The organism is Vibrio sp. 10N.237.312.B06, assembly GCF_041464685.1.
Classification (GTDB): domain Bacteria; phylum Pseudomonadota; class Gammaproteobacteria; order Enterobacterales; family Vibrionaceae; genus Vibrio; species Vibrio tasmaniensis_A.
This window is the reverse complement of sequence record NZ_JBFSPI010000020.1, coordinates 1-57,671: the sequence shown is the minus strand read 5'-3', so window position 1 is coordinate 57,671 and position 57,671 is coordinate 1. Positions and strand designations below refer to the sequence as shown.

General features: G+C 43.6%; 50 protein-coding genes and 1 pseudogene (1 of these 51 running past the window's edge). 33 read left to right on the top strand and 18 right to left on the bottom strand.

Annotated elements, in window-relative coordinates; genetic code table 11:
- The 6 genes from AB6C75_RS07765 to AB6C75_RS07740 all read left to right on the top strand — a co-directional run.
- Positions 1-704 carry the 3' portion of an ABC transporter substrate-binding protein gene (locus tag AB6C75_RS07765; RefSeq protein WP_372107508.1) on the top strand. 928 nt of this gene lie to the left of the window's left edge, so only the last 704 of its 1,632 coding nucleotides appear in the window; its start codon lies beyond the left edge, outside the window; the stop codon is at positions 702-704.
- Positions 705-815: 111 nt separating this feature from the next.
- Positions 816-1,736, top strand: coding sequence for an oligopeptide ABC transporter permease OppB (oppB, locus tag AB6C75_RS07760; protein ID WP_012603542.1), 921 nt, complete (start codon positions 816-818; stop codon positions 1,734-1,736).
- 15 nt (positions 1,737-1,751) lie between these two features.
- On the top strand, positions 1,752-2,654 hold the full coding sequence (gene oppC / locus AB6C75_RS07755) for an oligopeptide ABC transporter permease OppC (protein ID WP_009848636.1): 903 nt from the start codon (positions 1,752-1,754) through the stop codon (positions 2,652-2,654).
- Between the two features lie 42 nt (positions 2,655-2,696).
- Complete coding sequence (locus AB6C75_RS07750) at positions 2,697-3,668, top strand: ABC transporter ATP-binding protein (RefSeq protein WP_017078105.1); 972 nt, start codon at positions 2,697-2,699, stop codon at positions 3,666-3,668.
- Positions 3,665-4,651 (top strand): murein tripeptide/oligopeptide ABC transporter ATP binding protein OppF, encoded by a 987-nt coding sequence (gene oppF / locus AB6C75_RS07745; RefSeq protein WP_372107507.1) that lies wholly within the window; start codon positions 3,665-3,667, stop codon positions 4,649-4,651. Before AB6C75_RS07750 ends, oppF begins: the two co-directional genes overlap by 4 nt.
- Before the next feature lie 354 nt (positions 4,652-5,005).
- Positions 5,006-5,953, top strand: a complete 948-nt coding sequence (locus AB6C75_RS07740; protein WP_372107506.1) for a glutathione S-transferase family protein — start codon at positions 5,006-5,008, stop codon at positions 5,951-5,953.
- Between the two features lie 33 nt (positions 5,954-5,986).
- Here AB6C75_RS07740 and AB6C75_RS07735 read toward each other — a convergent pair whose 3' ends face one another.
- The 4 genes and pseudogenes from AB6C75_RS07735 to AB6C75_RS07720 all read right to left on the bottom strand — a co-directional run bounded on the left by AB6C75_RS07735 (position 5,987) and on the right by AB6C75_RS07720 (position 12,286).
- Complete coding sequence (locus tag AB6C75_RS07735; protein WP_372107510.1) at positions 5,987-7,390, bottom strand: putative bifunctional diguanylate cyclase/phosphodiesterase; 1,404 nt, start codon at positions 7,388-7,390, stop codon at positions 5,987-5,989.
- Between the two features lie 126 nt (positions 7,391-7,516).
- A pseudogene (locus tag AB6C75_RS07730) lies at positions 7,517-8,470 on the bottom strand (cache domain-containing protein); the annotation flags it as partial.
- 307 nt (positions 8,471-8,777) lie between these two features.
- Complete coding sequence (gene pta, locus AB6C75_RS07725) at positions 8,778-10,943, bottom strand: phosphate acetyltransferase (RefSeq protein ID WP_371701323.1); 2,166 nt, start codon at positions 10,941-10,943, stop codon at positions 8,778-8,780.
- Between the two features lie 146 nt (positions 10,944-11,089).
- Positions 11,090-12,286, bottom strand: coding sequence for an acetate kinase (locus AB6C75_RS07720; RefSeq protein WP_017099050.1), 1,197 nt, complete (start codon positions 12,284-12,286; stop codon positions 11,090-11,092).
- Between the two features lie 341 nt (positions 12,287-12,627).
- On the opposite strand from AB6C75_RS07720, the gene yfbV reads away from it, so the two are divergent.
- The 3 genes from yfbV (at position 12,628) to AB6C75_RS07705 (ending at position 16,072) form a co-directional block, all read left to right on the top strand.
- Positions 12,628-13,080 (top strand): terminus macrodomain insulation protein YfbV, encoded by a 453-nt coding sequence (gene yfbV, locus AB6C75_RS07715; protein WP_017099049.1) that lies wholly within the window; start codon positions 12,628-12,630, stop codon positions 13,078-13,080.
- 308 nt (positions 13,081-13,388) lie between these two features.
- Positions 13,389-14,354, top strand: a complete 966-nt coding sequence (locus AB6C75_RS07710) for an ABC transporter substrate-binding protein (RefSeq protein WP_372107505.1) — start codon at positions 13,389-13,391, stop codon at positions 14,352-14,354.
- Between the two features lie 251 nt (positions 14,355-14,605).
- On the top strand, positions 14,606-16,072 hold the full coding sequence (locus tag AB6C75_RS07705) for a sensor domain-containing diguanylate cyclase (protein WP_017102829.1): 1,467 nt from the start codon (positions 14,606-14,608) through the stop codon (positions 16,070-16,072).
- 43 nt (positions 16,073-16,115) lie between these two features.
- On the opposite strand, the gene dusC is transcribed toward AB6C75_RS07705, so the two are convergent.
- The gene (gene dusC, locus AB6C75_RS07700) at positions 16,116-17,072 is read right to left on the bottom strand and encodes a tRNA dihydrouridine(16) synthase DusC (protein ID WP_017099046.1); all 957 of its coding nucleotides are present in this window, start codon (positions 17,070-17,072) and stop codon (positions 16,116-16,118) included.
- A 70-nt stretch (positions 17,073-17,142) separates the two neighbouring features.
- Positions 17,143-17,685, bottom strand: coding sequence for a prepilin-type N-terminal cleavage/methylation domain-containing protein (locus tag AB6C75_RS07695; RefSeq protein ID WP_009848626.1), 543 nt, complete (start codon positions 17,683-17,685; stop codon positions 17,143-17,145).
- A 218-nt stretch (positions 17,686-17,903) separates the two neighbouring features.
- Here AB6C75_RS07695 and AB6C75_RS07690 point away from each other — a divergent pair, with 218 nt between their 5' ends.
- Positions 17,904-18,524, top strand: coding sequence for an SEC-C metal-binding domain-containing protein (locus tag AB6C75_RS07690; RefSeq protein ID WP_012603553.1), 621 nt, complete (start codon positions 17,904-17,906; stop codon positions 18,522-18,524).
- Between the two features lie 73 nt (positions 18,525-18,597).
- Here the strand turns inward: AB6C75_RS07690 and dsbB are convergent, their stop codons facing one another.
- Both dsbB and nhaB read right to left on the bottom strand, forming a co-directional pair.
- Positions 18,598-19,122: a disulfide bond formation protein DsbB gene (gene dsbB / locus AB6C75_RS07685; RefSeq protein WP_009848624.1), complete on the bottom strand. Its 525-nt coding sequence runs from the start codon at positions 19,120-19,122 to the stop codon at positions 18,598-18,600.
- 131 nt (positions 19,123-19,253) lie between these two features.
- On the bottom strand, positions 19,254-20,846 hold the full coding sequence (gene nhaB / locus AB6C75_RS07680) for a Na(+)/H(+) antiporter NhaB (protein ID WP_009848623.1): 1,593 nt from the start codon (positions 20,844-20,846) through the stop codon (positions 19,254-19,256).
- Positions 20,847-21,487: 641 nt separating this feature from the next.
- Here nhaB and fadR point away from each other — a divergent pair.
- On the top strand, positions 21,488-22,327 hold the full coding sequence (gene fadR / locus AB6C75_RS07675) for a fatty acid metabolism transcriptional regulator FadR (protein WP_009848622.1): 840 nt from the start codon (positions 21,488-21,490) through the stop codon (positions 22,325-22,327).
- Positions 22,328-22,469: 142 nt separating this feature from the next.
- On the opposite strand, the gene AB6C75_RS07670 is transcribed toward fadR, so the two are convergent.
- Positions 22,470-22,949 (bottom strand): DUF1456 family protein, encoded by a 480-nt coding sequence (locus AB6C75_RS07670; RefSeq protein ID WP_372107504.1) that lies wholly within the window; start codon positions 22,947-22,949, stop codon positions 22,470-22,472.
- 221 nt (positions 22,950-23,170) lie between these two features.
- Positions 23,171-25,231, bottom strand: coding sequence for a methionine--tRNA ligase (metG, locus tag AB6C75_RS07665; RefSeq protein WP_372107503.1), 2,061 nt, complete (start codon positions 25,229-25,231; stop codon positions 23,171-23,173).
- 158 nt (positions 25,232-25,389) lie between these two features.
- On the opposite strand from metG, the gene apbC reads away from it, so the two are divergent.
- The 3 genes from apbC to AB6C75_RS07650 all read left to right on the top strand — a co-directional run bounded on the left by apbC (position 25,390) and on the right by AB6C75_RS07650 (position 29,633).
- A complete protein-coding gene (gene apbC, locus AB6C75_RS07660; RefSeq protein ID WP_102248944.1) occupies positions 25,390-26,466 on the top strand; it encodes an iron-sulfur cluster carrier protein ApbC in 1,077 nt (358 codons plus the stop codon).
- Positions 26,467-26,722: 256 nt separating this feature from the next.
- A complete protein-coding gene (gene udk, locus AB6C75_RS07655; RefSeq protein ID WP_004734002.1) occupies positions 26,723-27,364 on the top strand; it encodes a uridine kinase in 642 nt (213 codons plus the stop codon).
- 106 nt (positions 27,365-27,470) lie between these two features.
- Positions 27,471-29,633 (top strand): AsmA family protein, encoded by a 2,163-nt coding sequence (locus tag AB6C75_RS07650; protein WP_372107502.1) that lies wholly within the window; start codon positions 27,471-27,473, stop codon positions 29,631-29,633.
- A 239-nt stretch (positions 29,634-29,872) separates the two neighbouring features.
- Here the strand turns inward: AB6C75_RS07650 and cobO are convergent, their stop codons facing one another.
- Positions 29,873-30,478, bottom strand: coding sequence for a cob(I)yrinic acid a,c-diamide adenosyltransferase (gene cobO, locus AB6C75_RS07645; RefSeq protein WP_029224060.1), 606 nt, complete (start codon positions 30,476-30,478; stop codon positions 29,873-29,875).
- Between the two features lie 84 nt (positions 30,479-30,562).
- On the opposite strand from cobO, the gene AB6C75_RS07640 reads away from it, so the two are divergent.
- Positions 30,563-31,012, top strand: coding sequence for a low molecular weight protein-tyrosine-phosphatase (locus tag AB6C75_RS07640; protein ID WP_017099041.1), 450 nt, complete (start codon positions 30,563-30,565; stop codon positions 31,010-31,012).
- A gap of 110 nt (positions 31,013-31,122) precedes the next feature.
- On the opposite strand, the gene AB6C75_RS07635 is transcribed toward AB6C75_RS07640, so the two are convergent.
- The gene (locus AB6C75_RS07635; RefSeq protein WP_372107501.1) at positions 31,123-32,670 is read right to left on the bottom strand and encodes a SulP family inorganic anion transporter; all 1,548 of its coding nucleotides are present in this window, start codon (positions 32,668-32,670) and stop codon (positions 31,123-31,125) included.
- 260 nt (positions 32,671-32,930) lie between these two features.
- Positions 32,931-36,065 carry a ribonuclease E gene (gene rne / locus AB6C75_RS07630; RefSeq protein WP_372107500.1) on the bottom strand — a complete coding sequence of 1,045 codons (3,135 nt, stop codon included), beginning with the start codon at positions 36,063-36,065 and terminating at the stop codon, positions 32,931-32,933.
- Positions 36,066-36,683: 618 nt separating this feature from the next.
- Between rne and rluC the strand changes: the two genes are divergently transcribed.
- Positions 36,684-37,628, top strand: a complete 945-nt coding sequence (gene rluC / locus AB6C75_RS07625; RefSeq protein ID WP_017099038.1) for a 23S rRNA pseudouridine(955/2504/2580) synthase RluC — start codon at positions 36,684-36,686, stop codon at positions 37,626-37,628.
- 253 nt (positions 37,629-37,881) lie between these two features.
- Here rluC and AB6C75_RS07620 read toward each other — a convergent pair whose 3' ends face one another.
- Positions 37,882-38,463: a nucleoside triphosphate pyrophosphatase gene (locus AB6C75_RS07620; RefSeq protein ID WP_102248940.1), complete on the bottom strand. Its 582-nt coding sequence runs from the start codon at positions 38,461-38,463 to the stop codon at positions 37,882-37,884.
- Positions 38,464-38,612: 149 nt separating this feature from the next.
- Here AB6C75_RS07620 and yceD point away from each other — a divergent pair, with 149 nt between their 5' ends.
- The 15 genes from yceD to AB6C75_RS07545 all read left to right on the top strand — a co-directional run bounded on the left by yceD (position 38,613) and on the right by AB6C75_RS07545 (position 51,724).
- On the top strand, positions 38,613-39,140 hold the full coding sequence (yceD, locus tag AB6C75_RS07615; RefSeq protein ID WP_004733994.1) for a 23S rRNA accumulation protein YceD: 528 nt from the start codon (positions 38,613-38,615) through the stop codon (positions 39,138-39,140).
- Positions 39,141-39,184: 44 nt separating this feature from the next.
- Entirely contained in the window at positions 39,185-39,355 is a 171-nt protein-coding gene (gene rpmF / locus AB6C75_RS07610; RefSeq protein ID WP_004737376.1) for a 50S ribosomal protein L32, read from the top strand.
- Positions 39,356-39,364: 9 nt separating this feature from the next.
- Entirely contained in the window at positions 39,365-40,390 is a 1,026-nt protein-coding gene (gene plsX / locus AB6C75_RS07605) for a phosphate acyltransferase PlsX (RefSeq protein WP_012603565.1), read from the top strand.
- A 5-nt stretch (positions 40,391-40,395) separates the two neighbouring features.
- The gene (locus AB6C75_RS07600) at positions 40,396-41,346 is read left to right on the top strand and encodes a beta-ketoacyl-ACP synthase III (protein ID WP_010437276.1); all 951 of its coding nucleotides are present in this window, start codon (positions 40,396-40,398) and stop codon (positions 41,344-41,346) included.
- Positions 41,347-41,426: 80 nt separating this feature from the next.
- Positions 41,427-42,350 carry an ACP S-malonyltransferase gene (gene fabD / locus AB6C75_RS07595; RefSeq protein ID WP_371694418.1) on the top strand — a complete coding sequence of 308 codons (924 nt, stop codon included), beginning with the start codon at positions 41,427-41,429 and terminating at the stop codon, positions 42,348-42,350.
- A gap of 25 nt (positions 42,351-42,375) precedes the next feature.
- Positions 42,376-43,110: a 3-oxoacyl-ACP reductase FabG gene (gene fabG / locus AB6C75_RS07590; protein WP_029222897.1), complete on the top strand. Its 735-nt coding sequence runs from the start codon at positions 42,376-42,378 to the stop codon at positions 43,108-43,110.
- Positions 43,111-43,276: 166 nt separating this feature from the next.
- Positions 43,277-43,510, top strand: a complete 234-nt coding sequence (gene acpP / locus AB6C75_RS07585; RefSeq protein ID WP_012603569.1) for an acyl carrier protein — start codon at positions 43,277-43,279, stop codon at positions 43,508-43,510.
- A gap of 93 nt (positions 43,511-43,603) precedes the next feature.
- The gene (fabF, locus tag AB6C75_RS07580) at positions 43,604-44,848 is read left to right on the top strand and encodes a beta-ketoacyl-ACP synthase II (RefSeq protein WP_004736554.1); all 1,245 of its coding nucleotides are present in this window, start codon (positions 43,604-43,606) and stop codon (positions 44,846-44,848) included.
- A gap of 103 nt (positions 44,849-44,951) precedes the next feature.
- Entirely contained in the window at positions 44,952-45,830 is an 879-nt protein-coding gene (gene pabC / locus AB6C75_RS07575) for an aminodeoxychorismate lyase (protein ID WP_017102822.1), read from the top strand.
- On the top strand, positions 45,827-46,843 hold the full coding sequence (mltG, locus tag AB6C75_RS07570) for an endolytic transglycosylase MltG (protein WP_017088588.1): 1,017 nt from the start codon (positions 45,827-45,829) through the stop codon (positions 46,841-46,843). Before pabC ends, mltG begins: the two co-directional genes overlap by 4 nt.
- A 10-nt stretch (positions 46,844-46,853) precedes the next feature.
- Positions 46,854-47,486 (top strand): dTMP kinase, encoded by a 633-nt coding sequence (gene tmk, locus AB6C75_RS07565; protein WP_012603572.1) that lies wholly within the window; start codon positions 46,854-46,856, stop codon positions 47,484-47,486.
- A 6-nt stretch (positions 47,487-47,492) separates the two neighbouring features.
- The gene (locus tag AB6C75_RS07560; RefSeq protein WP_012603573.1) at positions 47,493-48,458 is read left to right on the top strand and encodes a DNA polymerase III subunit delta'; all 966 of its coding nucleotides are present in this window, start codon (positions 47,493-47,495) and stop codon (positions 48,456-48,458) included.
- The gene (locus AB6C75_RS07555) at positions 48,449-49,216 is read left to right on the top strand and encodes a TatD family hydrolase (protein ID WP_012603574.1); all 768 of its coding nucleotides are present in this window, start codon (positions 48,449-48,451) and stop codon (positions 49,214-49,216) included. Before AB6C75_RS07560 ends, AB6C75_RS07555 begins: the two co-directional genes overlap by 10 nt.
- A 444-nt stretch (positions 49,217-49,660) precedes the next feature.
- Positions 49,661-51,091 carry a PTS glucose transporter subunit IIBC gene (gene ptsG / locus AB6C75_RS07550; RefSeq protein ID WP_009848984.1) on the top strand — a complete coding sequence of 477 codons (1,431 nt, stop codon included), beginning with the start codon at positions 49,661-49,663 and terminating at the stop codon, positions 51,089-51,091.
- 228 nt (positions 51,092-51,319) lie between these two features.
- Positions 51,320-51,724, top strand: coding sequence for a hypothetical protein (locus AB6C75_RS07545; protein WP_065677966.1), 405 nt, complete (start codon positions 51,320-51,322; stop codon positions 51,722-51,724).
- Positions 51,725-51,783: 59 nt separating this feature from the next.
- Here AB6C75_RS07545 and AB6C75_RS07540 read toward each other — a convergent pair whose 3' ends face one another.
- From AB6C75_RS07540 to AB6C75_RS07530, 3 genes are all read right to left on the bottom strand, one after another.
- Positions 51,784-51,882, bottom strand: a complete 99-nt coding sequence (locus AB6C75_RS07540) for a methionine/alanine import family NSS transporter small subunit (RefSeq protein WP_009848986.1) — start codon at positions 51,880-51,882, stop codon at positions 51,784-51,786.
- 2 nt (positions 51,883-51,884) lie between these two features.
- Positions 51,885-53,345, bottom strand: coding sequence for a sodium-dependent transporter (locus AB6C75_RS07535; protein WP_009848987.1), 1,461 nt, complete (start codon positions 53,343-53,345; stop codon positions 51,885-51,887).
- Positions 53,346-53,842: 497 nt separating this feature from the next.
- Positions 53,843-54,436 carry a hypothetical protein gene (locus AB6C75_RS07530; protein ID WP_009848988.1) on the bottom strand — a complete coding sequence of 198 codons (594 nt, stop codon included), beginning with the start codon at positions 54,434-54,436 and terminating at the stop codon, positions 53,843-53,845.
- 145 nt (positions 54,437-54,581) lie between these two features.
- Here AB6C75_RS07530 and AB6C75_RS07525 point away from each other — a divergent pair, with 145 nt between their 5' ends.
- Positions 54,582-54,671 carry a YnhF family membrane protein gene (locus tag AB6C75_RS07525; protein ID WP_102248935.1) on the top strand — a complete coding sequence of 30 codons (90 nt, stop codon included), beginning with the start codon at positions 54,582-54,584 and terminating at the stop codon, positions 54,669-54,671.
- Between the two features lie 41 nt (positions 54,672-54,712).
- Positions 54,713-55,915 carry a patatin family protein gene (locus tag AB6C75_RS07520; protein WP_122047010.1) on the top strand — a complete coding sequence of 401 codons (1,203 nt, stop codon included), beginning with the start codon at positions 54,713-54,715 and terminating at the stop codon, positions 55,913-55,915.
- A gap of 180 nt (positions 55,916-56,095) precedes the next feature.
- Here the strand turns inward: AB6C75_RS07520 and pyk are convergent, their stop codons facing one another.
- Positions 56,096-57,544, bottom strand: a complete 1,449-nt coding sequence (gene pyk / locus AB6C75_RS07515) for a pyruvate kinase (protein WP_012603578.1) — start codon at positions 57,542-57,544, stop codon at positions 56,096-56,098.
- Between the last annotated feature and the right edge of the window lie 127 nt (positions 57,545-57,671).

The following is a 57,671-nucleotide window of genomic DNA, read 5'->3' as shown; positions in this document are numbered from 1 at the left end:
TTGATGACGTTCGCGTACGTAAGGCTATCTCTTACGCAATTGACCGTGACATCGTGACTGGCGCTATCTTAGCGCAAGGTCAAAAACCAGCGTATTTCCTGACGCCTGAAATCACAGCGGGCTTCGATCCTGAGCTTCCTCAGTACGGTACAATGTCTCAAAAAGAACGTAACGTAGAAGCGGCTCGTCTTCTTGAAGAAGCGGGTTACGGCAAAGACAATCCACTAAACTTCAACCTACTTTACAACACTTCTGAAAACCACAAGAAGATTGCTGTAGCACTAGGTTCTATGTGGAAGAAAACACTGGGTCTTAAAGTTACACTTGAAAACCAAGAGTGGAAAACTTACCTATCTTCTAAAGATTCTGGTGACTTCGAAGTAGCTCGTGCTGGTTGGTGTGGTGACTACAATGAAGCGTCGTCATTCCTTACGCTAATGAAGAGTAACAACACTACCGGTGGTGTTCACTACGACAGCGCGGCTTACGATAAAATCATTGATAAAGCACTGAACTCGACTTCAGAAGAAGAGCGTAAAGCACTTTATCTTGAAGCTGAGGCGCTAATGGCTAACGATATGCCTATCGCACCTATCTATCAATACGTGAAATCACGTCTACTAAATCCGCACGTTGGTGGCTTCCCTACGAACAACGCGGAAGATAAGATCTTCTCGAAAGACTTATACATCAAGGCTCAATAAGCTTCGATTCTAAAAAGTTAATATAACTATAACGATACAGACACTACATGCGCAGGGCGCGCATGTAGCGTCTTTCTAATTTTAATTGTCACAGACTGAAAGAGTGAGTTTATGCTTAAATTCATTATGAAAAGGATATTTGAAGCGATTCCAACGATGTTGGTGTTGATCACTATATCTTTCTTTCTCATGCGTTTCGCACCGGGTAACCCGTTTTCAAGCGAGCGTCCATTACCGCCAGAAGTTATGGCTAACATCGAAGCTAAATACGGCTTAGATAAACCAGTATTTGAACAGTACACCACGTACTTAACCAACATCCTTCAGGGTGATTTTGGTCCATCTTTCAAATATCAAGATTACACAGTAAATGAGCTGATTGCTGTAGCACTTCCAGTATCTGCGAAGGTAGGCTTCGTTGCCTTTATCTTTACGCTAATTATGGGGGTCACCGTCGGTACTATAGCCGCGTTGAAGCACAATACCTGGGTCGACTACACCATAATGTCGACAGCCATGCTCGGGGTGGTGATGCCATCCTTCGTGTTGGCACCAGCGCTTATTTACCTTTTCTCCCTGCACTGGAATATATTCCCAGCAGGTGGTTGGCATGGCGGCACCTTCGCGTACATCGTGCTACCTGTTATTGCGATGTCTCTTCTATATGTAGCTACCTTTGCTCGTATCACTCGCGGTAGCATGATTGAAACTCTAAACAGTAACTTTATCCGTACTGCTCGTGCTAAAGGTCTGAGTTACCGTTATATCGTTCTTAAACATGCGCTTAAGCCAGCAATGCTACCTGTTGTTTCATATATGGGGCCTGCGTTCGTAGGTATCATCACAGGTTCAGTTGTTGTTGAAACCATCTTCGGTCTACCGGGAATCGGTAAGCTGTTTGTTAACGCCGCGTTTAACCGTGACTACTCGTTAGTAATGGGTGTAACCATTTTGATTGGTTTCCTATTCATCTTGTTCAACGCTATCGTTGATATTTTACTAGCGCTTATTGACCCGAAAATTCGCTACTAGCAGGGACGCATGGTTATGTTGAAGAAAAAAGAAAACTTAGAAGCGATCGAAAAATTCTCTGAGAATTTGGAAATTGAAGGTCGTAGTTTGTGGCAAGATGCGCGTATTCGTTTTATGCGCAACAAAGCGGCAATGATCAGTCTGTTCATTCTAATTATCATGGTGCTTTCGGTAATCTTCTTACCTATGTTGGCGCAGCATGCTTACGATGATACTGACTGGTACGCAATGCACGTAGGCCCAAATGCGGATCACTGGTTTGGTACCGACAGTTTAGGTCGAGACTTATACGTTCGTACGATGATCGGCGGCCGTATTTCTCTTATGGTTGGTGTGATGGGTGCATTTGTAGCGGTACTGATTGGTACGCTTTATGGTGCAGCTTCCGGTTTCATTGGCGGTCGTACTGACCGAGTGATGATGCGTATCCTAGAGATCTTGTACGCAGTACCATTCATGTTCCTTGTGATCGTATTGGTAACATTCTTTGGTCGTAATATTGTACTTATCTTTGTTGCTATCGGTGCGATTGCTTGGCTCGATATGGCGCGTATTGTACGTGGCCAAACGTTGAGTTTACGTAGTAAAGAGTTCATTGAGGCTGCGCACGTATGTGGTGTCAGTAAATGGAAAATCATTACACGTCATATCGTACCGAACGTATTGGGTATTGTTGCGGTTTACTCAACGCTCCTTATTCCAAGCATGATCCTTACTGAATCATTCTTATCTTTCCTTGGTCTTGGTGTTCAAGAGCCTATGACAAGTTGGGGCGCGCTGTTACAAGAAGGCTCGCAAACAATGGAAGTTGCTATTTGGCAACTGGCATTCCCAGCGGCATTCATGGTAGTTACGCTGTTCTGCTTTAACTACGTAGGTGATGGTCTGCGCGACGCGCTTGATCCAAAAGACAGATAAAGAAATAGCAATTAAAAGCTATAAAAGATTAAGGAAGCAATAATGAGCTTATTAGATGTCAAAGATCTGCGCGTCGAATTTACCACGCAAGATGGTATCGTAACCGCAGTAAACGACCTGAACTTCTCACTCAATCAAGGCGAAACGCTGGGTATTGTTGGTGAGTCGGGTTCGGGTAAATCTCAAACGGTATTTGCACTGATGGGACTGCTGGCTAAGAACGGCATCATCTCAGGCAGTGCAAAGTTTGAAGGTAATGAGATTCTCAATCTACCTGAGAAAGCACTGAACAAAGTTCGCGCTGAACAGATCGCGATGATCTTCCAAGATCCAATGACGTCACTGAATCCTTACATGAAAGTATGTGATCAGTTGATGGAAGTTCTTATGCTGCATAAAGGCATGGGCAAAGCGGAAGCGTTCGAAGAATCAGTACGTATGCTGGAAGCGGTGAAAATCCCTGAAGCACGTAAACGTATTACCATGTATCCACACGAATTTTCTGGCGGTATGCGTCAACGTGTGATGATTGCAATGGCTTTGCTGTGTCGTCCTAAATTGCTTATCGCTGATGAACCAACAACGGCACTGGATGTAACCATTCAAGCGCAAATCATGGAATTGCTGAACGAACTTAAAGATGAGTTCAATACGGCAATCATCATGATCACCCATGATTTGGGTGTTGTTGCTGGCTCATGTGACAAAGTACTGGTGATGTACGCAGGTCGTACAATGGAATATGGCACGGTTGATGAAATCTTCTACGAGCCAAGCCACCCTTATGCGGAAGGCCTGCTTAAAGCGATTCCTCGTTTGGATACCGAAGGTGAAATTCTACCGACGATTCCAGGTAACCCACCTAACTTACTTCGCCTACCAACAGGTTGTCCTTACCAAGACCGCTGTCACCGTGTAATGGACCGTTGTAAGCAAGAAGCACCGATTTTACAGCCATTTGCTAAAGACCGTCAGCGTGCTTGTTTTTCAGATTGGGAGACTTGGACAAAATGAGTAAAGAATTACTATTAGATATTAAAGACCTAAAAGTTCACTTTAGCATTGCGGCTAAGTCTGCTTGGCCTTGGGCGAAACCATCAAACCTTAAAGCCGTTGATGGTGTGGATGTTCATCTGTACGAAGGCGAAACGCTAGGTGTAGTAGGTGAGTCTGGCTGTGGTAAATCAACATTTGCGCGCGCAATTATTGGTTTAGTTGAGGCAACTGAAGGCGAAGTTATGTGGTTAGGTCAAGACCTGACTAAGATGCAGGAAGTGAAACGTCGTGAGACTCGTAAAGAGATTCAGATGATCTTCCAAGACCCATTAGCATCGCTTAACCCACGTATGTCAGTCGGGGACATCATTGCTGAGCCTCTAGAGACTTTCTATCCAGAGCTTTCTAAACAGGAAGTGAAAGATCGCGTTAAAGAGATGATGGCAAAGGTTGGTCTACTACCCAACGTAATCAACCGTTACCCACATGAATTCTCTGGTGGCCAGTGTCAACGTATCGGTATCGCGCGTGCACTTATCTTGAAACCTAAGATGATCATCTGTGATGAGCCGGTTTCTGCTCTGGATGTCTCTATCCAAGCTCAAGTAGTTAACCTTCTTATGGAACTACAGAAAGAGTTGGGTTTGTCTTTGGTATTCATCGCGCACGATTTGTCGGTTGTTAAACACATTTCTGACCGTGTATTGGTGATGTACTTAGGTAATGCTGTTGAGCTAGGTGAATCAGATGCCTTGTTCTCAGATCCTAAGCACCCATATACCAAAGCATTGATGTCTGCAGTTCCAATTCCAGACCCTCGCTTAGAGCGCAGCAAAACGATTCAGATGTTGGAAGGTGATTTACCATCGCCAATCAACCCACCATCGGGTTGTGTGTTCCGTACTCGTTGCCCTGAAGCAACCGAGGCCTGCGCGCAAACCAAGCCAACCATTCAAGGCGATGACGTACACGCAGTATCTTGCTTGCACGTACAAGTCTAGAACCCGTTTGATACGGTTCAGCCTGTGACAGGCTTAAGCGCAACTTTTTATAGGTTGCGCTTTTTTTATGCTTACGTATTCGAGGATCTTCACCTTCATCAAATTATTTGAACAACTAAGCCAACTTCTTCTAGTTTTGAAAAAGTTGGCTTTTTTTATACTAATACCAATCGTAGTAAATAACTGCTCATCCTAGCTTGTTAAAACGCTCGATAACGGCGTTAGAATTTTTGATTGTAGAATAACTACTAACAGAAAAATTCTTCCTTGTTCTCAAGCCTTTTCTCTGCGCTATTTCTGAACATTTACTTACTGTGATTGGTATAAAAAATTTTGGATGACAGAGGTTTGGATATGGGCAAGTTAGTTGAAGGTGTTTGGCATGATGTTTGGTACGACACCAAAGAAAGTGGTGGCAAGTTTGTTCGTGAAGATGCAGGCTTTCGTCACTGGGTAGAGAATAAAGCGTCCGCGCAGTTTCAGCCTGAAAGCGGCCGTTATCACTTGTACGTATCATTGGCTTGCCCTTGGGCGCACCGCACCCTTATCTTCCGAGAGCTTAAAGACCTAACCGATCACATTGACGTGACGGTGGTTTGCCCAGACATGATGAGTGATGGTTGGCAAATGGGGTTACCTGAACCTCTGTTCGGCCATACGCGCATGCATCAAATCTACACTCAAGCCAAACCTGACTACTCGGGTAGAGTGACGGTGCCTGTGTTGTGGGATAAAAAGACTAACACCATTGTGAGTAACGAGTCGTCTGAGATTATCCGTATGTTTAACTCAGAGTTTAATGAACTGACAGGCAACACCGATGATTACTATCCGTGGGAACTGGCAAAGAAGATTGATGAGTGGAATGACTATATCTACCCAAACATTAACAACGGTGTGTACCGAACGGGCTTTGCAACGACACAAGAAGCCTACGAAGAAGCGTATGATGCGTTATTTGAAGCCTTAGACAAAGTAGACGCTCACCTTAGCGAACATCGCTATTTAGCGGGTAACGAGATTACAGAAGCGGATTGGCGCTTGTTTACCACTCTGGTTCGATTTGATGCCGTTTATGTTGGGCACTTTAAGTGTAATAAGCAGCGAATTTCAGACTACGTCCATATTCAGGGCTACTTAAAAGAGCTCTACCAGTTCGAAGGCATTAAAGAGACGACCGATTTTTATCACATCAAGCGCCACTATTATTACAGCCATACAGGCATTAATCCGACTCAAGTTGTCCCCAAAGGGCCTTACCTTGATTTAGAGTCACCCCATAAACGCAGTTATTTAATTTAACTTACCGGAATATAGGGTCAGGCTGATATCGAATTACACTTCAAAGGCTTCTCTTTGATTTTGTAGCTCTAGATACTTAACGAGGTCTGTTGCGCTTACCGGACGTGAGTAGTAGTAGCCCTGAACTGCGCTACAGTACAATTGCTTAATAGACTGCAACTGTGTTTGAGTCTCAATACCTTCCACGACCAAGTCGAAATTGAAAATACTTGCTAGAGAAGTAATCGCTTCAACCAGTGCAAATTGCCTCTCATCGGTATCAATAGTATCTATAAATGATTTATCTATCTTGATCTCATTGATCGGCAGGGAGGCAATATAGCTTAATGATGAATAACCCGTACCGAAATCGTCGATGGAAACTTGCATACCTAGTGCTTGGAAGCGGTTCATTACCCGCGTGACGGCTTGCAGATCTTCAACTAGTACACTTTCTGTAATCTCAATTTTGATCTTGGCTGGTGTAAATGCGTATTTGGCAGCAAGCTCTGAGAAGCGTTCAACCAAGTTATGCTGAGTAAACACTGCTGGAGATAGGTTGATAGACAACGATAGAGAGACCCCCTGCTTACTATTGATATTGCTAATATGGCGCATGCTAGTTTCAGCGACAAAGAACGTAATGTCATTAATTATATTCGTTTTTTCCGCCATGCTGATAAATACGTCAGGTGGAATAAATCCTAACTTTTTGTTTTGCCAACGACAGAGCGCTTCTACCCCTAACACTACACCTGAATGTACGTCGACTTGAGGTTGATAGTGAACGTACAGTTCTTCGTTATTTAAAGCAGAATTAAGCGCGTTCTCAATCTCGAGTTTACTGTGAATATCATCAGAAATAGACTCGTTAAATAATTGAATAATGCCTTTGCTTGTACGTTTCGCGAAATAGAGTGCCATATCAGCTTTAGAGATTAACATTTCTATATTGTCAGCATGATCGGGGGATAAGGATACGCCGATGCTTGTCTTAATTGATAGGCTTTCCCCTTTGATATTGTATGAGCGTTCGATTGCCTGCTTAATCTTGTTAAGAATTGGTGTCAAAGATTCAGCTGTCGGTAGATTGTCTATAATCGCAATAAACTCATCACCGCCAAAACGGAAATACATTTCATTCGGCTCAGTTAAATGTTGTAGAGTTTGAGCAATGTTTTTGAGCAGTTGATCCCCATAGCCATGACCATGAGCGTCGTTAATATTTTTAAAATCATCTAGGTCGATAAAAAGTACAGCGATTTTAGTCGTATTTTGTATGTTTCTTTCTTGTATGACCGCAAAGCTCTCTTTTAATGCAGTTCGGTTGTAAAGACCGGTGAGTGAGTCGTGGTGAGCCAAGTAAGAGAGTTCTTTACGGTTCTGCTCTAGTTTATGGAAGTCATGTTTAATTCTGTTTTGGAAGGTAGTAAAACGTCGTGCGATGGCATTACCCATATAGAAACTAATGACCAGCAAAGTTAGGAAGCTTGCTGCACTATAAATGATGAGTTCAATCGTATCGTGCTTTAGTGATTCTTCGGTGACCAGTTTGTGTGCGATAGAGTATTGTTCAATGGCTTGGGTATAAGCACTACCAACGATATACCACTCCCAGTCTGGAATTTTTGCTACATAGTTAATGGTGTCTTGCGAACGATTGTTAGCCAACCCGTTATCGAGGCTGATAAATCGTTCTTGGAGTGAATTAGTTGAGTTTTGACTTTGAATAATTAACTGAAATGTAGGATGTTTTGACCCAATGAGTTCTTGCGACTCGTGCGCCAAAAATACGCCTTGCTTGTCGAGTACGAAAAGCTGATCAGAACCAGGAAGCGTTAAGTTTTTCAGCCAATTTAATGATTGTTGTTTTAGGTCACTTTCAACATCAACGACATAATCACCGGAGCTTATAACCCAGTCTAGTGGTTCAAAGTAGACAGAATATCCAATTTTTTCGTACTCTGTCTTGTTATCACCTGGTTTGTGAAACCACCACCTATAAAAGCTTGTTTTCTTCTCTAGTGACAGTTTGACCATTTCTGTGACTATGGGAGTGCCTCGCGTATCTTTAAGCGTGGAAAGGTCCTGTCCTTCGAGGTGGGGCTAGAATGGGTGCATGATGCCTTTAGCTTGGCGATCAACAATAAAAAGGTAACCACGATCACTATTGAAGCGAATGTCTTTTAACGCACTTTTAATGATGGATTCGATTATTTCTCTTGGCTGTGATCTGTTGTCTTCGTAGAGACGAGTAGAGATTCGATGTGCTTCTTCTAATCGTTCTTTTACGACTTGTTTTAGTTCTGACTCGGTGGTTGATTTTAAATAGAGAACTTGGCTTTTTGCTACGTCGACTTGGCTTTTAAGCAATTGTTTGTGCTGATCTTTAAATAGTTGCTCAGCTCTAACTAATTGTTTTTGGTTAGACAGGTGTGAGTTGTACAGAAATGAAGAAATTAGTACGAGTGAAAAAAGTGCGATAAAGCTAACTGGGAGCCATTTGATCAACGTGATCAGCCGAGTATCTGACGTCATAGTGTTATGAAATACAAAGAAGTTTATTTATTATGTAAAATAATATAACAAAACAAATCATCATTGCGAAGAATAAAAACGTCAAAGATCGCACTTTTCAGATAAACGTACGGTAGGTTAATAATAGAAAGGAAAGAAAAAGACAACTTGATAAATCAGTGGTTTAGCTAAAAGTGAAAATACAGTTATTGGGTGGCGTACGAATAGAGCGAGGTTTGTCATTTCGACCAATTTTCGACGATAAAAAGCCCATGCAAATTGCATAGGCTTTGATACTTTTAAAGCATTTAAGAACGAGAAAATGTAATTAGTTAATTACTTTTTCTTCAGCTTGAGCTGCTTGGTCTGCTTGGATAGCCGTTAGAGCTACAGTGTAAACGATATCGTCTACTAGAGCGCCACGTGACAAGTCATTTACTGGCTTGCGCATACCTTGAAGCATTGGACCGATAGACACTAGATCTGCTGAACGCTGTACCGCTTTGTAAGTCGTGTTACCCGTGTTTAGGTCTGGGAATACGAATACTGTCGCTTTACCTGCAACTGGAGAGTTTGGCGCTTTAGAAGCGGCTACGTTTTCCATGATTGCTGCGTCGTACTGAAGAGGACCGTCGATCACAAGATCAGGACGTTTCGCTTGAGCAAGTTTGGTTGCTTCACGTACTTTATCTACGTCTGCACCTTTACCAGATTCACCAGTAGAGTAAGAGATCATAGCAACGCGTGGGTCGATACCGAATGCCGCAGCAGAATCTGCAGATTGGATAGCGATTTCAGCAAGCTGTTCAGCTGTTGGATCTGGGTTGATCGCACAGTCACCGTATACCAGAACTTGATCAGGTAGAAGCATGAAGAAGATTGAAGATACGATAGAAGCATCGGGTGCTGTCTTGATGATCTGGAACGGAGGAACGATTGTGTTCGCCGTAGTGTGAACAGCACCAGAAACTAGGCCGTCAACTTCACCAGCTTCAAGCATCATAGTACCTAGGAATACTGAATCGTCTAGCTTCTCACGAGCGACAACTTCAGTCATACCTTTAGCGCCACGAAGTTCTACTAGACGAGCTACGTAGTTTTCGCGAACTGATGCAGAGTCGATGATCTCAACGCCAGCGCCTAGCTCAACACCTTGTTGTGCAGCAACACGACGGATTTCTTCAGGGTTACCTAGAAGTACACACGTTGCGATACCGCGCTCAGCACAGATAGCCGCAGCTTTAACTGTACGTGGCTCGTCACCTTCAGGAAGAACGATGCGCTTAGCCGCTTTACGAGCAAATTCAGTTAGCTGGTAACGGAATGCTGGTGGGCTTAGACGACGGATGCCTTGAGTACCTTCAGATAGAGAATCAATCCAAGGGCCATCAATGTGGCTTGCAACGTGATCGTTAACGAACTCGATACGCTCTTTATCGTCTGCAGGAACTTCTAGGTTGAAGCTCTGTAGGTTTAGAGACGTCTGCCAAGTGTTACCTTGAGCTTTGAAGATCGGTAGACCTGAAGCGAATGCTGGTGCACAAAGGTTAGCAATACTTTCTGGAATGTCGTAACCGCCAGTCAGTAGGATTGCGCCAATCTCAACACCGTTTTTCGCAGCAAGAGCCGCAGCAACGATAACGTCAGGACGGTCTGCAGAAGTTACTAGCAGTGAACCTGGCTTGAAGTGCTCAATCATGTGCGGTAGAGAACGTGCACAGAAAGTGATGCTCTTAATACGACGAGTTGAGATTTCACCTTCGTTAACGATTTCAGCGTTAAGGTGCTTAGCCATATCAACCGCACGAGTTGCGATTAGGTCGATGCTCCATGGCACACAGCCAAGAACACGGATAGGGCTAGAATTGAAGATTTGCATTACTTCAAGGTTCGCTTGCTGAGCGCTGTCTGCATCATCAAAGATTTCAGATAGGTCAGGGCGAGTACGACCAGCTTCATCAACAGGAGCATTAAGCTTGTTGATGATTACGCCTTTGATATTCTTGTTTTTTGTACCGCCGAAGTTAGAACATGCTACTTCGATACGCTCTTTAAGTTGCGTAGGGTTGTCAGTACCAGGAGTCGCAACGAATACGATCTCTGCGCCAAGCGTTTTTGCGATTTCTGCGTTCACTTGGTTTGCAAACGGGTGCTTACGAGTAGGGACTAGGCCTTCGATTAGCGTTACTTCAGCGTCTTTGTTGATTTTGTTGTATTGCTCAACAACAGATTCAAGAAGTACATCCATTTTTTCACTACCGATCAACGCTTCAGCTTTAGTCATCGCAATTGGTTCACCAATCTTGATGTCGCTGTTTGTGCTAATGATAGTTGATGTTAGATCTGGTTGATCGCCACCGCTACGAGGTTGAGCGATTGGTTTGTAGAACGAAACACTTACGCCTTTGCGCTCCATCGCGCGAAGAACACCCATGCTTACACTAGTAAGACCAACACCAGCGCTTGTAGGGATAAGCATAATAGTACGGGACATTGAGGAGTACCTTTAACTATTGGAATGAAAAAAGCTCAACTCCTGTTCCTACCAACATTTATATAGGGGTAGGAATAAAAGTTGAGCCCCATTTTTCTTAGATAAAAATCTGACTAGCGTCGAGTGAAGCTAGTCAGAAAATTCGATTAAAGACCTGCTAGTTCAGCTGTATCTTCTGCAATCACTAGCTCTTCATTAGTAGAGATAACCATTGCTGGTACACGGCTGTTTTCAGTCGTGATAGTACCTTCGCCGCCGAAACGAGCTTTAAGGTTAGCTGCGCTATCTACTTCGATACCGAAGAATGCAAGACGGTTAAGAACCATTTCACGGATTGGCGCTGAGTTTTCACCGATGCCACCAGTGAATACGATAGCGTCAAGGCGACCTTCTAGGGTTGCAGTGTAGCTTGCAACGTATTTAGCTAGACGGTGACAGAATACGTCCATTGCACGAGTAGCTTCTTCTTTCTCGCCGTAGTTGTCTTCAACGAAACGACAGTCAGAAGTTACTTGAGTTAGACCTTGTAGGCCAGACTCTTTAGTGAACATTGTGTTGATTTCATCAACGCTCATGCCAAGTTTGTCATGTAGGTGGAACATAACAGCAGGGTCAAGGTCGCCACAGCGAGTACCCATTACAAGACCTTCAAGAGGAGTAAGGCCCATAGAAGTATCTACAGATTGGCCATTCTTGACTGCACAAACAGATGCGCCGTTACCTAGGTGACAGTTAATGATGTTAACTTCTTCAATAGGTTTGTCTAGAAGCGTGGCACACTCACGAGTAATAAATAGGTGAGATGTACCATGTGCACCGTAACGACGAATACCGTGATCTGTGTATAGGTTGTATGGAAGCGCGTATAGGTAAGCTTCTTCTGGCATTGTCGTGTGGAAAGCAGTATCAAATACAGCAACGTTTTTTAGTGCTGGGAATGATTTTTGAGCTGCTTTAATACCGATAAGGTGCGCAGGGTTGTGAAGAGGAGCGAAAGTCGCTGCATCTTCGATACCTTTAATTACTTCATCAGTGATTAGTGCTGATGAAGTAAAGTTTTCACCACCATGCACAACACGGTGACCGATTGCTGCAAGGTTTTCAGAAAGTTCTGGCTTAGAAGCAAGAATAGTTTCTACCATGAAGGCTAGTGCTTCTTCGTGTGCTGCGCCATTACCTAGTTGAGCTTCGTGTTTACCATCAAGTTTCCACTTGATACGAGCTTCAGGAAGATGCAGACATTCTGCAAGACCTGTTAGATGCTCGTCACCAGATACTGCGTCAACTACAGCAAATTTAAGAGAAGAACTACCACAGTTTAAAACTAAAACTAGCTTAGACATTAATGACTACCTGTTTATTTTTCTGATCGAAATCAGTTAAGGATGAAAATTAATCTCAAGAATAGTCGAAGCACATAGGCTTGCGTACTAACCTTGGTCAAAAAAACGTTAATTTCCGTATAAAGTGAAAGCGCTCTTTATCAAAAAGAGGCTTGTGCATTCCTTGCAGAAGTCTTCTCAAAGTTGCTTAAATTGTAAATAAGGGCAACAATGAGATTGAGGCCTGCAAATAATAGCGATATTGTGCAAATATAACAAAAAAATTTGAAAGAATATTATTTTTCGTCAAATTTTTGTGTTTTTAGTTGATGATTTCAACTTTTTTTTAATGGGAGACTCATATGAGCAATAGAGTTGGTTTAGCTAGTAGTTTAAAAGATGGCCAAAAGTACATGGATCTCTGGCCCGTCCGAAAAGAGTTAAACGCGATCTTCCCAGAACAGCGCATTATTAAAGCGACCCGTTTTGGCGTGAAAGTGATGCCTGCGATTGCTGCTATTAGTGTTCTTACACAAATGGTCTTTAATAATTACCAAGCGATGCCACAAGCTGTGGTCATGGCTTTGTTTGCAATCAGCTTACCGCTTCAAGGCATGTGGTGGTTAGGTAATCGCTCAAACACACAACTTCCACCTGCGCTAGTCTCGTGGTATCGCGAACTTCATGAGAAGATCACTGAAACGGGTTTTGCGTTAGAGCCAATGAAGTCGCGCCCTCGTTATAAAGAATTGGCGATCATTTTAAATCGCGCATTTCGTCAGCTAGATAAATCCTCAATGGAACGTTGGTTCTAATGAGTTTCAACTCTCCTCTTGTCTGAGAGCAACTATTCTTCATTGATGGTTTGTTCTCAGGTTTGACTTTAATATTTTCACTTCGTTTTTATTCATCTCGCTCCCCTCATTCCTTTTTTCTCTTACTACTCATGTAGTTTCTTACCTTTCAAATTCTGCCTCTCGCTATTTCACGCATTTTTCGAGCCTTGTTGTGTTTTTGTTAAATATAACTTCAAGTTATCAATGGTTATTGTTAATAATATCAATAGTGATGTTGTTCTCTTTGAGCGAGCAATAACGAGTAGAGCTTGATTCAGGGAGCGATAATGAGTTCTGTAAAAAAGGTATTGGCAGCGGTCGTAAGTTGTCTGTTGTTGCTATGGACAAGCAATGTAATGGCGAATGTTGCCAAAGTTTCGGTTTCACAAGTTATTGACCATCCAGATCTGAATGCAACACGTCTAGGGCTTCTTGAAGGATTAAGAGCTAAAGGTTATGAACCTGGTAAGAACTTAGAGTTTTCTTATGAAATGGCGGACGGAAATCCAGCGCAAGCCGCCAAAATTGCCAGAGAGCTTGTCAGTGAAAATCCTCATGTATTGGTTGGTATTGCAACACCGACTTCACAAGCCCTAGTTTCGGCGACTCGCTCTATTCCTATCGTGTTTACTGCGGTTACCGATCCTATCGGCGCTAGGCTAGTCAAACAACTGGAAAAGCCGGGACGAAATGTCACAGGCCTTTCTGACTTATCACCTATTTCCCAACATGTATCTCTTATTAAAGAGCTACTCCCCAATGCAGTTTCAGTCGGTGTGGTTTATAACCCAGCAGAGGCAAATGCTGTTGCTTTAGTAGGGCTGTTAAAGCAGGCAACACGAGACTTTGGCTTTACTTTGCATACTGAAAAAGCGTTGACCATCGATGATGTAGAAGAAAAAACAGCATCCGTGGCTAAGAGATCTGATGTTATCTACGCACTAACTGATAACACGGTGGCAAGCGGTATCGAAGGACTTATAAATGCTGCAAACCAAACTGGCACACCCGTGGTTGCAGGAGCAACGTCTTATGTTGGCAAGGGAGCAATCGCTGGATTAGGTCTAGATTACTATGACGTCGGGGTGCAGACCGCTGATTATGTGGCCGCTATTTTGAACGGACAAAAACCAGGGAAGTTGAATGTCAAAACAGCTCAAAGCTCTCAGTTGGTAGTTAACCTAGATGCCGCTCGTATGCTTGGTTTGACGCTACCTAAGTCTGTGGTTGATCGTGCGATAGTCAGTCGTTAATAGGTATTTACATCAAAAAAATCATGTTTGATAAGTCACTTTGTTAACAGGGACTTAAACCATCATAATGAACAACATTAGTCGACTCTCACCATTAGCTGCGATCTATTTTATTCATTTTTAAGTAGTTATTTACCCGATAGGTGCATCGTTAATACCAACTTACATTATTTTACATCGAGAGGGCTGTCGATTAATGTCATAATATTAATGGAACTAATGAAAATAACTGAGCGCTAAGAGCACATTCTATGAAAGTAAATAGGCACTTTAGCCTTACCTTTGTCTTCGGCTTTCCCGCTGTGATCGCGACCATGTTACTTGGGCTGATAGGAAAAAATTATTTTGATGCGGTTGAAAAAGACATCAGCAGTGAGTTTCAGCGTATTGAAGAAGTGTTTAAACGAACGACCAAAATTGTTACCGCTCTAGATTACAGCTTCTCTAATTACTACAAATCAGGAAACCCTCTTTTCCTTGATCACAATAAGCAAGTGGTTGATGGTCTTTGCCGAATTTGGCCCATTGACGTATTACTTCTTGCTGACGGAAAAACCGCAGATATCCCCTCTGTCGATATCGACTATATGTTGGTTGGTCAAGAACCCCTTTGTAATGAAACCAGTGATAGCTATAAAAGTGCGTCAGAAAAAATTGCTCTAGCGCCAATTCTTTCATTTTTGTCCCAGCTTGATGAATATCACAACGGCGTACACTTTATTGATACTCGTGGGTATGTGATCTCTTCGCCAGAAGACTTTGCTAAAGAGCTAGGGAAAGAACTACTTTCGACCATAAAAAGCCGCCCGTATTGGCAAAGAACCGCCAACAATCCAGAACAATTGACTTTAACGGGTCCTGCGTATCGATTTGACTCTCTTGACCGTATGATAAGCATGACGATTCCGGTGTTTCATAAGGGGATACATCAAGGAATGCTTTCTGTTGAGATTGACGCCAGTAAATTGCTTGCGAGTTCGAATGAGCACTTAGCCGGTAGAATCGATATTATTGATACCACCTTGGTTAATCCGGTTGATAGCGCTACTTTCTATCGCGCGATACAACTGGAAGGAGTCACCTCTCATCACGCGATGTACTACGAATTAGATTTTGCCAAAGAGGTGGAGCACTTTTTTGTCTACGAGAAAGACAGTCTGATTGTCGCTATCATCGTATATCTATTCTCTGTAACGCTCTTTTTCTTCGTTAACTCCAATATTGAACGTGGTTACTTCAAAGAGCTAGCAGCTAAAGATCCGATGACCGGGCTGCTAAATCGCAGAGGATTGGAAGCTTTTTGGCGCAGTGTGGAGCATGACCAGTTATTCGCCTTGACTGTATTTGACATTGATAATTTCAAGTTGATTAATGATACCTTTGGGCATGACAAAGGGGATGATGTTATTCGCTACATGTCCCGCCAGATAAGTAATAGCATTCGAAGTAGTGATGTAGCAGCAAGGTTTGGTGGTGAAGAGTTTGTCGTTTATCTTAAAGGTGATGATCGTGAAACGTTAATGAGGACATTAGAGCGTGTTAAAAATGCTGTCTGTGCGAACTCAGCTAACATTGTACCTAATGGTTTTACTGTCTCTGGTGGTGTTTGTATTACTGAAGCTGAGCATAATAACCTAAGCTTTGAAGAGATATTCAAACACGCGGATGAAAAGTTGTACGTGGCTAAGACGACAGGTAAAGACCGCATCGTATTTTAACCACGCTATTGAACTTCTATGTTAGAGAAGAAGGGGAACTAACTCACACAGTTTGGCGATGTTCCTCTTGATAACGCTGAAGGCGCTCCACAATAGGTGGCGCTTTCTTGAAAGTGCGAATTTCTTTAAATAGTTCGTTCGCTTCAGGGTAGCCTTTACTTAGATAAACAAACCACTGCTTCACTCTATTGGGGTAGTACATGCCTTTGTCCCCTTTTATTTGAAACTCTGAATAGCGTAGCAAAAGTTCGATGACTTTATTCCACGGCATTTTTGGGTGGTTGTGCTTAACGACGTTGCCAAGATTTGGAATGTTGAAAGCGCCACGACAGACCATCAATGAATCGACGCCAGTGGCTTCTATGCAATCTTGACCATCTTGATAGTTCCAGATTTCCCCATTAGCAATCAAAGGTAGAGACGTTTTTTCTCTTATTTGATTGATGTAATCCCATTTAATTTCGCTGGCTTTATAGCCGCCAACTTTGGTTCTTGCATGCACAGTGAGTTCGTCTGCCTTTGCTTGTTCGATAGCGTCGACAATTTCAAAGCACTCTTCCGGGTGCTCCCAACCCAATCGAATTTTTGCAGATACGGGAATGTGTGCTGGCACCGCATCTCGACAAGACTTCACCACTTGATAGATGAGTTCTGGTTCTTTTAGCAGTGACGCACCGCCATTACTTTTGTTTACCGCTTTTGCAGGGCAACCAAAATTAAGATCAATGCCTTTAGCGCCTAAACTAGCAGCTTGAAAAGCATTCTCGGCCATCCAATTTGGGTGTTGTCCTAGAAGCTGGAGATGGATTGGAACACCAGCCATGGTTTGAGAGCCTTGATGCAATTCAGGGCAAATACGGTGAAAAACATGCGGAGGAAGAAGTTGATCAACTACGCGCACAAATTCCGTCACACAGAGATCGTAATCATTGATCTCTGTGAGAATTTCACGCATTAGATGGTCTAAAACGCCCTCCATAGGGCCAAGTATTACTCGCATTTGCTTTACCGAAACTGAATGGATCGAAAATTAAGACGCGTGATTGTACGGGCAAGTTAAAAGCTTGTCACTATGAGCTAGGTGAATCTGACGTAACAGTTATTTCACCGGTTAGAGGGAAGTAGTTGAGCCTTGGTAAATCTTCGCCTAGCGAGTAACCATCAGTGTAGTAGTAATAGCAGCTTGGATCTGATGTATACCAAGCAACGATCGGTTCTTCTGAAGGGAATACTGAGCTACCGTGATCTCTAACGGTGAGGTCAGTATTCATGAGCGCCCGCCAAAGCCTTGCGCAGTCACTCCCTCTAATTGCAGTCCCCGAATTAATCGGTAGTTGATCAACAGCGATTGGAAAACCAGTCGATGAAGGATAAACGCTGCCTTCACCATAATCGACATCTTGATTAAAATCAGGCTCTCCATCAACAAGCCACTGTGAGTGGTAAAGGTTAACAGCAGTTCGAAAAGAAGAAAAAGCACCTTGAGCTATAGCTTCATGGCTATCGCGTTGGTAATTTAGAAAGCGAGGAGCTGCGGTAACGGCAAGTATGCCTAAAATAACGACGACAGAGACTAGCTCTATCAAAGTAAAACCATTTTGGTGTTGTTTCATAATGTATTCTATATGTAACTAAATATTTCAATGACTCTTTTACACTTCAAACTTAAATTTTCAAAATGAAATAAGTTTAGTTTGCTGAATTGAACTAAAGATAATGTTTGCGTGGCTACTGGTAGGTGTAATTAATCATAGAGCTATACGAATAATTACTAATTGTTAGCCTTGTGGGTATAATGGAGACAACAGAATTGACCGACTAGTGAAGTAATATGAAGTATCAATTATTGAGTCTTCCTGACTCAATTAACGACGTAACAGCCCAGTTTGTAGAAGGTGCTATATTTGCATCTAACCTTGCAACTAAACCTCTTGATCCAGAGGCTTGGTTACCTATAGCTATTCCTGAAACTGGTCAGGACTTCGTTCCTCAAGTCACCGAGCAAATTAATCGCCAACATAACCTCATTCAGCGAAGTGAATATTTGCTTACAGAAGTGCTTGATGCAGATAATTTTGCTGAACAGCTAGCCGATTTTTCTGAAGGTTTTATGATGGTCTGGCCGACGATTGAAGAACAGTGGCAGGAAACGTCAATCGCAGATGGCACATTACGCATGCTACAAGCAATGTTAACAACATTCATGCTGGCGATTGATGAAGAACAGACAATCGAGCAAATGAAAGCAGCTGGATTAGAAACCCCGCCAACTTTGAATGATCTAGTCGGGCAAGTCGATTTGATGGTGACAGAAGTTGCGCTAGCAGCGGATGAAGCGATGCTCGGAAATAAATCTCAAAGTGTGAATCCGTTTAAGGGCATCGGCCGAAATGATGTTTGCCCGTGTGAAAGTGGTAAAAAGTTTAAACAGTGCTGTGGTAAAAAATCTTAATTGCATTGTTAATAGATAATAAAAAGTCGACGTAATGTCGACTTTTTCGTTTCTTAACATGATGTGCTAATTGTTAGTCATTCTTCGATTTAACGAATTGAGAAATCACTACAAAACCGAAAGCAACCAAGTTACCCGCGAAGATAATCACTAGCCATTGAGGCATTGAAAGTTCTAAGAACTGCCATACAACCTTGCTGCAGTCGCCGTAGGCCTCAAACATCCACGGAGCCCATTGGTTTAGAGGTGCCCAGCTAGGGAAGGTCACGAACAGGTCACAGGTAGCGAAAGGAGATGGGTTAAACTGGTAGTCAACGTGCTCTAAAGCAAGCATCAACCCTTTATACGCACCTAACCCCCAACCAAGTAGACCTAGCCAACGTGAAATCGGATTATGCGGGGCAATAGCACCAATCATTGCTGCGATGCCGATAGCGAGCATAGCAACGCGCTCGTAGATACACATTACGCAAGGGCCAAGCATCATCACGTGCTGAAAGAAAAGAGCACATGCTTCAAAAAAGACAATAAAAGCCAGCAGTAAAAGCCAAGATAAACGTCCCTTAGAGAAGTCTTTGAGCATTGCAAAAAAGTTCACGAATTTAATCCTGTCAATAAAATAAAAAAGCCCTGATTACTCAGAGCTTTTTATCTTGGATAAGTTTCCTAATCAACTAATATTTTTGATTAGTTAGATGCACCTATTGTGTTTAGCGATAGAAATCCGGGTTAGTGGCCACCGGAGATAACTGGAGCTACCACTTCACCCGTACGGTGAATGATCCAACCTGCATCATAGAACCATGCTGTCATCGGTTCTACGAAGAACACAATACCGGCAAGGCCAACAAGTGCTAATACGAGAGTATATGGCAAAGCCATGATGACCATGCGGCCGTAAGACAGTCGAATTAACGGAGCAAGTGCTGACGTTAATAGGAATAGGAATGCAGCTTGGCCGTTTGGCGTAGCAACAGAAGGTAGGTTGGTACCTGTGTTGATAGCAACAGCAAGCAGATCAAATTGGTCGCGAGTGATGACGCCTTCAACCAGAGCTGTTTTAACTTCGTTGATGTAAACCGTACCGACGAATACGTTGTCAGAAACCATCGACAAGATACCGTTGGCTACGTAGAAGAGTGCGAGCTGTGCGCCTTTATCTTCAACGTGAAGTACAGCATCGATTACTGGCTTAAATAGAGCCTGGTCGATGATTACAGCAACAACCGCAAAAAAGACGGCAAGAAGTGCGGTAAATGGCAGTGCTTCTTCAAAAGCTTTACCCATCGAGTGCTCTTCAATTACACCTGTAAACGCTGTAGCTAAGATGATCACTGAAAGGCCAATCAAACCGACTTCAGCGACGTGAAGCGCAAGGCCAACAATAAGCCAAACTGCGATTGCACTCTGAACCCATAGTTTAGCTACATCTTGTTTTGTACGGTTTGCGCGTTCTTTGTTGTCAAATTCAACTAAGATTTGGCGAACGTTATTTGGCAGCTCTGCACCGTAGCCAAACACTTTGAATTTCTCGACAAGTGCACAAGTTAAAATACCACAGAAGAAAACAGGCAGTGTAACTGGCAGCATGCGGATAATAAATTCACCGAACTCCCAACCCGCTTGCTTAGCAATTACTAAGTTTTGTGGTTCACCTACCATGGTCATTACACCACCCAGAGCAGTACCAACACCGGCGTGCATAAGTAGTGAACGTAGGAATGCGCGGTAGTTTTCTAGGTCATCACGAGTTAGCTCAGAGATCTCTTCATCATGAGTATGATCGTGCGCAGACGTTGTGCCCTTGCCTGATGCAACCTTGTGGTAGATAGAGTAGAAGCCCACTGCAACGCTAATGACTACGGCGATTACTGTCAGCGCATCTAGGAAGGCAGACAAGAATGCTGCGGCGACACAGAAAGCGACAGAGAGTAGAATTTTGGATTGGATACCGAGCAGGATCTTCGTAAAAATGAACAGAAGTAGTTCTTTCATGAAGTAGATGCCAGCAACCATGAATACTAGTAAGAGTAATACTGGTAGGTTTGCTTGTAGCTCATGATAAACCATTTCTGGTTTAGTCATGCCAATGGCGACGGCTTGAATTGCCAATAAGCCACCGGGTTGGAGAGGGTAGCACTTTAGAGCCATAGCTAGAGTGAAAATAAACTCAACCACTAATAGCCAGCCCGCAACAAATGGGTCAACTAGGAAAAAAACAAACGGGTTGATGATTAAAAAGGAAATGATGGCAAGTTTATACCAATCAGGAGCTTTACCAAGGAAGTTTTTGATAAAAGCGTTTCCGAGAGACATCGGCATGTTAATACTCTTTTATGTTGATTATGAATAGACAAGCAATACAACATTTTGAGAATCGAGCTGTAGGTTTAGTTAAAACCTATAACTAACAGTGACTTAGAAAAACTACATTCCATGTAATGTTCTGTGGTCTTGCCAAGTCACTCCCTTAGAAACTCAAGCACTGCTTATTTTTGAGCGCAACTCTACTCTTAGATAACATTTAGTCAACAGGAAAACCCCTGTAGCACTAAAAATACCTCTTTTTTGTTGAGAAACGCGATCAAAGTAGCGCAAGCATATCACTTAAAATGTGATAAAAACCGACTAGAATCAATATTTCAGCGAAATGATTAAAATTTACAGAATAACGACGGCTTATATATGATTATTACAACTTAATATTGCAAATTAATAGATTTAAAAATATGACCAATCTCATTGATTTTAAAAAGAATTTGTTGTGTTAATGGTTTGTTTAAATGATGATTTGTAGTCGCTTGCTATCCAAACCTTGAGTGCAAACGTGTGCTGAACTTTAGAGTTTTAACTCTACTTGGGTTTTGAGTGCGTAAAATTTTTTGGGGGTATTTCCGCAGGGTGTTAACTAGTGGTATGATGAGTAAATTAGAACAAAATAATTAAATTGGATTGAAGTGTAGATGGTCATTAAGGCAAAGAGCCCGGCAGGATTTGCAGAAAAGTATATCATTGAAAGTATTTGGAATGGCCGTTTCGCTCCAGGTTCTATCTTGCCCGCAGAGCGTGAGCTTTCTGAGCTGATTGGTGTTACACGTACTACGCTTCGTGAAGTACTTCAGCGTCTTGCTCGTGATGGTTGGTTGACAATCCAACACGGTAAGCCAACTAAAGTTAATCAGTTTATGGAAACGTCAGGTCTTCATATCCTTGATACATTAATGACGTTGGACGTTGATAACGCAAGTAAAATGGTAGAAGACCTGCTTGCTGCTCGTACTAATATCAGCCCTATCTTTATGCGTTATGCATTCAAAGCAAATAAAGAGGCTTCAGAGCGTACGATTACTAACGTAATTGAATCTTGTGAATCTTTACTTGCGGCACCTACTTGGGATGAATTCTTAGAATCGTCGCCATATGCTGACAAGATCAAACAATCGGTGAAAGAAGACGTAGAAAAAGATGAAGCGAAGCGTCAAACGATCTTAATTGCTAAAACTTTTAACTTCTACGATTACATGCTTTTCCAACGTTTAGCATTCCATTCAGGTAACCAAATTTATGGCCTGATCTTTAATGGTGTTCGAAAATTGTACGACCGTGTTGGTAGCTACTACTTCTCTAACCCAGAAGCTCGTCGTTTAGCCATGGAGTTCTACAAAAACTTGTTTGTTATTTGTGAAAGCGGTGAGCGTGAGAATTTGCCACTTGTGATTCGTAACTACGGTATCGCAAGCGCACAGATTTGGAACGAGATGAAGACAACGTTACCGACAAACTTTACTGAAGACGACAGCTAAGTCTTTTCATTAAACTACTGTTCGGTTGTTTTACTTATTGAGTAAACGACGTAAAGAAAACGAAAAAGCGGCGAGATAATCAAATTATCTCGCCGCTTTTTATTTATTGATAGTTGGTGAGAACGTATCAATAGGCAGTAACTTACCCTGCAAACTCTTCTGAGTCTGGACGGTTAGTAAATTGCACGCCATTTAGAAAATCGCAAAGTAGTTGGTCTTCACATACTTTGTAGTTCTTGTTCTCTGGCTTACGGAAGTAGGCACCAATCTCGTACTTACTTAGGCTGATGCCTACCATTTCTAATATATCTAATACATCTTCTGCTTTCATGTTCAACGCAATACGCAGCTTCATGAAAATCATGTTGTTAGTCAGAGCTACTTCAGGTTTAGGTTGAACACCTTCTTTTTTGCCACGCTTAAGATTGATAAAACCATTTAGGAATACCGCTAACTCTTTATCTTTCATCTTAGAGCATGACTTGTCGTTGTCGTCTTTTAGCCAATTAATCACTTGGTCATGAGCAACGGTCACATCAGCTTGCTCGATAGCTTTAATGATCTGTGCATTTTTAAGGTTTAGCGCGTGTTGAATACGACGCAAGATTTCGTTGTTAGTCACTGGGGATTCCTAAAAAGGGTTTGAAGAGTAAAGAGGTGTTGGTTAGCCCGTTATTGTCGGCAAACAAATTTCTACTCTACATAGCATAGTTGACGGCGACTCTAACAGAGAACGCTTATTTTCGGTAGATATAAAAAATCCCCAATGCTTATCAACTCATTCAAGTTAAAAGTGCATTAGGGATTTCGCTATGAGTGCTTGTTATCTGACTGAAGCCAGAGCTACATTACACGCATGCCAGGTTGAGCACCTTCGTGTGGTTCAAGGATCCACAAGTCACTGCCACCAGGACCAGCAGCTAGGATCATGCCTTCAGACATACCAAACTTCATCTTACGAGGTTTAAGGTTTGCTACCATGACAGTTAGTTTGCCTTCTAACTCTTCAGGTTTGTACGCTGACTTGATACCAGAGAATACTTGGCGAGTTTCACCACCGATGTCCAGTTGGAACTTCAGTAGCTTGTTCGCTTTTGGTACTTCTTCACATGAGATAATACGAGCAATACGCATATCGACTGCTGCAAAGGCATCGAATTCAATCTCGTCTGCGATTGGCTCTTTGTCTAGCTCAGTTTGGCTTGCTTGCTCTTTTTCAGCTTCTGCTTTTTCTTTTGCTGCTGCTTCAGCGACTGCATCTTCTTTAGAAGACTCGATCATTGCTTCCACTTTCTTCGGATCAATACGGCTAAACAGCGCTTTGAACTTAGTGATTTCGTGATCAGTTAGCGGTGTAGCAATCGCTTCCCACGTTAGCTCTTCGTTTAGGAAAGCCTCAGTGCGCGCCGCAAGCTCTGGCATAACGGGTTTCAGGTAAGCCATTAGCACGCGGAATAGGTTAATACCGACAGAAGAAACCTCTTGAAGCTCTTTCTCTTTGCCTTCTTCTTTCGCAAGAACCCAAGGTGCTTTTTCGTCAATGTACTGGTTAGCTTTATCTGCTAGTGCAGTAATTTCACGGATAGCGCGGCTGAACTCACGAGTTTCGTATAGCTGACCGATACGCTCAGCAGCAGCAACGAATTCGTTGTATAGCTCAGGTTCTGCAAATTCAGCAGCAAGTTTGCCTTCAAAACGTTTCGTGATGAAGCCAGCGTTACGAGACGCTAGGTTAACAATCTTGTTTACGACGTCAGCGTTTACACGTTGAGTGAAGTCTTCAAGGTTAAGGTCAAGGTCATCAATACGGCTGTTTAGTTTCGCAGCGTAGTAGTAGCGTAGACACTCAGGGTCTAGGTGGTTTAAGTAAGTGCTTGCTTTGATGAATGTGCCTTTCGACTTAGACATCTTCGCACCGTTCACCGTTACGTAGCCGTGTACGAATACGTTGTTTGGCTTGCGGAAACCAGCGCCTTCTAGCATTGCAGGCCAGAATAGGCTGTGGAAGTAAACGATGTCTTTACCGATGAAGTGGTAAAGCTCAGTTGTGCTGTCTTTCTTCCAGTATTCGTCAAAGTTTAGATCGTCACGCTTGTCACATAGGTTCTTGAAAGAAGCCATGTAGCCAACAGGAGCGTCTAGCCAAACGTAGAAAAATTTGTTTTTCTCGCCTGGGATTTCGAAACCGAAGTAAGGTGCATCACGTGAGATATCCCACTGTTGCAGGCCAGACTCGAACCATTCCTGCATTTTGTTTGCAGTTTCATTCTGTAGAGAGCCAGAACGAGTCCACTCTTTTAGCATGCTTTCGAACTGAGGCAGGTCGAAGAAGAAGTGCTCAGAATCTTTCATTACTGGAGTTGCGCCAGAAACCGCTGATTTAGGGCTAATTAGCTCAGTTGGGCTGTATGTCTCACCACAGTTATCACAGTTATCACCATACTGGTCTTCTGACTTACACTTAGGGCAAGTACCTTTTACGAAGCGGTCTGGTAGGAACATTTCTTTCTCAGGATCGAAAAGCTGAGAAATAGTGCGGCTAGAAATGAAGCCGTTCTTTTTAAGTTCGAGATAGATGTGAGAAGCCAGTTCACGGTTCTCTTCGCTATGTGTGCTGTGGTAGTTATCAAAGCTGATATCAAAGCCAGCGAAGTCTTTTTGGTGCTCTTCACTAACAGCAGCGATCATCTCTTCTGGCGTGATACCCATCTGTTGAGCTTTAAGCATAATTGGCGTGCCGTGAGCATCGTCAGCACAGATGAAGTTTACAGTGTTGCCACGTAGACGCTGGTATCGAACCCAGATATCAGCTTGGATATGCTCAAGCATATGACCAAGGTGAATAGAGCCGTTAGCGTACGGAAGCGCACAAGTTACCAAAAGTTGTCTTGGATCAGTTGCCATACTTAATAATTCGCTTTTTTGATAGGTATAAATTTTGAGAGGTAATACTACTTTATAACGTGTGATACGCCAAGTTATCAGACAAAGGATTCCCCTAGTTTTTTAGGGGTTCAGTCTTCATCTCGTGGGTGATAGCATAAATAAAAAAAGGAGCCCCAATGCGTAACTTTACTTCTAAGCAAGATTTCTGTTCATGGCTGAATGAGTTCGAGTCACCAATTCTCATCCCAGAGTGGGCGCTACACCAAAATATTGTATCGGTTGATCCGCGTGGATCATTCATTATTACTTTACCCTTTGCTGCTAATCAGCTCGCAATTGAACTGGAACAGTGGATCCACTCCCAGATTGAACAGCAACTTGTTAGTGCTTTTCAGTTTGAAGTACAAGTGAAGCCGTCTGCGCTAGAAACAACAGTCGCGACACCTTTGAAGGGCGTTAAGAACATTATCGCCGTGACGTCGGCAAAGGGTGGGGTGGGTAAATCGACTACTTCTGTAAACCTTGCGCTTGCGTTATCTAAGTCAGGTTCAAAAGTGGGCTTGTTGGATGCGGATATCTACGGTCCATCTGTGCCTATGATGCTTGGTCAGCTAGACGCAAAACCAGAAGTACAGAATAACAAATGGATGATGCCAATCGAAGCGCACGGCATTTTTACGCATTCTATCGGTTACCTTGTATCAAAAGATGATGCAGCTATCTGGCGTGGTCCAATGGCGGCGAAAGCATTAGGTCAGCTTGTTAACGAAACCGTATGGCCAGAGTTGGATTACCTTGTTATCGACATGCCACCGGGCACGGGTGATATTCAGTTAACGCTTTCGCAGCAGATCCCAGTGACGGGCGCGGTTGTGGTGACCACCCCTCAAGATTTGGCATTAGCCGATGCGCGTAAAGGTGTGGCGATGTTTGATAAAGTGAGCGTGCCAGTGGCAGGCTTAGTGGAAAACATGAGCTACCATATCTGTAGCCACTGTGGCGAGAAAGAGCATATCTTTGGCGCTGGTGGCGCGGAAGCCATGTCAGAAGAGTTTTACCTCGATATCTTAGCGCAAATCCCGCTGCACATTGATGTACGTGAAGATATTGATGCAGGTTGCCCAACCGTTATACGTCGTCCAGATAGTGAACACACGCGTCATTACTTAGAGCTTGCTGAGAATGTGGCTGCGAAGATGTTCTGGACGGGAAAAGCGAGACCAGAGGCGATTAACTTCTCGATGGTTGAATAGCAATGGCTGATCACAAAGGTGTGTAAATCATGTTTGGGTGAGATAAACAACGGTTGGATTAAGTGGATAGCCATAGGGCTTGTGCACATAGTTGTATTTAAGTTATTTGAAAGCAAACGATTGTTTTAAGTAAATGTATTGAGATCATCAATTTGACTGCAATTAGCTAACATCGCGACTAGAATCTATATGCTTTAGCCCCTATAATCAGGCGGTTTATCTCTTCCCACCACCAAACCATATCGGGTGCAAATTAATGTCTGATAATAATCAATGTGTCATCGTAGGTATCGCTGGCGCTTCAGCTTCAGGAAAAAGCCTGATCGCGAGTACGATTTATAATGAGCTGCGCGAAAAAGTAGGCGACCATCAAATTGGTGTTATCACGGAAGATTGCTATTACAGCGACCAAAGTCACTTGAGTATGGAAGAGCGAGTTAAAACTAACTACGACCACCCAAATGCACTAGATCATGACCTTTTATGCGAACATCTACAGCAGCTAATGAGTGGCAATGCCGTGGAAGTTCCTGAATACAGCTACACAGAGCACACACGCACTTCTGAAACGACTACACTTACTCCTAAGAAAGTGATCATTTTAGAAGGTATTCTGCTTCTGACAGACCCGCGTCTTCGTAAACTAATGCACGCAAGCGTATTTATGGATACACCGTTGGACATCTGTCTACTACGTCGTGTTAAGCGTGATGTAGAAGAGCGTGGTCGAACAATGGATACGGTACTTAAACAATACCAAGAAACAGTACGCCCAATGTTCATGCAGTTTATCGAGCCTTCAAAACAACATGCAGACATCATCGTTCCTCGTGGTGGTAAAAACCGTATTGCGATTGATGTGCTAAAAGCGCATATTGCGAAGTTGTTGAAGTCTTAATCGAATAAAATTTTGCCTAAGTGACTCACTTAGCTTTATTTTTTACCGAATCAGTGGCACTTTTATAGTGCCACTTTCTTTTGGAATCTAAGCAAGGAATATGCGGATGAAGAAACTACTCATTTTCATAGCTGTACCAGTGTTTGTTGTCGTTGCAGCAATTCTGGCACTAGTGCTGTTAGTGAATCCCAACCAATTTAAGCCATTAATTGTCGAACAAGCCCAAAAACACACAGGCCTAGAGCTCGTGATCGAGGGTGATATCAGTTGGCAATTCTTCCCATCTATTGGCTTCGAACTTGGTCAAACTGAATTACGTAACCCTGAAGGGTTCACTCAACCAAACCTGTTTAAGGTTGATACGGTTGGCGTTGATGTTTCGGTTACTCCGCTATTTAGCAATCAACTAGAGATCGGCAATATCACTCTAGATGGTGCAGAATTTTATTTAGAAACGCTTAAAGATGGTCGCAAGAACATCGATGCGCTCACACAAGTGTCTGCTCCTAAGGAGTCTGAACCTGCAGCGGATACAAGTTCTGAAGCAACACCGGCGCCTCAAGAGCAAACTTCTACAGACACATCTGGCTGGACGATCAATCTTGCAGGTGTAACTGTCTCAAACGCATTGTTTGAGATGGACGACAAGCAAGCAGGTTCATTCACTAAGCTATACGATGTGTCTTTGAGTCTTTCTGAGTTTGCCGTTGATACATGGACGACCGCGACGTTTGCGGCTTCTGGTGAAAACAACCAACAGAAGTTCTCTGCAAATGGCAGTGCTGAATTCAAATTAGCGGAAGGCTTTGCAAGCTACGCATTACGAAATATTGACCTTAATGCGAAGTTCAATGATCCAGCAACGTCGATCGAGTCAGCGAAGATTGGCTTAAATACGTTTGAGTTCGATAAGGTTAACCAATTGACTTATGCGGTGATTGGTAATGCTGCTGGTCTTGACCTTGATCTTAAAGGTGGCGGTGACTTAACTGTCGATAGCGCGATCTCAAAAGTTACACTAAACAAGTTAACATTAGACTCAACATTCAAAGGTGAAACGCTTCCTCAATCACCAATGAAAGTGGATATGCTGTCTGACTTAAGCTTTGATCTAACTAAGAGTCACTTGAGCTTTGTGCTAGAGAAGCTGCAAGCTAACGCTATCGCACTAGACGGTAAAGCGGACATCACTTTATCTGAAATACCAAAGGTTCGTTTTTCTCTTCATAGCCCGAACATCGATTTAGATGAGTTTTTAGGCCTAGGTAATACATCAGAAACAGCGAGTGCTGCGCCTTCTGATTCTGCTGGTGGCTCAACTTCAAATACTACAGCTTCTTCGACGTCAAGTTCAGATAACTCGGCTCCTGCGAAAGAAGTAGAACCTGATCTGTCAGCTCTGAAAACGCTCGATGTGAAAGGTAATATCACAATCGATAAGTTCAAGGCGAACAACGCAAAAATGCAGAACGTGAAAACTGCGTTCTTAGTTAACCGTGGTATCGCAGATCTGACATCGTTTACCTCGAATCTTTACCAAGGCTCTATCTCGGCAACAGCACGATTAGATGCACGCAAGACGCCTGCGACTTACACGGCTAAGAAAAAGATTAAAGGCGTAAAAGTACAACCGTTACTGGTTGACGTAGCGAACAACGATACGCTGGAAGGTACCGGTAATATCGATGTTAACGTTAAAGGTAAGAGCTTGACGCCAACAGGAATCAAGAAGAACTTGGTAGGTACTATTGCGATTAACTTTGAAGATGGTGCGGTTAATGGCATCAACATCGCGCAACTGATTAGAGAAAACTACGCTAAGATCAAAGGCGAAAAAGTCGAAAGCAAAGATGAGTCTCAAAAGACAGATTTTAGTGCAATGAAAGCAACACTCAAGGTTGATAAAGGTTGGGTTTCAACGAACGACTTATCGGCACAGTCGCCTCTTTTACGCGTGACAGGTCAAGGTAAAGCAAACTTCATCAATGAAACGGTCGACTTCCTGGTTCGCACGTCAATTGTTGGTTCGCTTGAAGGCCAGGGTGGTAAGAGCATTGATGATCTCAAAGATGTGACGATTCCAATTAAGGTAACCGGCCAGTGGGCTGACCCGAAATTTGGGATTGTTTTTGATGATGTGTTGAAACAGAAAGCTGAAAAAGAGATTGATCGCGGTATTAATAAACTTGAAAAAAAATACGGTGACAAGATCAAAGATGAGAAAACTAGAGATGCAGTCAATGGTTTACTCAAAGGCTTGTTTAACTAATCGCCATTTTAAATAAATAGCATATAAATAGCGCCATTCCTTATTACGAGGAATGGCGCTTTTGTTTGGGCGCTGATTATTCTCCGGGTTTAGTAAGCAAAAAGATTCCCTATTGCACTCGTCCCTCGTTTTAGGGAATGACGATCGGTGCTAGTCCTTTATTTAGGGGAGTAACACTGAAGAGTCGTCATCCTCGAGAGGGAAGAATGACCGAGTCGGGGATCTCTAGTTGAATGCAATTACCAGTCAACGCCTTGCAGAGCTTTTACACCGGATTCGAAAGCGTGTTTAACGTTACGAACTTCAGACACGGTATCGGCCATGTCCGTTAAAGTACGATGCGCTCCACGGCCTGTGATGATCACTGATTGCATTTTAGGACGGTTATTCAGAGCTTCTACCACTTCATCCAATTCAATGTAGCCATAGCTCACCATGTACGTCAGCTCATCAAACAGAATTACATCAATCGACTCATCAGCTAGCATGCGTTGGCACTCTTTCCATACGCGCTGTGCGGCTTCAATATCTTTCGCCTTATTTTGAGTTTCCCAAGTAAAGCCTGTACCCATCACTTGGAACTCTACATCGAGTTTTTGAAGAACGTTCTTTTCACCGTTATCCCAGGTTCCCTTTACAAACTGAGCAACGGCACATTTCTTACCGTGACCGACTGCACGTGTAATCGTACCGAAACCTGATGTCGATTTCCCTTTCCCGTTGCCAGTAATAACCAATAACAGTCCTTTCACTTCTTGCGCTGCTGCAACACGTGCATCGACTTGCTCTTTTACTTTCTGTTGTCTTGCTTTGTGGCGTTGTTCTTTGTTGTCTTCGGTCGACATAACAAATCCTTTTAAGTTGTGATTACGCCTATCATAGCCTAACTTAACGATAGCAAAAACCATCGGAAGAACAGGTGATTACGGATGAAAAAGATACTCGTGGTTTGTATGGGGAATATTTGTCGTTCGCCAACAGGTGAAGCGGTGCTGAGAAAGAAAGCTCAGCAGATGGATATTAATGTAACGGTCGACTCCGCTGGGACGATTGGCTTTCATCAAGGCAATGCGCCAGACTCACGTTCAAAATCAGCAGGAGAGAAGCGAGGCTACAGCTTTAAAGGGATTACTTCTCGTAAAGTGGTAGATAATGACTTCGAAGAGTTTGACCTGATACTTGCGGCAGACAAGGCGAATTTAGATGACTTAGTGAGCCAGTGTCCAGTTCACCTCCAATACAAGCTCGCGTTATTTTTGAGTTTTGGAGAGTCACAATATCAAGAAATTCCCGATCCTTATTATGGTGAGGGGAATGGCTTTGAATTAGTGTTGGATTTAATCGAAGAGTCGAGCGAAGCGATACTGCGTTCAATATAGTGTAGAGGCTGTGTTCTTGGTGGGCGATAAAGTATCAAGGTTCATCGATATAAAAAAGGCCGACATTGAATGTCGGCCTTTCTAAATCTAGCTTTAAGCTATGACTAAGCTTACTTAGACATTACTTTGTAGATTGGGTCTTCTGCAACGTTCGCTTCAACTAAGCTACCGGCTTTGTGCAGCATAGCAACACAGTCTTGGCTTAGGTGGCGAAGGTGAAGTGTTTTACCTAGTGCCGCGTAACGGTCAGCAATCGTGTCGATCGCTTCAATAGCAGAGTGGTCAGTAACGCGTGAGTTTGCGAAATCAACGATAACATCTTGTGGATCGTTGTGTGAGTCAAACAACTCAAGGAAGTTAGCGGTTGAACCAAAGAAGATTGGACCGTTAACTTTGTACTCTTTAGAGCCTTCAGCGTTAACCGATGTGTCTGCGTAGATGTGCTTAGCATGTTGCCATGCAAACATTAGTGCAGAAGCAACAACACCCACACCAACTGCTACCGCAAGGTCTGTTAGTACTGTAACTACAGTTACAAGGACGATAACGAAGAAGTCTTGCTTAGGAACGCGACGTGCCAACTTGAAGGTTGCCCATTCAAACGTACCGATAACAACCATGAACATAACGCCCACAAGTGCTGCTAGAGGAATCATTTCAATCAGTGCAGAGCCGAACAGGATGAACATCAGTAGTGCAACTGCCGCTACGATACCTGAAAGACGACCACGACCACCTGAGTTTACGTTGATCATCGATTGACCGATCATCGCACAACCACCCATCGCGCCAAATACTGAACACGTCACGTTCGCCATACCTTGACCAACACATTCGCGGTTAGATTGGCCACGAGTGTTTGTCATTTCGTCTAGTACGGTTAGCGTTAGTAGTGATTCGATTAGACCAATCGCTGCAAGAATCACTGCGTAAGGCAGGATGATCTGTAGTGTCTCTAAAGAAAACGGAACAGCAGGAATAGAGAATGTTGGTAGAGAGCCCGCTAGTGTTGCTGCTTCGTCACCAGACATAGTACGTAGGAAATCAACAACAGTGCGAGTTTCAAGATCAAGGCCTACAACCAAAGCTGTTACTGTAACAATAGCTACCAATGAAGAAGGTACTGCTGTAGTGAGCTTAGGTAAGAAGTGGATGATAGCCATAGTCAGTGCTACAAGACCTAACATCAGTGTCATTTGACCGCTTGGTAACCAAGTTAGCGCACCTGTTACGTCTGGTGCTTTAAATTGTCCAAGCTGAGCAAGGAAGATAACAATAGCCAAACCGTTCACGAAACCAATCATTACTGGGTGCGGAACGATACGGATGAATTTACCTAGCTTAAATACACCCGCTGCAATTTGCAGAAGGCCGGCTAGCATAACTGCCGCAAAGAGGTATTGAACGCCATGGGTTGCTACTAGGCTAACCATTACAACAGCCATTGCGCCAGTTGCACCAGAAATCATACCTGGACGACCGCCGAAGACAGAAGTGATTAAACCTACGATGAATGCTGCGTAAAGACCAACCATTGGGTCAACGCCTGCAACAAAGGCGAATGCTACGGCTTCAGGTACCAGAGCTAAGGCTACGGTAAGACCTGAAAGCACATCATTTTTTACAGAGTGCTTTGAAAATTGTGGGAATTCGAACATGTTTGCTCAGCTATGCTTAAAATGGGTTTACCGACACGAATGTATTGCGTAGCCAAACAGTGATGAAAAAGAGCGGCAATAGCTAAGTGTCGAAAATATAAGTGCGCGAATGCTACCCAAAAATGTGATTAAGTTCAAGGTTGAACCCTATTTTGAGTAATATATCTATTATAACTAATCGGAACTGTGGATATAAAAAAAGGGCGACTTATGAATAAGTCGCCCTTAGATGTTCTCTGCAGATTACTCTGCGAAGCTCATTAGTATTGAGGTTTAGTCATGCCTGCGCCGGCTTTATTTGACGCTGCTTGGCTACCTGCACCTTTCGATACAAAACGCTCAGTACGGAATGGAGCCGCAACAACTTGAATCTCTTTGATCTCTTGAGGACCAGGAGCTTTAGTCATTGGTGAACCTGCTTGTTTTTTAGCAACAGCTGCCTTTGGTGCCGCTTTAGGAGCTTCTGCTTTTACCACAGGAGCTTCTTCTACTTTTACACTTTCAGCTTTAGGTGCTTCAGCTTCAACAACTGGTGTTGCTTCTACTTGCACAGCTTCTGCTACAACAGGCGATTCAACTTTCTCAGTTTCAGCAATCACTGGAGTTTCAACTTTCTCAGTTTCAACTACCGCAGGAGCTTCAGTTACCTGAGTTTCAACGACAGTTTCAGCTTCTTCACGGCGGATAATGACTTTACCCATCGCAAGTTCAGGACATGCAAAGCCGCCAGCCATAGCTGTGTTACTTTGTGGTGCCGTCTCTTGAGCTACGTTTTGCTCTTGTACAGCAACTTGAGTTTCAACTGCTACTTGAACTTCAGCCACTTCAGGTTTTGCCTGATTATGGTGAGGTTTTGGAATGAAGCGAGGCATCACTTTACCCATAGCCATCTCTGGAGAAGCTACACCACCTTTACGTAGGCGGAATGGGTTAGGACGACGATCACGACCGCGACGACGACGTTGACCACTTGCACGTAGGTGGCGTGGAGAACGACGGTTGCGACGTTGCTTCGGCTCTTCCTGTTCTGTTTGTTCATCAGCGTTTGCTTGAGTTGCTTCTACTTGTTCCGCAACTTTTTGCTCTTGAGCTACTGATTGTTCTTTCGCAATAGACTGTTCTTTAGCAACAGCAGACTCATTTGACGAGTTTTCTGCAGCTTCAGCTTGTTGGTCTTTAATACGAACTTGTTTGTTCAGTTTACGACGCTGACGACGCTCTTTAATCTTAGCTGCTTTCGCTTCTGGCTTAGCCTTAGGCGCTTCTAGTTTATCAGCTTGAGCTTCTGCCGCTAGCTGTAGACCTTCTTCTGCTAATTTAGATGGTGCTAGCTCTTCGCGTTGCTTCTGCTCATCACGTGGCTTATTGCGACGGTCTTGCTTAGGCTTACGAGGCTGGCGATTTTGCTGTGGAGCAGTTTCTTTCTGCTCTTCAGGTTTCTCATCACGAACTGGTTTACGACGGCGTTTGTTGTCACGGTTTTCGTTACGATTGTCACCACGCTCACCACGCTCACCACGTTGTTCACCACGGTCACCACGTTGGTTACGACGACGGTTATCGTTACGATCACGGCGTTGACGGTTGCCGTTGTTGCGATTGTTCTTAGGTTTCTCTTCTTGCTTCTCTTCTTCTTTTTTCTCTTCTTGAGTTGAAGAGCCAAATAAGAAGCTACCGATAGCTTTGAAGAAACGACCAACTAAACCTGGTTCTTGAGTCGCTGCTGATTCAGCTTTTTTCTCTTCTACAGCTTTAGGAGCTGGAGCAGGAGTCGGTGCTGATTGAGCAGGAGCTGCGAAGCCTTTAAGAGCTGGCTCTTCGATCTTCTTAGGACGAATAGTCTGTTCTGCAGGCTCTTTGCTTTCTGCTTCTTTTAGAGCTTCTAGCTTGGTAGGCAGCAAGTAAGACAGTAGGTCGAACTCTTCACCTTCACGAACACGGATAACCTCAAAGTGCGGTGTTTCCATATCAGAGTTAGGAACTACAGTGATCTTAACTTCTTGGTTCTTCTCGATGTGGTTTACTGAGCGACGTTTTTCGTTCAATAGGTAAGAAGCGATAGGAACAGGGACTACAGCAAGAACTTGCGCAGTGTTGTCTTTTAGAGCTTCTTCTTCGATCAGACGTAGAACAGATAGTGCTAGAGATTCGTTATCACGAACAACACCAGTACCTGTACAACGAGGACAAATGTGGTGGCTTGCTTCTGCTAGTGATGGACTCAAACGTTGACGAGACATCTCTAGAAGACCAAAGCGAGAAATACGACCAATCTGAACACGTGCGCGATCTAAACGAACGGCATCACGTAGACGACTTTCTACTTCGCGTTGGTGGCGAACCGGAGTCATATCGATAAAGTCGATAACAACAAGACCACCTAGGTCACGTAGACGTAATTGACGTGCAATTTCATCGGCTGCTTCTAGGTTAGTGTTAAGTGCTGTTTCTTCGATATCGCCGCCCTTTGTTGCACGAGCAGAGTTGATATCGATAGAAGTCAGAGCTTCTGTTGGGTCGATTACGATAGAACCACCAGATGGAAGACGAACTTCACGTTGGAAAGCAGATTCGATCTGGCTTTCAATCTGGTAATGGCTGAATAGTGGTACTTCACCATCGTATTTCTTAACGCGATTCATGAAATCTGGGCGTATTAATTGAATGTGCGCTTGTGCACGTTCAAAAATAGTATTGCTGTCGATTAGAATCTCGCCAATATCACGACGTAGATAGTCACGAATCGCACGAACGATAACGTTACTTTCTTGGTGAATAAGGAAAGGAGCTGCATTTGAATCAGAAGCTTGCTTGATAGCGCCCCAGTGATTCAATAGAACGTTCAAGTCCCACTCTAGCTCTTCTGCACTTTTGCCTACACCCGCTGTACGCACGATTAAGCCCATACCTTGAGGAAGCTCAAGAGTGCTTAATGCTGCTTTCAGTTGAGTGCGTTCATCACCTTCGATACGACGAGAAATACCGCCAGCGCGAGGGTTATTTGGCATAAGAACTAAGTAACTACCCGCCAAAGAGATGAAAGTTGTCAGTGCAGCGCCTTTGCTACCACGTTCTTCTTTCTCAACTTGTACGATTACTTCTTGTCCTTCTCTTAGCACTTCTTTAATGCTAGGACGGCCTTGGTATGTATAACCTTCAGGGAAGTATTCGCGGGCAATTTCTTTAAGAGGGAGGAAACCGTGACGTTCTGCGCCGTAATCAACAAATGCCGCTTCTAGGCTTGGTTCAATACGGGTAATACGTCCTTTGTAGATATTCGCTTTCTTTGATTCGTGACCTGGACTTTCGATATCTAGATCGAACAGTCGCTGGCCATCAACCAAAGCGACACGCAACTCTTCTTTTTGAGTTGCGTTAATTAACATTCTTTTCATTTAGAAATTCTCATTGTCTTTTCTTATTTTCATCATTGGTCTTATCGCTTTAGTTCGTTTCTCATGGTGCCAGATCCCATGGCTTTATCGGTGCAGCCTCCCGGCTGGAGAGGGATGCTCTGGGGCACGTCAGTCATCATAGGGAGTTAGCCTATGATCCGCGATGTGGCGGTGAATACTCAACATGAGTGTACGTGAGTAGAGCGATAAGGAACTCAGTTGACCGTGTCTTACGCCGATTGCAGCACTGTCTAATCTGAGTCATCTACTCATTTACTTGCTTATGAATGGTTAGCTGTTTAAATATTAGTCAATCCATTGATAGCAGCTGTGAACTATAGCAGTGGTCGGTAAACACAGCAATCTGCTTTGTCGTAATGCGGTAAAAAAAACAGTTTTTGTTTGGGTTTTGATAGCTCTAACTCACTGTCTATAAATAATTTATCAATTGATATTTTAATTTGCAGGAAGCTTGGTGCTTTTTTGTTCGAAGAATCAAAGAAATATAGAACTTCAATGACCTTTTAAGGATAGAGTCGCAGGGATTTTAGATAAATAAGTTCAGAATAGGGTTAAGAAAATCTCAATTATCAAAAGTGACAGTGATACAATAACCCAATGAGCGAAATTAGAACCCAAGTCCAATTTGTCGACATTGACGAAGATATGGCTGGTCAGCGTATTGATAACTTCTTACGCAACCAATTAAAAAACATCCCGAAAAGCATGATTTACCGAATCGTGCGTAAAGGCGAAGTCCGCGTTAACAAGAAACGTATTAAGGCTGAGTACAAACTAAAAGCTGGCGACTTAGTACGTATCCCTCCCGTTACTATTGAAGAGAAAACGGAAGAGAACGTACCGAGCACGAAACTCAATAAGGTTTCGGAATTGGAACAGTGCATCATCTATGAAGATGATCACATGCTGATTCTCAATAAACCATCAGGTACTGCGGTTCATGGTGGCAGCGGCTTGAAGTTTGGCGCGATTGAAGCATTGCGTGCTCTTCGCCCTGATGCTCGTTTTCTTGAGTTAGTGCACCGTATTGATAGAGATACGTCTGGCATTTTGCTTGTTGCTAAGAAGCGCTCGGCGCTAAGACACCTTCAAGCACAGTTCCGTGAAAAAACGGTTCAAAAATACTATTTCGCTTTAGTGATGGGCGAATGGAAGAACAGCTGTAAAGTCGTCAACGCACCTTTGTTAAAAAATGAAGTGAATAGCATTGTTCGAGTGAACCCGAATGGTAAAGCTTCTGAAACCCGCTTTAAGGTTTTAGAGAAATTCCAAGAGGCGACGTTGATTCAAGCTAGCCCAATTACAGGCCGTACACACCAAATCCGTGTGCACGCTCAGTATACTGGTCATCCAATAGCTTGGGATGATCGTTACGGTGATCGTCGTTTCGATGCTTATACGGGTAAAGTAGGACTGAATCGTCTGTTCTTACATGCAGCCAACATCAAGTTTACCCACCCAGGTAGCGAAGAGAAGATGGATATCTCGGCGCCAATGGAAAGAAGGTTAGAGAAAGCCTTAACTGGTTTACGTAAGCTTTAAGAAGATACGAGATTTTTCGTGAATTGAGTATCAGATGCATCAAATGGAAAAGGTTGACGAATATCGTCAACCTTTTTTTGTTTTCATATGTTGCAGAAGCTCCCCAACTCGCTCGTTCCTCGCTCTTGAGGATGACGACTTTTTAAGGTCACGTTCTATATCATTAGCGGATTAGATAAAATTGCGCGTTCCGTCATTCCCTAGACTGACGAAGGAAGGAGTAGGGAATCTCCAACAGAGTGCTAAGTACCGCTTACAACACATTTCTTCCTTGTGCCTCAAGCATATCGACTAAATCGATCAGCGGTAAGCCGATCAGCGTGTTTGGGTCTTTACCTTCCATCTGTTTAAACAATGCAATACCTAACCCTTCGCACATAAAACTGCCCGCGCAGTAATAAGGCTGCTCTTTCTCAACATAAGAAATGATCTGTTGCTCAGTTAAATCGCGGAAATGCACAACAAAGGTGTCGAGACGCGTGTCAGCTTTACTGGTCTCGCTGTTCCATACCGTTATCCCAGTATAGAAAGTGATGCTCTTACCACTTTGACGAGACAACTGCTCAATCGCTTTTTCACGAGTATGAGGTTTGCCAATGATTTCTTCGTCAATCACACATACTTGATCGGAACCAATCACTAGGCTTGGTTGTTCGACAGCACAAGACTTGGCTTTGGTCTCAGCAAGACGCATTACCAATTGTTGAGGAGTCTCTTCTGGAAGTGGAGTTTCATCGCAGTCAGGCTTCGCTGTGACAAAGTCTAACTGTAATTTTTTGAGGATCTCTTGCCTAAATGGAGATGTAGAAGCTAAAACTAGTTGGTAATTTCTCATTTTAATTTACAATTCGTGTAAGCATTTAGTTCAGGATAACGTAACTTAGCCTGCTATTCATAATGCTCTGAACAGGAAAGGTAGGAAAGTACATTTTTTTTGCCATTTCCTTTGACTAAACACGATTTGGAAGATAAGATTCGCGCCCTATGCAAAAGGAAAAAATACCGCGTACAGTTGATCCGGCAAGAACGGCTCAAAAACGACTCGATATGGATGGTATCATTCAAGTCAGTCTTTTAAAGCGTTTAACCGAAACAACTGAAGGCGTAAAACGTGACGCGCAAGTCTCAATGTCATTTGGGCTTGATGAACAACGATTAGTCGTTATCTCTGGTAAAGCTAACGTCGAAGTCGATTTAGAGTGTCAACGTTGTAATGAGGTTTTCGCACATGAGTGCGATGTCCAATTTACTTATACTCCTGTTTACAGCGAGAAAAGTGAAGAGGAAGCACCGGAAGAGTACGATTTGGTAGATCTGAACGAGTACGGTGAGTTAGACCTGATTCAATTAGTTGAAGACGAGTTCATCCTTGGATTGCCACAAATAGCAATGCACGACGATGCGAAATGTAGCGTTAACTCAAATAACTTGGTGTTTGGTGAACTTCCTGAAGAAATTGAGGAAGATAAAAAGCCGAATCCATTTGATGTTTTAAAAAACTTAAAGAAGTAACTTATTAGTAAGTATCTTTAAGAATTTACATAGGAGTAGGGTCAATGGCCGTACAAAAGAGCAAGAAATCACGTTCAATGCGTGGCATGCGTCGTTCACACGATGCGCTAACTACAGCAGCACTTTCTGTAGACGCAACTTCAGGTGAAACTCACCTACGTCACAACGTGACTGCCGAAGGTTTCTACCGCGGCAAAAAGGTTATCAACAAGTAAGGTTGACCTTTGCAAAATCTAACCGTTGCGCTTGATGCAATGGGCGGGGACTTCGGTCCTCGTGTTACAGTGCCTGCCGCCGTGCAGGCACTGTCGTATTTCCCAGAGCTAAAAGTCATTCTAATAGGTGATCGAAACGCGATCACATCTCAATTATCTTCATTAGGTCGAATGCCTGATTCTCGTTTGAGTATCCAGCATTGTGATCGAGTTATTTCCAATTCTGAAAAACCTTCACTGGCCCTACGCAACAGTCAGGGTAGCTCTATGCGTGCTGCTATCGATCTGGTTGCCGAGTCACAAGCTGATGCTTGTGTGAGTGGTGGCAACACCGGCGCACTGATGGCGTTATCTCGTTTCCGACTCAAACTCCTTCCTGGTATTGATAGACCTGCATTGGTTTCAGCTTTGCCTACCGCTTCTGGCAACCGTACATGGATGCTCGATTTAGGAGCGAACGTTTCTAGTGACGCGGATTCACTGTTTCAGTTTGCCGTAATGGGCAGTGCATTAGCAGAACAACATTTAGGTCGCGTGCCTCGTGTCGCTATCTTGAATATCGGCGCTGAAGAAATCAAAGGCAATGACCTTGTAAAACGATGCGCTGAAATGTTGTCGAATACTCAGTCTGTGAACTTCATAGGCTATATTGAAGGTAATCAATTACTTCAAGATGCGGCTGATGTCGTCGTATGTGATGGTTTTGTGGGCAATGTCTGCTTAAAAACGTGTGAAGGTACGGCTCAGCTCTTTATTGATAAGCTAAAAACGCGCATGATGGCTTCAACAATAAAGGGTTGGATCGCCAGAATGTTGTTTTCTGAGCTATTTACTGAATTAAAAACCTTGAACCCCGACCAGTATAACGGCGCAAGTTTGTTAGGATTGCGCGGCATTGTCATTAAAAGCCATGGAAGTGCTGATGTGTCTGCAGTCGTCAACGCGATTGGTGAGGCAGTACACGAGGTCAAACGACAAGTCCCCAGTCGCATTAGCGATCGTTTGGAAGCGGTTTTACTCGAGAGGCATTATTAGTCTTCATGTATAGCAAAATTTTAGGTACTGGCAGCTACTTGCCATCTCAGGTGCGTACTAACGCAGACTTAGAGAAAATGGTAGAGACTAGCGATGAGTGGATCGTTGCTAGAACAGGTATTAAAGAGCGTCGTATTTCAGCGGAAAACGAAACTGTTGCGGATATGGCGTTTTACGCTGCTGAGAATGCCATTGAGATGGCAGGTATCGACAAAGAAGATATTGATTTAATCATCGTTGCGACAACCAGCAGTAGCCATACATTCCCGTCTTCGGCATGTCAGGTACAAGGTAAGCTTGGTATCAAAGGTTGTCCTGCGTTTGATTTAGCTGCGGCGTGTTCTGGCTTTGTCTATGCACTGTCTGTTGCTGATCAACATATCAAGACTGGTATGTGTAAAAACGTTTTGGTAATCGGTGCGGATGCACTGTCAAAAACCTGTGATCCGACTGACCGCTCTACTATCATCTTATTTGGTGATGCTGCAGGTGCGGTGGTTGTTGGCGCAAGCGAAGAGCCAGGTATTTTGTCTACTCACATTTACTCTGATGGTAAATATGGTGAGCTTCTAAGCCTAGAAGTTCCAGAGCGTGGCGGTGATGCGGACAAATGGCTGCACATGGCGGGCAACGAAGTATTTAAAGTGGCGGTAACTCAGCTTTCTAAGCTAGTTAAAGACACATTAGCGGCGAACAATATGGATAAGTCAGAGCTTGATTGGTTAGTTCCACACCAAGCGAATTACCGTATTATCTCGGCAACCGCTAAAAAGCTGACGATGTCACTTGATCAAGTTGTGATTACTCTTGATAAGCACGGCAATACGTCGGCAGCAACTGTACCAACGGCCCTTGATGAGGCTGTTCGCGACGGGCGAATTAAACGTGGTCAAACGCTTCTACTTGAAGCATTTGGCGGCGGCTTCACTTGGGGTTCTGCGTTAGTTAAATTCTAACCCCAAGCGATAATCAACAAACAAGGCACATAACTTATGTGCCTTATTCAATTTTTTGCTTTGCTTAAAGGAAAATTACAATGAGCAAATTTGCTATCGTATTCCCAGGCCAAGGCTCTCAAGCTATCGGTATGCTTGCTGACCTAGGCGAACAGTATGATGTTGTTAAAAAGACATTTGCTGAAGCTTCAGAAGCACTTGGTTACGATCTATGGGCATTGGTTCAAGATGGTCCAGTAGAAAATCTAAATGAAACTTTCCGTACTCAACCAGCTCTACTAACCGCGTCTGTTGCAATCTGGCGTGTATGGCAAGAGCTTGGTCTAGAGCAACCTGCAAACTTAGCAGGCCACAGCTTAGGCGAATACTCGGCACTCGTGTGTGCGGGTGTTATCGACTTTAAAGAAGCGATCAAGCTGGTTGAGCTACGTGGTCAACTGATGCAAGAAGCGGTTCCTGCTGGCGTTGGTGCAATGTACGCAATCATCGGTCTAGATGATGAAGCGATTGCTAAAGCGTGTGAAGAAGCGGCACAAGACGAAGTTGTGTCTCCAGTTAACTTCAATTCACCTGGCCAAGTTGTTATCGCGGGTAACAAAGCAGCAGTAGAGCGCGCTGGTGCACTATGTAAAGAAGCGGGCGCTAAACGTGCTCTTCCTTTACCAGTATCTGTGCCGTCTCACTGTGCCCTTATGAAGCCTGCAGCAGACAAGCTAGCGGTTGCTCTGGAAGCTCTAGAGTTCAACACGCCGGCACTGCCTGTTATCAATAACGTTGATGTTATTGCTGAAACAGACCCGGAAAAAATCAAAAGCGCACTTGTTCGCCAGCTGTACAGCCCAGTTCGTTGGACTGAAGGTGTACAAGCTATGAATGAGCAAGGCGTAGAGAAGCTACTAGAATTAGGCCCAGGTAAAGTTCTTACCGGTCTAACAAAACGAATCGTAAAAACTATGACAGCTGCTGCAGTTAATGACACTGCATCACTAGAAGCTGCTAAGTAAATAAACACTTAATAGAGAAGTTATGATGAATTTAGAAGGCAAAGTTGCACTAGTTACAGGCGCAAGCCGTGGTATCGGTCGTGCAATCGCTGAACTTTTAGTTGAGCGTGGTGCTAAAGTTATCGGTACTGCTACGTCTGAAGGCGGCGCTGCTGCAATCAGTGAGTACCTAGGTGAGAACGGTAAAGGTCTTGCTCTTAATGTAACGGATGTTGACTCAATTGCAGCTACACTGAAAACCATCAACGATGAATTCGGTGCGATTGACATTCTGGTCAACAACGCAGGTATCACTCGTGATAACCTACTTATGCGTATGAAAGACGATGAATGGAATGACATCATCGATACTAACCTAACGCCTATCTTCCGCATGTCTAAAGCTGTATTGCGTGGCATGATGAAGAAGCGTCAAGGACGTATCGTAAACGTTGGTTCTGTAGTCGGTACTATGGGTAACGCTGGTCAAGCTAACTACGCAGCTGCAAAAGCAGGCGTAATTGGTTTTACTAAATCAATGGCTCGTGAAGTTGCGTCTCGTGGTATTACAGTGAACACTGTAGCACCTGGTTTCATCGAAACTGACATGACTAAAGCGCTAAATGATGACCAACGTGCAGTAACTTTGGCGAATGTACCAGCAGGTCGACTAGGTGACCCTCGCGAAATCGCTGAAGCTGTGGTATTTTTGGCGTCACCTGCGGCAGCTTATATCACAGGTGAAACACTTCACGTCAATGGCGGTATGTACATGGTGTAAATTATGTGCAACATTTGTGCATGATTTAAGTCAAGATCATACGTAATTTCGGTTAAAATCGTGAAAATTGTGGTTTGACCAGAAAAGTTGACCTTGCAACTTTCAATAGATTGAATAAACTACGGAAAACATCGCATAAAGCGAACTCTGTAAAGGAAAAGAAAAAATGAGCAACCTCGAAGAACGCGTAAAGAAAATCATTGTTGAACAGCTAGGTGTAGACGAAGCTGAAGTTAAAAACGAAGCTTCTTTCGTTGATGACCTAGGTGCAGATTCTCTAGACACAGTTGAGCTAGTAATGGCTCTAGAAGAAGAATTCGACACTGAGATTCCAGATGACGAAGCTGAGAAAATTACTACTGTTCAAGCTGCTATCGATTACGTAACTAGCGCTCAGTAATAATCTCTCCCAGGCGGTCACCTCGACCGCCTGTGTTTTATCTAACTCATCTATCCTCATCTTAAATCACCTCAATCCCCGGAGTGTAATATCGTGTCCAAGCGTCGTGTAGTTGTCACTGGCATGGGTATGTTGTCGCCGGTAGGCAACACTGTAGAATCTTCTTGGAAAGCCCTGCTAGCTGGTCAAAGTGGTATCGTTAATATCGATCATTTTGACGCAACCAATTTCTCAACTCGTTTTGCAGGTCTAGTTAAAGACTTTAACTGCGAAGAGTATATGACTAAAAAAGATGCTCGTAAGATGGACTTGTTCATCCAGTACGGCGTCGCAGCAGGTATTCAAGCTTTAGATGATTCAGCCCTAACTATTACTGAAGAAAACGCTCCTCGTGTAGGCGTTGCTATCGGTTCTGGTATTGGTGGTCTTGGTTTGATCGAAGCCGGTCACAAGGCTCTAACTGAAAAAGGCCCTCGTAAAATCAGCCCGTTCTTCGTACCGTCGACGATCGTGAATATGATTGCGGGTCACATGTCTATCATGCGTGGCCTACGCGGTCCAAACATCGCGATCTCTACAGCATGTACGACTGGCCTACATAACATTGGCCACGCGGCTCGTATGATTGCATACGGCGATGCTGACGCAATGCTAGCGGGTGGTGCTGAAAAAGCATCGACACCACTAGGTATGGGCGGTTTTGGTGCGGCTAAAGCACTGTCTACTCGTAACGATGAGCCTCAAAAAGCTTCTCGTCCATGGGACAAAGGCCGTGACGGCTTCGTTCTTGGTGACGGTGCAGGCATGATGGTTCTTGAAGAGTATGAACATGCTAAAGCTCGTGGCGCTAAGATTTACTGTGAGCTAGTTGGCTTCGGTATGTCGGGTGACGCTTACCACATGACATCTCCAAGTGAAGATGGTTCTGGTGGCGCACTAGCAATGGAAGCGGCTATGCGTGATGCTGGCATTACTGGTGAACAAATCGGTTATGTTAACGCACACGGTACTTCGACTCCTGCAGGTGACGTAGCGGAAGTGAAGGGCATCAAGCGTGCTCTTGGCGAAGCAGGCAGCAAGCAAGTCTTGGTTTCTTCTACGAAATCAATGACTGGCCACCTTCTAGGTGCTGCGGGTTCTGCTGAAGCGATCATCACTGCGATGTCTCTAATTGATCAAATTGTTCCACCAACAATCAATTTAGATGATCCTGAAGAAGGCTTAGATATTGACTTAGTACCTCACACTGCGCGTAAAGTTAGCGGTATGGAATATGCTGCATGTAACTCATTCGGTTTCGGTGGTACTAACGGCTGTTTGATCTTCAAAAAGATTTAATCATCTTATATAAGAGTCAAACATCGTAGATAGTCATAATTAGAACTGTTTTTAAACGGCTCGATGCTTTAGCATTGAGCCGTTTCTTTTTATGGGGAAAAACATGTTTTGGGTTGATGGAGAAAGTCAGCAAACTGTCGATATCTTAGATCGCTCGTTTCAGTATGGAGACGGCTGTTTTACTACCATGCTTGTTCAAGATGGCCAGATTCAATATTTTCACGATCATCAGCGTCGTGTTGATGATTGTCTTAAAGCGTTACGCATTTCCGAACTTGATTGGAATACGGTTAACCTTTGGCTCGATAATGCACTTGAACATATCCAACACAATGCGCTTCCTGGTACAAAGAGCCTTAATGGTTCAACGAATCTTCAAGATAAAAACAAGCCTCATGATGAAAAAGCAGGGCTCAAGCTGCACGTTAGCCGTGGGGCTGGCGGTCGTGGCTACAGTGCCAAGAATATCGCCAAGCCAACGATAACCATCAGTACATTTGATTACCCAAATCATTATTCCGCGTGGCAAGATTCCGGTGTAGACCTCGGTATCTGCCAACAAGCACTGGGTTTGAGCCCATTATTGGCCGGTCATAAGCACAATAATCGCCTTGAGCAAATCTTGATGAAAGATGAAATGGATCAGGCCGGTGAAGTGGATGGCGTGGTTCTGGATATATCAGGTAACGTGATTGAAACCACCATGGCTAATCTGTTTTGGCGAAAAGGGCAGACGATTCACACTCCTCAACTGACGCAAAGTGGCGTTGCTGGGGTTATGCGTAAGCAAGTGTTAACCGCGCTGAATCAAGCTGAACTTTCCGTTACTATTAGTGACTACTGCTTATCTCAACTCATGCAAGCTGATGAGGTTTTCATGACCAACTCCATTTTAGGGGTTGCCCCAGTTACCCGTATTAGTGATACCCAATTCAACATTGGAACCGTTACTCGTAGCCTTCAAGGACAACTAAACTCGTGATCAAAAAGTTATTTATTTTTATTATATTGTGCTTAATCGCAGCCAGTGCTGCTGGTTTTTATGTTTACAACCAAGCGCAAGATAACCTGAAACAAGTTATTCAATTAGAAAAACCACAAGTCGTGACTGTTGCTTCAGGTAGCAGCTTTAACCGCGTTCTAGCCCAGTTGATTAACGAGGGGCTTTTCGAGGCTTCTCCTTATGAGAAATTAATCCGTAAGTTACATCCTGAGCTTGTAGACGTAAAAGCGGGTACATTCCTGCTTGAACCGGGTTTAACCTTAGAGCAGGCGCTACAAGTGCTTGTAGAAGGGAAGGAGCACCAATTTACCATTACCTTTGTAGAAGGCAGTCGTTTTGACGAGTGGCTTGTTCAGCTAAAAGACAACGAATTCATTCAGCAGACGTTGAATGATGTCTCTGAAAAAGAGATCGCACAAAAGCTTGGTATTGAAAATGAAAAGCTAGAAGGCCTTTTCTTAGCGGAAACATACCACTACACCTATGGCACAACGGATTTAGATTTGTTGAAACGTGCCCACCGAGATCTAATGAACGTGGTCAATGATGAGTGGGAAAATAGAGCCGATAAACTGCCTCTTAAATCGCCTTATGAAGCTTTAATTCTTGCGTCTATCATCGAGAAAGAGACTGCTGTCGCTTCTGAGCGTGAGCGTGTGTCTTCTGTATTCGTTAACCGCTTGAACAAGCGTATGCGTTTGCAAACTGACCCAACGGTTATCTACGGCATGGGCGATAGCTACAAAGGCAATATTCGTAAGAAAGATCTACGCACACCAACGCCGTACAACACCTATACAATGAGCGGTTTACCGCCAACACCGATCGCGATGGCGGGTAAAGCGTCTATCAACGCGGCTCTGAATCCAGAGAAGAGCAACTACCTTTATTTTGTTGCTAGTGGAACCGGCGGTCACGTATTTTCAAAGAGTTTGACTGAGCATAACCGTGCAGTACGAGCTTACTTAAAGCAATTAAGAAAAAACAAATAAAGAAAGAATTATGAATCAGTCGAAATTTATCGTGGTTGAAGGCCTTGAAGGTGCTGGCAAAAGTACAGCAATCAATGCCATCGTTGAGACATTGAAAACAGCTGGTGTCGCTGACATCGTTAATACTCGTGAACCCGGTGGTACCGTGCTTGCCGAGAAGATGCGCTCGTTGGTCAAAGAAGAACACGAGGGCGAGAAGCTTCAAGACATGACTGAGTTGCTGCTGATGTACGCAGCGCGTGTTCAATTAGTAGAAAACGTCATCAAGCCTGCACTAGACAGTGGTAAATGGGTGTTGGGTGATCGCCATGATATGTCTTCTCAAGCATACCAAGGTGGTGGTCGTCAGATCGCTCGTAGCACTATGGAATCACTGAAAGCAACCACGCTAGGCGGCTTTAAGCCAGATTTAACACTATATTTGGACCTAGACCCTAGAGTCGGGCTTGAACGCGCTAGAGGTCGTGGTGAGCTTGATAGAATTGAAAAGATGGACATCTCATTTTTCGATCGCACGCGTGAGCGTTACTTAGAAATTGCAGGGCAAGACGATTCTGTACTCGTGATTAATGCGCAGCAAGAAATTGAGCAAGTAGCCGCTGATATTAAAGTCGCGCTCAGTGCTTGGCTCAATAAACAGTAGGTAGTCATGGCTGAAGTTTATTCTTGGCTCACACCGGTATGGAGTGAGTGGAAAAAAAGTCTCGATGCAGAACGTTTTCCTAACTCTGTGATCGTTAATGCGCCTGAAGGGCTTGGTGTGGAAGCGCTGGTTAGCCAACTTACCGATGCATTGATGTGTGTTAATTACGAAAGTGAAGCGTGCGGATTTTGCCACAGTTGTGAACTGATGAAGTCGGGGAGTCACCCAGATTTCCATGTGATTGAACCTGAGAAAGAAGGTAAATCGATTACGGTTGACCAAGTGCGTGCGAGTAACCGCTGGGCTCAACAATCGTCCCAGTTAGGTGGCCTGCGTGTCATCTTGCTGAATCCGGCTGAAGCGATGAACGAATCGGCATCTAATGCGCTGTTGAAAACGCTGGAAGAACCTGCGAGTAACTGTATTTTCATTCTTTCGACGCGCAACAGTAATCGTTTAATGCCAACTATTCTTAGCCGTTGCCAGCAATTTAATGTGGTGTGCCCACAATTGGATGCAGGATCGGCATGGTTAAATGGAGAAGTTGGTAAAACGGTTCCTCAGTACATACTGACATTGAACGACAACGCACCTCTGAAAGCGAAAGCAATGTTTGATCAAGGTGGCGTCGAAGCTTCTACCAAAGCACTAGATGGCTTTGTGGATGTGATAAAAGGCACTCAACCCGACATGCTGAAGTTCTCTACAGAGCTTAGCAAAGACCCTTTGATTCAACTTAGCTGGCTTTGGCATTTATTGTCAGATGTACAAAAGCTGCATTTTGGTTTAGCTAATCACGCTATCATTCCGAGTGCGAAAGCACTGTGTGAGGTGATGTCTTATCAAAGTGCTTATGCAGCGTCGAATAAACTGCTGATATTGATTGAGCAGTTAAAGCAACACCCTGGGCTCAATACGGAGCTACTCATAATGAATTGGCTGATAGCCACTTGCGAGGAAACATGTTCGTAGATTCCCATTGTCATTTAGACAAACTGGATTACCAAAATTTACACACCAGCGTAGAAGACGTGGTTAATAAAGCGAAAGCAGCCAACGTTGACCAACTGCTTTCTGTCGGTGTGACGTTGGATTCGTTTGAAAACATGCTTGAGATGATCTCGCCGTTTGATAACGTTAAGGCTTCGTGTGGCGTTCACCCTCTCGACGTAGAGAGCGACTTCTGTTTAGAAAGAATGCGTGAGTACGCGAGCAACCCGAAAGTGGTGGCGATTGGTGAAACTGGCCTAGATTATCATTACCAACCAGAGACTGCAGAGCTACAACAGCTCAGGTTCAAGCAGCACGTTGAGTTGGCTGTTGAGCTTAATAAACCTTTGATCATCCACACGCGTAACGCGCGTGAAGATACGTTAGCTATTTTACGCGATGGCGGAGCAGAGAAGTGTGGTGGTGTGATTCACTGCTTTACTGAAGATCAAGCGTTCGCTGAAGCGGCAATGGAATTAGGTTTCTATATCTCGATCTCAGGTATTGTGACCTTTAAACAAGCCACAGAACTTAAAGACGTTGTGAAAAAACTACCTCTAGATAGGTTGCTGATCGAAACGGATTCGCCATATTTGGCGCCAATTCCATATCGTGGTAAAGAGAATCAGCCTGCATATGTAGTCGAAGTTGCGGCTTATATCGCCCAGTTAAAAGGGGTATCAATGAAAGAGGTTGCTGAACAAACGACCAAAAATTACCAAAAACTTTTTTTGCGATAGAAATCTAACTAAACAAACAAAAGGGAGCGAAAGCTCCCTTTTTGTGTTTTTGATCACCAAAAATGCGTTTTTTTTTAATGTTTACGGAATATGTTGAACTTGAGAGCGTGAATTACAACATTTGTAATTTTGTTACTAAAAATAACATTACCCTCTATTTTATTTACTCAGTAAAATAATAGAGGGTGATTATAATTTGTTTGTTTTTCAGTTGGTTAGCGGGTTGTAAAGCATTGCATTTCTATATTTGACATGTGATCCAAGACGTGTTTTGAAACTAAATTTCGTAAGTGACTAGAAAGTTAGTTCCCCATCAATATATATTTAGCGGCAGAAAATATAATGCAATACATGGTTACATTTTCACTGGGTGCTAACATATAGGCTACGGGGGTGTGCCGTTAGGACCCATATAATTATTTTATCTTTATCAGGAGCATAAACATGTTTAAGAACCTTTTTGCTAGCCTGCAGAAAGTTGGTAAGTCTCTGATGCTACCAGTATCAGTTTTACCAGTTGCGGGTATTTTGCTAGGTGTCGGTGCAGCAGACCTTCCTTTCATTCCAGAAATCGTTTCAAACTTAATGGAACAAGCGGGTGGTTCAGTATTCGGTCAAATGGCACTACTGTTCGCAGTAGGCGTAGCACTTGGCTTTACTAATAACGACGGTGTAGCTGGTCTAGCTGCTATCGTTGGTTACGGCATCATGACTGCTACACTAGGCGTAATGGCTGGTGTAATGGGCGTTGATAAAATCGACACTGGTGTACTAGGTGGTATCCTAGTCGGTGGTGTTGCTGCTTGGGCATTCAACCGTTTCTTCCGTATTCAACTACCAGAGTACCTTGGCTTCTTCGCTGGTAAGCGTGCTGTGCCAATCATCACAGGTTTCTCTGCGATTGGTCTAGCAATCCTACTATCTGTAGTATGGCCACCAGTTGGCGGCGCTATTTCTGCGTTCTCTGATTGGGCTGCTCACCAAAACCCACAAGTGGCGTTTGGTATCTACGGTATCGTTGAGCGTTCTCTGATTCCATTTGGTCTTCACCACGTTTGGAACGTACCTTTCTTCTTCGAAGCTGGTACTTGTGTAAACGCTGCTGGCGAAACTCAAAACGGTGTTCTTACTTGTTACCTAGTTGCTGATGACGCATCTCGTGCAGCGGGCAATGGCTTCGGTCAGCTAGCTGGTGGTTACATGTTCAAGATGTTCGGTCTACCTGCTGCTGCAATCGCGATTGCACATTCAGCTAAACCTGAAAACCGTGCTAAAGTAATGGGCATCATGGCTTCTGCTGCGTTGACTTCATTCCTAACGGGTATCACTGAACCAATCGAATTCTCATTCCTATTCGTTGCTCCTGTACTGTACGCAATCCACGCTCTATTAGCTGGTTCTGCATACGTTCTTGCGAACACTCTAGGTTTTGTACACGGTACATCTTTCTCACACGGTCTAATCGACTTCCTAGTTCTATCTGGCAATGCGTCTAAGATGGGTCTAATGGTTGTATGTGGTGTTGCTTACGCTGCAATTTACTACATCGTATTCCGCACTGTGATTAAAGCACTTGACCTTAAAACTCCGGGCCGTGAAGACGAATCTGAAGAAGAAGTAGTTGCTACAGGTTCTGAACTTGCTGGTGAGCTAGTTGCTGCATTCGGTGGTAAAGCGAACATCACTGGTCTTGACGCTTGTATTACTCGTCTACGTGTTGCAGTAGCTGATACCGCTCTTGTTGACCAAGACAAACTGAAGAAACTAGGCGCTGCAGGTGTTGTTGTAGTTGCTGGTGGCGTACAAGCTATCTTCGGTACTAAGTCTGACAACCTTAAGACAGACATGGATGAGTGGATCCGTAACAACGGTTAATTCGCTGATTCAATAAATTGAAAGGAGGCCTTACGGCCTCCTTTTTTGTTTTCTGCAATATGCAAAATATCCTCACGCTTAAGCTCTTCTTACTCAATTAGTTCTACTCAACTCTATGTGTTGAAGGCCGATACCGAACCTTGAGCGCCAGTTCGCTTTTACCTAGCGATGACACCTCTCTTTGTGAACCCAGTACACTACCATTTTTAAAAACAGTCTGAGAATATTATGAAACATCGTTATTTGATCGGCCTTATGTGCTGCAGCGGAGCCGCGTTTGTGCATGCTTCTGAAGCACCAGATTTGGAAGTTGGATTAGCCATTGACCAAGACCTGAGTGTCGTTGTCGAATTTGATCAGAAATACCGTGCCACGATTGGCAACGACGGTGCTGCATTTGACTACATTTTGAAGCGTGGTCAGTTTGAGACTGAAGCTCCGTTGAGTTGGTATGTCGGTGCAGGTGCTTGGGCTGAGTGGAATGATGATTTTGGCTTACGTTTGCCTTTAGGTGTTAAAGTGAATTTCTACGAAGGTTGGAATGCGTACGCTCAAGTTCACCCTGAGCTCGACATGTATAAAGGTGTTGAATTACAAGTGGGTGGTGCACTGGGTATCACCTACAAGTTCTAGGTGATGAGACAAAAAAATGCCAGCTTAGTAGCTGGCATTTTTGAATGGTTTAAATAAGGTTATTTCTGTTTGTCCATTGCACGCTTTATGCAAATTGCAGCACCACCCCAAGTGATACCAAGACCAAGAACCATCATAATAATCGCACTCGTTGTCATGATTATGCTTCCTTCTTACTTGTCATATTTATGATAATGCCAATCGCTAGTAATCCTGCGATCATCGCCCAGCCAAGAGTCAGGTCGTAGCCACCGTAACCGTCTGTAAACAATGCGCTTAGTTTAGTTGCAAGAATGATTGCAAGCATAACTGGAGTGACGAAGCGTAAACATACGTTAAACCATACGCCAATAGAGAAATCTGAAATCTCATTGACGTACGCACGTACATCGCTAACTTTGTTTAGTAGCCATGCCATTAGAAGGATTTCAATGAATCCGCCTACCATGATGCCGACGTTGTTAGCGAAGTGATCGACTAGGTCTAGTAGAAGTAGGCCGCCGTTAGTTGCAAATGCCATAGACACCACAACACCAACGCCAATAACAATACTTGCTGCTTTTTTACGGCTCCAGTTCAGCTTGTCCATAATTGCAGATGTTACTGCTTCCATAATTGAGATATGAGAGCTTAAACCAGCCACAACAAGTGCAAAGAAGAATAGTGGACCCAGAATATACGGTGCTGGAAGTAAATTAATCGCAGCAGGTAGCGTAACAAACGCAAGGCCAACGCCTGCTGATACTACTTCAGTTAATGGTTTACCTTGTTCTTGAGCCATGTAGCCAAGAACAGAGAAAATCATAATACCCGCAAGAATTGAGAAACCACAGTTGATAAGAACCGTCATGAACGCGTTGTTCGTGATATCTGATTTTTCAGGCAGGTAGCTTGAGTAAGCCAGCATGATCGCAAAACCGATACTTAGCGTGAAGAAGATTTGTCCATAAGCAGCAGCCCATACTTTTACGTCCCAGATCTTGCTGAAATCAGGTTCGAACATGTAGTTCACACCATCTAGAGCACCAGGAAGGAAAACCATGCGTCCGATAAGCAAAATCACCATTATGAACAACACTGGCATCATTACTTTAGAAGCACGTTCGATACCAGCTTTAACACCACCCACGATAGCTGCATAAGTGATTGCCCAAGCGAGTAACATTGCGCCAGCGATGCCCCATTGGATGCTACCTAGGTTCGTCGGTGAGTTATCACCTAGAGCTAGATATTCACTGAAGAAGAATGCGTTAGTGTCTGTTCCCCAGCTTTGATTGAATGACATACCGAAGTATGAAATTGCCCAACCGATAACGGCAACATAGTAGACCGCGATGACAGCCGCTACACCCACTTGGAACCAACCAAGCCACTCAAATTTTGAGTTGATGCGCGCTAAGGTTGCAGGTGCAGAGCCACGATATTTTTGACCCATACTGAACTCTAGGATCATAAATGGGATACCAGCCGTAAGCATGGCAAATAGATATGGAATGAAAAAAGCACCGCCGCCATTTTCATAAGCCATATATGGAAAACGCCAAATGTTTCCTAAACCAATAGCAGATCCTACTGCGGCAAGGATAAATCCTGCTCGGGATCCCCACTGTTCTCGCTTCATATTTAACTCCTTTACAACTTCCCTGAGGTATGAAGCTTCTCGTCACGCTGTGCTTGGTAAGGAGATGATAGTTAAAACAGGCAAACGGTTTGACTGTTTACTTTATCTTCCGTGATTAAGCAAAAGTTTAGATTATTATGTTGTTAGCGATTGGAGAACTCAGCGGATAATTCTTAATTGTTTGATGTGTGTTTGCATAACCTGAAATATTCAGCTGATGCGTGCTAATGAGCCTACCTAGTTAGAATGGTTAAAGCAATAGATTAGCTATGTTTAATAACTGTAGGGTTATGGTCTTTAAGATGTTAAATGGTGGTTATTTTAGAGGTATTAATTGGTTTGGGGTTTTCTGGTTGGTTTATGTGTCTGATTTTTTCGGCTTTATTAGGTTATGTGACTTTATTTAAAAGTAGAGCGTATGACTGAAATTCATACACTCTATAGTTGAACTGACCAACTATTCGGAGGTTCTATTGGTATGAGATGGTCATCGATACTTAGAAAGTAAAACTCAGTCCGACATTGGCTTGGAATTGGTTCATCCAGTCGGTATCAAAGCGGATGATGCACTCTTGCCCGTTACTTGGGATGTTACAAACGCCGGAGGTGTCGTTATCGACAACGGTACCTAACCAACGTAGTTGTGTGTTTAACGCTAATCGGTCACTAAATTTGTACTCTAAACCACCAAAGATAGAGGTTGAGAACCCATACTTATCCTTTGCCCAGTCTACATCGACGTAAGAAGCACCAAGGCCTAATCCCAAATAACCAGACAACACAGAAGAAGCTGGGTAGTAAATGCTACTTTGAAAGTGCAGGTATTGGATGGAGGAGCTTAGGTTGAGCGTTTCTAATTCAGAGCTTTGATTAGAATAGAAAAAGCCGATGCGTCCTTTTTCAAATGGCGTTTCAATCGAAAAGGTGTAGTTTTCAGACCCTTTCATATCATAGGTTTTACCGTCCTGGTCTTCGACACTGCCACCGCCTGTATAGCCCACCATCGGAGTAATGATGATCTCCGGCGAGGCATATACGCTCGAAACGGAGAGAAGCGTAATCAGTGCCATTATATTTGCTTTGTTATTCATGAGTATATCCTTATCCATACACTTACTAATTGTGATGGTTACATCAATATTGTGCGACTAATTTCGACGATTCTTGAAGATACTTCACACACCTGATAGTACTTAAATAGAGACTCGACAAATTAATAATAAGACAGAGGTGTCTATGGACCATAATCTGAAAAATGCCCTACAAATAACGGTTGTCATCTACGCAATCATTCTCTCATTTGGCTTTATTGCAATTGGTAGTTAATACCATTTATTGCGAGGCTGGGTTTTTATACTCAGGGAATAATGAATAGTGGGATTATAACCAATATTGATACAGCAATAGACTTAGATTATTACGCTAAGTTTATTGCTGGAAAAACAGCACTGGTCGCCCAAGGTGGTGGACAGAGAAGTATTTTTACTTCTGGAGTGCTGGATGCCTTTCTTCTTTCTAATTTTGACCCCTTCGACGAGTTTTTTGGTACCTCTGCAGGTGCTCTTAATTTGTGTGCTTATCTGTGCCGCGATAAAGGCCTTGGCCGTTCTTTCCTTCTCGATCTCACAACATCACCTGAATTCTTCAATCTCTTTTCTTATATACGACACAGAAAGAACCTTGGATTAGAGTGGGCCTTAGAACAAATCATGGCTTACCCATACAAGCTTGATTTGGATTTAGGACGACAAACGCTAGGCGATCGCCATTTCTATGCAGCCGTCACGGATTCTAAAGACTTACGAGATCACTACTTTCCAGTATTGGGTGAAGATTGGTACAAAGTGATGATTGCAACCTGTGCGATTCCTCGCTTATACAATGATGAAATCTTTATTGGCGACAATGCTTATGTGGATGGTGGTGTATCAGCTTGCATCCCAGTTCAAGAAGCGTGGCGTAGACAAGCCCGTTCCATTGTTGTGATCCGAACTGAGCCTACGCTAGAGGAAGAGGTCGAGGTTCAAGCTAACAGTACGAGATTAAAAACACCCAAACCGATATCAGCCGAAGAACTGGAATGGTTCCGCGAATCTTTTGACAGTGTTCAAGGTCATTGGCAACAAAAAGTGGAGCAGTGGAAAACCGATTGGAGCTCGTTCTTTCAACAACAAATTCTCAGCTCAAAAGAACAGAAGCGCGACAGATCACATTTGGATTTGTTGAATGGTGGTCGATGGTTATTCGGGGCGGATGACATCTATAGATTAAGTCATTTAATTGGTGATAAGTTTGATTCCGGCTTAGCAGATATGCTGATGGTGCATTACCAAACTTACTCATTGACTCAGGATTTTTTGAACTCCCCACCAGACGATGCTTTTGTCGTGCAAATTGCCCCGAGTAAGCCGCTGAAATCCAATTCATTAATGAGTAATAAAGAAGATTTACTGCACGATTATGAATTGGGTTTAGAAGCCGGTTACCGATTTGTTGAAACTTATACCTCAACGGAAAATGCTCGAAGCTCACACATGCAATATTTGGCAACCATTGCTGCTGAGAAGTAATGCTTGAGGTTGATTAATAATATTTGAAGTTGATGAGTTAGCATGCTGTGAGCTGATCGTGCTGTTTAAGCTGATCGTTAGTGAGTCGTGTTCTGAAATGAAAAAAGGTTATTGAACTTGGTTCGATAACCCTTTTTTTGTCTTGAGATTAGGCAAATCGTTTCGCCTTACGGTCAAACATTAGGTGACAGGTAAGATTCTCATACAGTTGGTTGATCCTGCCACATCCATAATGTCGCCCTGAGTGACGATAACGAGATCGCCAAACTTAAGATGCTCTTGCTCTTTTAGGCAGGTGAGCGTAGATAGGGCAATGTCAAAACTGTCTTTGGCTTCTGTCTCGAAGTAGATAGGTGTTACACCTCGGTACAAGGTGCAGCGATTAAGTGTTCCTTCGTTACGAGATAGTGCGTAGATAGGCATGTCAGCACTTAGGCGAGACATCATCAGTGCAGTTCGGCCTGATTCTGTGAGAGTGACTACGCCTTTAATGCCTTCCATATGGTTTGCCGAGTAGATAGTCGCCATCGAAACGGTTTCTTCGGCGGTTACAAAGGTGCGGTCAATTCGGTAATTGGATTGGTTGTTAATCCCCGCCATTTTCTCAGCACCAATACACACTTCAGCCATCGATTTTACGGTTTCGACCGGGTAATCACCTGCAGCTGTTTCACCTGAAAGCATGACTGCATCTGTTCCATCAAGTACCGCATTGGCAACGTCCATGACTTCGGCACGGGTTGGCATTGGCGCTGAAATCATCGATTCCATCATTTGGGTTGCGGTGATCACCGTTCGGTTAAGCGCTCTAGCACGACGTATAAGCTGTTTTTGTACTCCGACCAATTCAGGGTCGCCAATTTCGACTCCGAGGTCACCACGAGCCACCATGACCACATCTGAGGCCATTATGATGTCATCCATGTTCTCAACAGTGGCTACTGTCTCTGCTCGCTCTACTTTTGCTACAAGGTGAGCTTCTAAACCTGCTTCACGTGCGAGCTGACGAGCGTAGTGCATGTCTTCGCCGTTGCGTGGGAAAGACACCGCGAGGTAATCCACTTTGATTTGTGCGGCGGTGACGATGTCGCGCTTGTCTTTTTCTGTCAGCGCTTCTGCGGACAGGCCGCCGCCTTTCTTGTTTATGCCTTTATTATTCGAGAGAGGGCCGCCAATGATGACTTCGGTATGAACGCGACAACCTTCCACTTCGGTTACTTTTAGCTGTACACGACCATCGTCTAGCAGCAGGATGTCGTTAGCTGAAACGTCGTTAGGTAATTCTTTATAATCAAGGCCGACCGCTTGTTGGTTGCCTTCGCCTAAACCAAGGCTACTGTCGAGAGTGAATTGGTCACCAACGGCAAGTTGGATTTTGCCATCTTTGAATGTTGACACTCGAATCTTGGGACCTTGTAAGTCACCGAGAATAGCGATCTGAGTACCAAGTTTTTTGGCTATTGCTCGGACATTTTCTGCACGTTGTATATGGTCGTCGCTAGTGCCGTGAGAGAAGTTCATACGGACGACATTGGCACCGGCCTTGATGATCTCTTCAAGCACGTTACCTTTATCAGTAGAAGGGCCTAGCGTTGTGACGATTTTCGTTTTTCTTAATTCGGCTGTCATGAATACTCCTAGAGTGAGGCCAAGTAATCTTTTAAAAGACTAGGGCGTGTTGATCTTTCGAGCTGATTTTTGCAGCAAACGCTGCCCGAAGGGTTCGGCTAAAAGCGTTTTACTCTTTGTTGAGGGA

What these genes read in the sequence shown, in the direction of transcription:
- oppB (WP_012603542.1), top strand. Translation starts at nt 816, where the DNA reads ATGCTTAAATTCATTATGAAAAGGATATTTGAAGCGATTCCAACGATG.
- oppC (WP_009848636.1), top strand. Translation starts at nt 1,752, where the DNA reads ATGTTGAAGAAAAAAGAAAACTTAGAAGCGATCGAAAAATTCTCTGAG.
- AB6C75_RS07750 (WP_017078105.1), top strand. Translation starts at nt 2,697, where the DNA reads ATGAGCTTATTAGATGTCAAAGATCTGCGCGTCGAATTTACCACGCAA.
- oppF (WP_372107507.1), top strand. Translation starts at nt 3,665, where the DNA reads ATGAGTAAAGAATTACTATTAGATATTAAAGACCTAAAAGTTCACTTT.
- AB6C75_RS07740 (WP_372107506.1), top strand. Translation starts at nt 5,006, where the DNA reads ATGGGCAAGTTAGTTGAAGGTGTTTGGCATGATGTTTGGTACGACACC.
- AB6C75_RS07735 (WP_372107510.1), bottom strand. Translation starts at nt 7,390, where the DNA reads ATGGGTAATGCCATCGCACGACGTTTTACTACCTTCCAAAACAGAATT.
- pta (WP_371701323.1), bottom strand. Translation starts at nt 10,943, where the DNA reads ATGTCCCGTACTATTATGCTTATCCCTACAAGCGCTGGTGTTGGTCTT.
- AB6C75_RS07720 (WP_017099050.1), bottom strand. Translation starts at nt 12,286, where the DNA reads ATGTCTAAGCTAGTTTTAGTTTTAAACTGTGGTAGTTCTTCTCTTAAA.
- yfbV (WP_017099049.1), top strand. Translation starts at nt 12,628, where the DNA reads ATGAGCAATAGAGTTGGTTTAGCTAGTAGTTTAAAAGATGGCCAAAAG.
- AB6C75_RS07710 (WP_372107505.1), top strand. Translation starts at nt 13,389, where the DNA reads ATGAGTTCTGTAAAAAAGGTATTGGCAGCGGTCGTAAGTTGTCTGTTG.
- AB6C75_RS07705 (WP_017102829.1), top strand. Translation starts at nt 14,606, where the DNA reads ATGAAAGTAAATAGGCACTTTAGCCTTACCTTTGTCTTCGGCTTTCCC.
- dusC (WP_017099046.1), bottom strand. Translation starts at nt 17,072, where the DNA reads ATGCGAGTAATACTTGGCCCTATGGAGGGCGTTTTAGACCATCTAATG.
- AB6C75_RS07695 (WP_009848626.1), bottom strand. Translation starts at nt 17,685, where the DNA reads ATGAAACAACACCAAAATGGTTTTACTTTGATAGAGCTAGTCTCTGTC.
- AB6C75_RS07690 (WP_012603553.1), top strand. Translation starts at nt 17,904, where the DNA reads ATGAAGTATCAATTATTGAGTCTTCCTGACTCAATTAACGACGTAACA.
- nhaB (WP_009848623.1), bottom strand. Translation starts at nt 20,846, where the DNA reads ATGCCGATGTCTCTCGGAAACGCTTTTATCAAAAACTTCCTTGGTAAA.
- fadR (WP_009848622.1), top strand. Translation starts at nt 21,488, where the DNA reads ATGGTCATTAAGGCAAAGAGCCCGGCAGGATTTGCAGAAAAGTATATC.
- metG (WP_372107503.1), bottom strand. Translation starts at nt 25,231, where the DNA reads ATGGCAACTGATCCAAGACAACTTTTGGTAACTTGTGCGCTTCCGTAC.
- apbC (WP_102248944.1), top strand. Translation starts at nt 25,390, where the DNA reads ATGCGTAACTTTACTTCTAAGCAAGATTTCTGTTCATGGCTGAATGAG.
- udk (WP_004734002.1), top strand. Translation starts at nt 26,723, where the DNA reads ATGTCTGATAATAATCAATGTGTCATCGTAGGTATCGCTGGCGCTTCA.
- AB6C75_RS07650 (WP_372107502.1), top strand. Translation starts at nt 27,471, where the DNA reads ATGAAGAAACTACTCATTTTCATAGCTGTACCAGTGTTTGTTGTCGTT.
- cobO (WP_029224060.1), bottom strand. Translation starts at nt 30,478, where the DNA reads ATGTCGACCGAAGACAACAAAGAACAACGCCACAAAGCAAGACAACAG.
- AB6C75_RS07640 (WP_017099041.1), top strand. Translation starts at nt 30,563, where the DNA reads ATGAAAAAGATACTCGTGGTTTGTATGGGGAATATTTGTCGTTCGCCA.
- AB6C75_RS07635 (WP_372107501.1), bottom strand. Translation starts at nt 32,670, where the DNA reads ATGTTCGAATTCCCACAATTTTCAAAGCACTCTGTAAAAAATGATGTG.
- rne (WP_372107500.1), bottom strand. Translation starts at nt 36,065, where the DNA reads ATGAAAAGAATGTTAATTAACGCAACTCAAAAAGAAGAGTTGCGTGTC.
- rluC (WP_017099038.1), top strand. Translation starts at nt 36,684, where the DNA reads ATGAGCGAAATTAGAACCCAAGTCCAATTTGTCGACATTGACGAAGAT.
- AB6C75_RS07620 (WP_102248940.1), bottom strand. Translation starts at nt 38,463, where the DNA reads ATGAGAAATTACCAACTAGTTTTAGCTTCTACATCTCCATTTAGGCAA.
- yceD (WP_004733994.1), top strand. Translation starts at nt 38,613, where the DNA reads ATGCAAAAGGAAAAAATACCGCGTACAGTTGATCCGGCAAGAACGGCT.
- rpmF (WP_004737376.1), top strand. Translation starts at nt 39,185, where the DNA reads ATGGCCGTACAAAAGAGCAAGAAATCACGTTCAATGCGTGGCATGCGT.
- AB6C75_RS07600 (WP_010437276.1), top strand. Translation starts at nt 40,396, where the DNA reads ATGTATAGCAAAATTTTAGGTACTGGCAGCTACTTGCCATCTCAGGTG.
- fabD (WP_371694418.1), top strand. Translation starts at nt 41,427, where the DNA reads ATGAGCAAATTTGCTATCGTATTCCCAGGCCAAGGCTCTCAAGCTATC.
- fabG (WP_029222897.1), top strand. Translation starts at nt 42,376, where the DNA reads ATGAATTTAGAAGGCAAAGTTGCACTAGTTACAGGCGCAAGCCGTGGT.
- acpP (WP_012603569.1), top strand. Translation starts at nt 43,277, where the DNA reads ATGAGCAACCTCGAAGAACGCGTAAAGAAAATCATTGTTGAACAGCTA.
- pabC (WP_017102822.1), top strand. Translation starts at nt 44,952, where the DNA reads ATGTTTTGGGTTGATGGAGAAAGTCAGCAAACTGTCGATATCTTAGAT.
- tmk (WP_012603572.1), top strand. Translation starts at nt 46,854, where the DNA reads ATGAATCAGTCGAAATTTATCGTGGTTGAAGGCCTTGAAGGTGCTGGC.
- AB6C75_RS07560 (WP_012603573.1), top strand. Translation starts at nt 47,493, where the DNA reads ATGGCTGAAGTTTATTCTTGGCTCACACCGGTATGGAGTGAGTGGAAA.
- AB6C75_RS07555 (WP_012603574.1), top strand. Translation starts at nt 48,449, where the DNA reads ATGTTCGTAGATTCCCATTGTCATTTAGACAAACTGGATTACCAAAAT.
- ptsG (WP_009848984.1), top strand. Translation starts at nt 49,661, where the DNA reads ATGTTTAAGAACCTTTTTGCTAGCCTGCAGAAAGTTGGTAAGTCTCTG.
- AB6C75_RS07545 (WP_065677966.1), top strand. Translation starts at nt 51,320, where the DNA reads ATGAAACATCGTTATTTGATCGGCCTTATGTGCTGCAGCGGAGCCGCG.
- AB6C75_RS07540 (WP_009848986.1), bottom strand. Translation starts at nt 51,882, where the DNA reads ATGACAACGAGTGCGATTATTATGATGGTTCTTGGTCTTGGTATCACT.
- AB6C75_RS07535 (WP_009848987.1), bottom strand. Translation starts at nt 53,345, where the DNA reads ATGAAGCGAGAACAGTGGGGATCCCGAGCAGGATTTATCCTTGCCGCA.
- AB6C75_RS07530 (WP_009848988.1), bottom strand. Translation starts at nt 54,436, where the DNA reads ATGAATAACAAAGCAAATATAATGGCACTGATTACGCTTCTCTCCGTT.
- AB6C75_RS07525 (WP_102248935.1), top strand. Translation starts at nt 54,582, where the DNA reads ATGGACCATAATCTGAAAAATGCCCTACAAATAACGGTTGTCATCTAC.
- AB6C75_RS07520 (WP_122047010.1), top strand. Translation starts at nt 54,713, where the DNA reads ATGAATAGTGGGATTATAACCAATATTGATACAGCAATAGACTTAGAT.
- pyk (WP_012603578.1), bottom strand. Translation starts at nt 57,544, where the DNA reads ATGACAGCCGAATTAAGAAAAACGAAAATCGTCACAACGCTAGGCCCT.